This window comes from Kitasatospora sp. NPDC101176 (assembly GCF_044768035.1).
Taxonomy (GTDB): Bacteria; Actinomycetota; Actinomycetes; order Streptomycetales; family Streptomycetaceae; genus Kitasatospora.
On record NZ_JBIWPA010000028.1, the window covers coordinates 62,482 to 110,139 of the forward strand.

General features: G+C 72.7%; 33 protein-coding genes. 18 read left to right on the forward strand and 15 right to left on the reverse strand.

Annotated elements, in window-relative coordinates:
- Positions 1-593: 593 nt before the first annotated feature.
- From ACIRS1_RS29710 to ACIRS1_RS29725, 4 genes are all read right to left on the reverse strand, one after another.
- Complete coding sequence (locus ACIRS1_RS29710) at positions 594-1,595, reverse strand: DMT family transporter (RefSeq protein ID WP_402845091.1); 1,002 nt, start codon at positions 1,593-1,595, stop codon at positions 594-596.
- A gap of 594 nt (positions 1,596-2,189) precedes the next feature.
- Entirely contained in the window at positions 2,190-2,687 is a 498-nt protein-coding gene (locus ACIRS1_RS29715; RefSeq protein ID WP_402845093.1) for an ATP-binding protein, read from the reverse strand.
- Between the two features lie 332 nt (positions 2,688-3,019).
- Positions 3,020-4,237 carry an Ig-like domain-containing protein gene (locus ACIRS1_RS29720; protein ID WP_402845095.1) on the reverse strand — a complete coding sequence of 406 codons (1,218 nt, stop codon included), beginning with the start codon at positions 4,235-4,237 and terminating at the stop codon, positions 3,020-3,022.
- A gap of 426 nt (positions 4,238-4,663) precedes the next feature.
- Positions 4,664-5,935, reverse strand: coding sequence for an Ig-like domain-containing protein (locus ACIRS1_RS29725; RefSeq protein WP_402845097.1), 1,272 nt, complete (start codon positions 5,933-5,935; stop codon positions 4,664-4,666).
- A 399-nt stretch (positions 5,936-6,334) separates the two neighbouring features.
- Between ACIRS1_RS29725 and glgX the strand changes: the two genes are divergently transcribed.
- From glgX to ACIRS1_RS29740, 3 genes are all read left to right on the forward strand, one after another.
- A complete protein-coding gene (gene glgX / locus ACIRS1_RS29730) occupies positions 6,335-8,551 on the forward strand; it encodes a glycogen debranching protein GlgX (protein ID WP_387902210.1) in 2,217 nt (738 codons plus the stop codon).
- A gap of 124 nt (positions 8,552-8,675) precedes the next feature.
- Entirely contained in the window at positions 8,676-10,523 is a 1,848-nt protein-coding gene (locus tag ACIRS1_RS29735) for an ABC transporter ATP-binding protein (RefSeq protein WP_402845099.1), read from the forward strand.
- Positions 10,520-12,352, forward strand: a complete 1,833-nt coding sequence (locus ACIRS1_RS29740; RefSeq protein ID WP_402845101.1) for an ABC transporter ATP-binding protein — start codon at positions 10,520-10,522, stop codon at positions 12,350-12,352. The genes ACIRS1_RS29735 and ACIRS1_RS29740 overlap by 4 nt, the downstream gene beginning before the upstream one ends.
- 81 nt (positions 12,353-12,433) lie before the next feature.
- On the opposite strand, the gene glgP is transcribed toward ACIRS1_RS29740, so the two are convergent.
- Positions 12,434-15,115, reverse strand: coding sequence for an alpha-glucan family phosphorylase (glgP, locus tag ACIRS1_RS29745; RefSeq protein ID WP_402845103.1), 2,682 nt, complete (start codon positions 15,113-15,115; stop codon positions 12,434-12,436).
- Positions 15,116-16,148: 1,033 nt separating this feature from the next.
- On the opposite strand from glgP, the gene ACIRS1_RS29750 reads away from it, so the two are divergent.
- The 4 genes from ACIRS1_RS29750 to glgB all read left to right on the forward strand — a co-directional run bounded on the left by ACIRS1_RS29750 (position 16,149) and on the right by glgB (position 24,064).
- Positions 16,149-18,104: an alpha-1,4-glucan--maltose-1-phosphate maltosyltransferase gene (locus ACIRS1_RS29750; RefSeq protein WP_360204868.1), complete on the forward strand. Its 1,956-nt coding sequence runs from the start codon at positions 16,149-16,151 to the stop codon at positions 18,102-18,104.
- Positions 18,101-19,825, forward strand: a complete 1,725-nt coding sequence (gene treS / locus ACIRS1_RS29755; protein WP_360204719.1) for a maltose alpha-D-glucosyltransferase — start codon at positions 18,101-18,103, stop codon at positions 19,823-19,825. Before ACIRS1_RS29750 ends, treS begins: the two co-directional genes overlap by 4 nt.
- 242 nt (positions 19,826-20,067) lie before the next feature.
- Positions 20,068-21,558: a maltokinase N-terminal cap-like domain-containing protein gene (locus ACIRS1_RS29760; protein WP_360204717.1), complete on the forward strand. Its 1,491-nt coding sequence runs from the start codon at positions 20,068-20,070 to the stop codon at positions 21,556-21,558.
- A gap of 64 nt (positions 21,559-21,622) precedes the next feature.
- On the forward strand, positions 21,623-24,064 hold the full coding sequence (gene glgB, locus ACIRS1_RS29765) for a 1,4-alpha-glucan branching enzyme (RefSeq protein WP_402845106.1): 2,442 nt from the start codon (positions 21,623-21,625) through the stop codon (positions 24,062-24,064).
- Between the two features lie 36 nt (positions 24,065-24,100).
- On the opposite strand, the gene ACIRS1_RS29770 is transcribed toward glgB, so the two are convergent.
- On the reverse strand, positions 24,101-24,505 hold the full coding sequence (locus ACIRS1_RS29770; protein WP_402845108.1) for a type II toxin-antitoxin system VapC family toxin: 405 nt from the start codon (positions 24,503-24,505) through the stop codon (positions 24,101-24,103).
- Positions 24,502-24,783 (reverse strand): type II toxin-antitoxin system Phd/YefM family antitoxin, encoded by a 282-nt coding sequence (locus ACIRS1_RS29775; protein ID WP_402845110.1) that lies wholly within the window; start codon positions 24,781-24,783, stop codon positions 24,502-24,504. Before ACIRS1_RS29775 ends, ACIRS1_RS29770 begins: the two co-directional genes overlap by 4 nt.
- Positions 24,784-24,961: 178 nt before the next feature.
- Between ACIRS1_RS29775 and pta the strand changes: the two genes are divergently transcribed.
- The 3 genes from pta (at position 24,962) to pyk (ending at position 29,841) form a co-directional block, all read left to right on the forward strand.
- Complete coding sequence (gene pta / locus ACIRS1_RS29780) at positions 24,962-27,091, forward strand: phosphate acetyltransferase (RefSeq protein ID WP_402845111.1); 2,130 nt, start codon at positions 24,962-24,964, stop codon at positions 27,089-27,091.
- Positions 27,088-28,302, forward strand: a complete 1,215-nt coding sequence (locus ACIRS1_RS29785; protein WP_360204706.1) for an acetate kinase — start codon at positions 27,088-27,090, stop codon at positions 28,300-28,302. The genes pta and ACIRS1_RS29785 overlap by 4 nt, the downstream gene beginning before the upstream one ends.
- 111 nt (positions 28,303-28,413) lie before the next feature.
- Positions 28,414-29,841, forward strand: a complete 1,428-nt coding sequence (gene pyk / locus ACIRS1_RS29790; RefSeq protein WP_360204703.1) for a pyruvate kinase — start codon at positions 28,414-28,416, stop codon at positions 29,839-29,841.
- Positions 29,842-29,915: 74 nt separating this feature from the next.
- Here pyk and ACIRS1_RS29795 read toward each other — a convergent pair whose 3' ends face one another.
- From ACIRS1_RS29795 to ACIRS1_RS29810, 4 genes are all read right to left on the reverse strand, one after another.
- On the reverse strand, positions 29,916-31,409 hold the full coding sequence (locus ACIRS1_RS29795) for a hypothetical protein (protein WP_402845113.1): 1,494 nt from the start codon (positions 31,407-31,409) through the stop codon (positions 29,916-29,918).
- Positions 31,406-32,227, reverse strand: a complete 822-nt coding sequence (locus ACIRS1_RS29800; protein ID WP_402845115.1) for a DUF6114 domain-containing protein — start codon at positions 32,225-32,227, stop codon at positions 31,406-31,408. The genes ACIRS1_RS29795 and ACIRS1_RS29800 overlap by 4 nt, the downstream gene beginning before the upstream one ends.
- 134 nt (positions 32,228-32,361) lie before the next feature.
- Entirely contained in the window at positions 32,362-33,033 is a 672-nt protein-coding gene (locus tag ACIRS1_RS29805; protein ID WP_360204698.1) for a DUF6230 family protein, read from the reverse strand.
- A gap of 758 nt (positions 33,034-33,791) precedes the next feature.
- Complete coding sequence (locus ACIRS1_RS29810; RefSeq protein ID WP_360204695.1) at positions 33,792-34,784, reverse strand: tetratricopeptide repeat protein; 993 nt, start codon at positions 34,782-34,784, stop codon at positions 33,792-33,794.
- 363 nt (positions 34,785-35,147) lie between these two features.
- Between ACIRS1_RS29810 and ACIRS1_RS29815 the strand changes: the two genes are divergently transcribed.
- A complete protein-coding gene (locus ACIRS1_RS29815) occupies positions 35,148-35,837 on the forward strand; it encodes a TetR/AcrR family transcriptional regulator (RefSeq protein WP_387902232.1) in 690 nt (229 codons plus the stop codon).
- A 118-nt stretch (positions 35,838-35,955) separates the two neighbouring features.
- Here ACIRS1_RS29815 and ACIRS1_RS29820 read toward each other — a convergent pair whose 3' ends face one another.
- From ACIRS1_RS29820 to ACIRS1_RS29830, 3 genes are all read right to left on the reverse strand, one after another.
- Positions 35,956-37,641 carry a methylmalonyl-CoA mutase family protein gene (locus tag ACIRS1_RS29820; RefSeq protein ID WP_360204692.1) on the reverse strand — a complete coding sequence of 562 codons (1,686 nt, stop codon included), beginning with the start codon at positions 37,639-37,641 and terminating at the stop codon, positions 35,956-35,958.
- A gap of 193 nt (positions 37,642-37,834) precedes the next feature.
- Complete coding sequence (locus ACIRS1_RS29825; RefSeq protein WP_360204689.1) at positions 37,835-38,176, reverse strand: DUF3817 domain-containing protein; 342 nt, start codon at positions 38,174-38,176, stop codon at positions 37,835-37,837.
- A gap of 76 nt (positions 38,177-38,252) precedes the next feature.
- Positions 38,253-38,792, reverse strand: coding sequence for a MarR family winged helix-turn-helix transcriptional regulator (locus tag ACIRS1_RS29830; protein WP_387902236.1), 540 nt, complete (start codon positions 38,790-38,792; stop codon positions 38,253-38,255).
- A 491-nt stretch (positions 38,793-39,283) separates the two neighbouring features.
- Between ACIRS1_RS29830 and ACIRS1_RS29835 the strand changes: the two genes are divergently transcribed.
- Complete coding sequence (locus ACIRS1_RS29835) at positions 39,284-40,918, forward strand: M4 family metallopeptidase (RefSeq protein WP_402845118.1); 1,635 nt, start codon at positions 39,284-39,286, stop codon at positions 40,916-40,918.
- 478 nt (positions 40,919-41,396) lie between these two features.
- Complete coding sequence (locus ACIRS1_RS29840) at positions 41,397-43,022, forward strand: M4 family metallopeptidase (protein ID WP_402845120.1); 1,626 nt, start codon at positions 41,397-41,399, stop codon at positions 43,020-43,022.
- Between the two features lie 130 nt (positions 43,023-43,152).
- Here ACIRS1_RS29840 and ACIRS1_RS29845 read toward each other — a convergent pair whose 3' ends face one another.
- Positions 43,153-43,464, reverse strand: a complete 312-nt coding sequence (locus ACIRS1_RS29845) for a DUF3817 domain-containing protein (RefSeq protein WP_360204679.1) — start codon at positions 43,462-43,464, stop codon at positions 43,153-43,155.
- Between the two features lie 264 nt (positions 43,465-43,728).
- Here ACIRS1_RS29845 and ACIRS1_RS29850 point away from each other — a divergent pair, with 264 nt between their 5' ends.
- From ACIRS1_RS29850 to ACIRS1_RS29870, 5 genes are all read left to right on the forward strand, one after another.
- Entirely contained in the window at positions 43,729-44,523 is a 795-nt protein-coding gene (locus tag ACIRS1_RS29850; protein ID WP_402845122.1) for a DUF2127 domain-containing protein, read from the forward strand.
- An 80-nt stretch (positions 44,524-44,603) separates the two neighbouring features.
- The gene (locus tag ACIRS1_RS29855; protein ID WP_360204673.1) at positions 44,604-45,242 is read left to right on the forward strand and encodes an AIM24 family protein; all 639 of its coding nucleotides are present in this window, start codon (positions 44,604-44,606) and stop codon (positions 45,240-45,242) included.
- The gene (locus ACIRS1_RS29860) at positions 45,242-45,892 is read left to right on the forward strand and encodes an AIM24 family protein (RefSeq protein ID WP_360204671.1); all 651 of its coding nucleotides are present in this window, start codon (positions 45,242-45,244) and stop codon (positions 45,890-45,892) included. The genes ACIRS1_RS29855 and ACIRS1_RS29860 overlap by 1 nt, the downstream gene beginning before the upstream one ends.
- Before the next feature lie 275 nt (positions 45,893-46,167).
- The gene (locus ACIRS1_RS29865) at positions 46,168-46,989 is read left to right on the forward strand and encodes an AIM24 family protein (RefSeq protein ID WP_360204862.1); all 822 of its coding nucleotides are present in this window, start codon (positions 46,168-46,170) and stop codon (positions 46,987-46,989) included.
- A gap of 39 nt (positions 46,990-47,028) precedes the next feature.
- Complete coding sequence (locus ACIRS1_RS29870; RefSeq protein ID WP_360204668.1) at positions 47,029-47,544, forward strand: MarR family transcriptional regulator; 516 nt, start codon at positions 47,029-47,031, stop codon at positions 47,542-47,544.
- Positions 47,545-47,658: the final 114 nt, after the last annotated feature.

The window sequence follows — 47,658 nt, forward strand, 5'->3', positions numbered from 1 at the left end:
CTTCCTGCGCACCGCCTTCCGCCCAGACGGTCCTCTCTAGACCGGTCTACATATTCCTCCCACCCTCCCACCAAGCCGCCAGGCGGCCGCATGGGAAGTCGACCCGACCGACTTCCCATGCAGAGCGGCCGGGCCACGACCTCACGGGCGCCGGGGCCATGGGCCCAGGCGTCGGCACGCCCGACGCCTCGGCCGACGACGCGGCCGAGGCCCGTCGGCGCACGTCGACCGTGCAGGAAGTCGGCCGGGCCGACTTCCTGCGAGCCGCCGCACCCTGCCGCACAGAGCCCCACCCCACATGTAGACCGGTCTGCATATTTCACCCCTGCCGCGCGCAAGAAGTCGGCTGGGTCGACTTCCTGCGCGCGTCGATCTCCGCTGGCGGCAGACTTTCTCTAGACCGGTCTACATATTCCTTCCGCTTTGCCCGCCCGAGCCGACAGGCGGCCGCATGGGAAGTCGATCAGTCCGACGTCCCATGCTGGGGCCTCACAGGCGGGGCGGGGTCACGGCCAGGCGCGCGCCGGGGCCGGGGGCGGAGGCGGGGAGGTGGCGACGGCCAAGCGCGCCGGGGGCGGCGGCGGAGGCGGCGGTCAGGCGGTGGGTGAGCTGTCGGGGCGGCGCCGGCGGCCGGAGGTGGGGAGGGTGAGGACGGTGATGGCGGCGGCGAGGATGGCGAGGCCGACCCAGGAGGCGACGGGGAGGCGTTCGCCGAGCGCGACGACGCCGAGGAGCCCGGCGACCGCGGGTTCGGCGAGGGTGAGGGTGGTGGCGGTCCGGGCGGAGGTGTGGCGCAGGCCGTGGCCGAAGAGCCGGTAGGCGAGGAAGGTGGTGACGACGCCGAGGTGGAGCACCACGGCCGCGCCCCGCGCCGTGGCGAGCCACCCCAGGTCACCGAGCAGCAGCACCGGCAGGACCAGCAGCGCAGCCCCGCCGAACATCGCCCCCATCACACCGGCGGACGGGTGGCCGCGGGTGATGAGCTCGCTGCCGACGAGCGAGTAGGCGGCGTAGGAGAGCCCGGCGAGTGCGGCCAGCAGTACGCCGACGAGGTCCACGGTCGTTGCGCCGCCGTCGAGTTGGGGCCCGAGGACGAGGACGGCGCAGCCCAGGACGGCGGTGGCCGTGGCGCCGGCCCAGCGGCCGCTCGGCCTCCCCTGCCGGGCGAGCCAGCCGAGGAGGCCCGCGAAGACGGGTGCGCTGCCGAGGGCGATCACGGTGGCCACGGCGACGCCGGTCCGGGTCACCGCCGGGTAGAAGCCGACCGGGTACCCGACGACGGCCACCGCACCGAGCGCGAGCAGCCGGCGTTCGCGGCGGTCGCACGCCCGGGGCAGGCTCCTGGCGCTGCGGGTGGAGAGGAGGAGCAGCAGTCCGCCGAGGACGAGCGCAGCGGCGCCGATGCCGACCGCCGAGGTGCCCGCGGGGGCCAGCGAGGCGGCGGTGCCGGTGGTGCCCCAGATCAGGGCGGCGGTCAGGATCGGCAGCGGCCCGTCGAGGGGCCGGTTCCGGCGGGTGGCGCCGGTACGGGAGGTACGGGAGGTGCGGGAGGTGCGGGAAACGAGGCGCGCGGGAGCGCTGGTGCGGTTCGGCACGATCGTGAACTTCCGTCGTCGGAATCCGTCAGGTGGAGTCGGATGCGGAACGGGCGCACGTCGTCGACCCGGCGCCGGCGGAGGCCGGGCACGGGGTTTCGTCGGGCTGGGACCACCAGCGCGGGCGCCCGCTCAGGCGGACAGCGGTGGCAGCGAGACGCGCCAGTACGGGTTCACGGGCCCGATGCTACCCAGTCGACGGTCGCCGGGCGGCAGGAGTGGGTCGATCATGAATATTCACAGGTAACAGCGTTAACCTATGCAAAATCCAAAGGTGAACTAGGTTACAAACCTTGTAATCCAAGACGCCCGGTTTGCCCACATGCTGAGATCCGTGCGATAGTCAGGGCATCGAACTTCGACTGGCCCGACCTGGCGCAGTCGACGCCCATCGCGCGGCACGCACCCCCTTGGCCGGCGCGATGACTTGCAGGGGCCCCCACACGCCGGACCACGGCGACGCAGGGGGCCCCGCGTGTTTTTCGGCTCGAGCGCCCAGCCCCACGCGCCCTCGCGCAGCCCCCGCACGACCGTCCGGCCCTGCCGCGCCGGGGCCGGGAGCACGGCCGCACCAGGACCAGGACCAGGACCGGCTCAGTGCCGCTCGCGGACCTTCAGCTCGAACCAGACGCCCTTGCCGCGCGGCAGCAGGTCGGCGCCCCAGCGGTCGGCGAGGTCGTCGATGACCCGCAGCCCCCGCCCCCGCTCGTTCACCGGCCGCGGCTCGGCGAGGATCATGCAGGGCAGGGCCCGGGAGGAGTCGCGGACCTCGACGCGCAGCCAGCCCGGCTTGCGGCTGACCTGGAGGCCGATGGTGCGGCCGGCGGCGTGCCGGACGGCGTTGGAGACGAGTTCGCTGGTGAGTAACTCACCGGCTTCCAGGTGCTGGTGGAGGTCCCAGGCCTCCAGGGCCGAGAGCACCAGCCGGCGGGCCACCGGGCCGGACTCGGGCCGGGACGGCAGCCGCACCTCGTTCGGCGAGGACGGGTCGCACAGCCTGCCGCAGTACATCTCCTCGAGCTCCTCGGAGCTGAGCCGCTCGAGTGCCGCCAGCGCGCCCTGGACATCGATCCACGACGTCTCGGCGACCAAGCCGGCCCCGGGAACCGATGACTGATCTGTTTCGCCCCAACCCGCCATGCGGTCCATCATTGCGGAACGCAAGCGGCCGCGTACGGACAATGAGCAAACGATCTCCCCCGCGTCGGCATATGCCGGGTGCAAGCCGACGGCCGGACGGGGGCGGCGCACGGGCCGGACGGGGGCGCCGCACCGCCGGGAGGAGACCCGCGGCACGGGCCGCCCGGGCCGGTGGAGCGGGCGACCCGGGCCGCTCGCGCGTCAAGCCCGGGTTGCCACGAACGCGCTCCGGCCAGGCAGTTCCGCCCGGGACGTTGCCCACCCGCGGGCTCCTGCCCGCGCTGCTACCAGGCGCTCCAGGCGAGGTTCCAGCCGCTCAGGCCGTTCGCCGGGTCGAGGGTCTCCTTCTTGGTGGAGTTCTTGACGATCACCACGTCGCCGACGATCGAGCTGTCGTAGAACTTGCCCATCGACGTGGAGTCCCCGCCGCCCTTGACGTCCTTGAGGCCGACGCAGCCGTGGCTGACGTTGTCCTCGCCGAAGGCGTCGCTCCAGTAGTTGCCGTGCACGTAGGTGCCGGAGGTGGTCAGCCGCATGGAGTGCGGGACCTGGAGGTCGTAGGGGGCGCCGGTCATGCCGGGGAGGGTGCTGGACTGCATCCGCACCACGCCCTCCTTGGCCATGACGACCATGGTCCCGTTCCAGGTGGGGTGGTCGGGCGAGCCGGAGGTGATGTCGATCCGGGACGGCTGGCCGTCGCCGTGGTCGACGGTCATCGTGTGCGCGGCGGCGTCAACCGTCGAGACCTGGGATCGCCCGATCGTGAAGGGCTCGTCCCGGTCGGTGCCGTACACCCCGGGGGCGATCTCGACGTTCTTGAGCCGGTAGTGCACGACCACCTTGGTGCCGGGCTTCCAGTATTTCTCGGGGCGGAAGTCCAGTCGGCGGTCGTCGAACCAGTGGCCCTTCACCTCGGTGCCGTTGTCGGTCTCGAAGGTGATGCCCTTGGCGACGTCGGCCTTGTTCTTGACGTCCTTGCTGAAGTCCACCGAGACGATCATGCCGACGCCGTACGTCGCGTTGTCGTCCACGTTGTCGGAGGCCTTGGCGAGAGCCGTCGGCGTCAGCGTGGTGAAGCTGCTGTCCGCGGTGGCGACCGCGCCGTCGGTGTCCGCGGCCATCGCGCTCACCTGGTAGGCGGTGCCGACCGCCAGGGCGGCCGACGGGGTCCAGCTGGAGCCGTCGGCGGCGATGGTGCCGGGCACCTCCTTGCCGGACTTGTCGCTGACCTTGACGGTGGTGAGCTTGCCGCCGGTCGCCCCGATCTTCAGCGCGTTCGGCGCGACGTCCACCGAGCCGGCCTTGGGCTGGATGTCCACCACGGCCCTGGACACCTTCGGCGCGGTGCTGGTGGGCCCCGCCGCGGACGGGGAGGCGGCCGCGCCGGCCCCCAGGTCGGCCTTGGCCGCGCTGCCCGCGGCGTTCCCGCCGCCCCCGCCGCCGCACGCGGCCGTCAGGGCCATCGCCCCGCCGACCAGACCGACGGCGGCCACCCTGCGCATTCTGCGTATCGACCTCAACGTCGATCCCTCCCTCTGAAACCCCGCGATGAAGACCCCGCACCCGGAGCCACGGCCCGGGAGACCCCGGAGCCACCGGCCCCGGAAAGCCCGGACCCGAAAGCCCGGAAACCGCGGACCCGAAAGCCCGGAAACCCCGGGCCCGAAGGCCCGGAAATCCCCGGCCCGAAGGCCCCGGACGACCCCGGGCAGGAAGGCCCCGAGCCTGACACCCCGTACGCACGGCGGAAGCCGCGCGAACACGACGGACCTGACCACTACACGCACCGGCCACCGGAAAGGTTGCGCCATCCGGGGGCCGGTGCGCCCCGGGAACGCGAGCGGCCCGACCCCAACGGGTGAGGATCGGGCCGCTCGTCCGAACTGTGCTGACGAACCGGGACTACCCGGCCCGCCGGCGGGCAGGAGTTACCAGTTCGCCCAGCTGACGTTCCAGCCGCCCAGCCCGTTGGAGGGCGAGACGGTCTTCTCCTTGGTGTTCACGATCTTGACGACGTCGCCGACCATCGAGTCGTTGAAGAACTTGCCCGCGACGGAGGCGTCGCTGCCGCCCTTCTCGTCCGCCATCGAGACGCAGCCGTGGCTGGCGTTGGTCTTGCCGAACGGGTTGGCCCAGTAGTTGCCGTGCACGAAGGTGCCGGAGGTGGTCAGCCGCATGGCGTGCGGGACGTCCTGGATGTCGTACTCGCCGCCGAGACCGACGGTCTGCGAGTTCATCCGGGTGACCTTCTCCTTGGACATGATCACCATCGTCCCGCCCCAGGACGGCGTGGCGTCCGCACCCAGGGTGACCGGGACGGTGGTGGACTTGCCGTCCCGCTCCACGGTCATCTGGTGCGACTTGGCGTCCGCGGTGGAGATCTGGGAGCGGCCGATGGTGAACGGCTCGTCCTTGTCCACGTCGCCGTAGACGCCCGGGGCGACCTCGACGCTCTTCAGCCGGTACTTGATGGTGACCTTGGTGCCCGGCTTCCAGTACTCGGCCGGACGGAAGTCCAGCCGGTTGTCGCCGAACCAGTGGCCCTTCACCTCGGTGCCGTTGTTGGTCTCGAACGTGATGCCCTTGAGGACGGCGTCCTTGTTCTTCACGTTCTTGCTGAAGTCCACCGAGACGATCATGCCGACGCCGTAGGTGGAGCCGTCGCTGATGTTGTCGTTGGTGGAGACCTTCTTGTCCGGCGTCAGCGTGGTGAACGAGGTGGTGGACGCGGCCACCAGGCCCTCGGCGTCCTTGGCCTGCGCGTTCACCTTGTACGCCATGCCGACGGCGAGCGTCGCGGCGGGCTTCCAGCCGGTGCCGTCCGGGGTGATCGCGCCCTCGACCGGCTTGCCGTTCTTGTCGGTCACCTCGACCGTGGTGAGCTTTCCGTTCGAGACGGAGACCTGCAGGGCGTTGCTCGGGGCGACGTCCTGGGCACCGTCCTTCGGCTCCACGGCGAGCACCGCGGCCGAGGTCTTGGGCTCCGCGGAGGAGCCTGCCGGCGCCGCCGTCCCGTTCGCGCCCGCGGTCGCCGCGGGCGCGGCGTTGTCGCCGCCCCCCGAACCGCCCGAGCCGCCCTTGTCGTCGTTGCAGGCCGCGGTGAGCAGCAGCACCCCGCCCATGACCAACGCCATCGCCCCCCTGCGCCCGTAGCGGCTGGCGGTGCGTATCGCGGCGTCGGCCGTCTTACCCGTCTTCACGGTTTCTCCCCTCCCGGTGTCCACTCTCTTGACGCGCTGAGTGCCCCCATGAGTTGCACCGGACGCCGATCTTTCGCACCGGTGTGCGGTGCGCCGGAGCAGGATAGCCGGGCCGTATGAGGGAATCCCGAGCGGAGGTGGGTGGAGACGCGGTGAACCGGCGGTGACGATCGTCCGAAGCCACCGGCACGGCGCCGCGCCCGGGCGCGGCGCTCCGGCGCCCGCAGGCCCACGAGCCCGCAGGCCCGACAGCCGGATCGACGAGGGCGCCACCGGGCGGACACGCGCATCCCGACCGCCATCCGCCGGTAAGCCGCCGTTCAGCTGCTTCCGATCAGCGCAATCCGGGAAAGAGGAAGTGCACGGGGTCCGGGACACCCCGCCAGGGAGGGTACGGCCATGGCGTCAGGGCAGGAGCTGGAAGCCGGTGCGCGGCCGTCCGGCGGGGTCGCCGCCGAACCACCGTGGCCCGGCAGCTGGCAGCCGCTCGGCGCCCGCCACCGCACCGACCACCTCGGCCGCCGCGGCACCAACTTCGCGCTCTGGGCGGCCGGCGCCGAGGCGGTCGACCTCTGCCTGTTCGACGAGGAGGGCCGGGAGAGCCGGCACCGCCTGGCCGAGCAGGACTTCCAGATCTGGCACGGCTTCCTGCCCGGCGTGCTCCCCGGCGCCCGGTACGGCTTCCGCGTGCACGGCCGGTGGGACCCGTGGACGGGCGCCCGCTGGAACCCGGCCAAGCTGCTGCTCGACCCGTACGCCCGTGCCGTCGACGGCTGTTACACCAGTCACGACGCGGTCTGCGCGGCGGTGCGCAACTGGCCCGAGCGGGACGTCGCCGACACCGTCCGGGACAACCGCGACTCGGCCCGCTACGTGCCCAGATCCGTGGTCGTCCACGACGACGACGACTGGTACGACGACCACCGCCCCAAGACGCCCTGGGCCGAGACGGTGCTCTACGAGCTGCACGTGCGCGGCTTCACCATGCGCCACCCCGACGTCCCGCCGCAGCTGCGCGGCACCTACGCGGGCCTGGCCCACCCCGCCGCGATCGCCCACCTGACCGGACTCGGCGTGACGGCCGTCGAGCTGCTGCCGGTGCACCAGTTCGCCAGCGAGGACCACCTGCAGTCCCGCGGCCTGGTCAACTACTGGGGTTACAACACGGTCGGCTACTTCGCCCCGCACGCCGGCTACTCCGCCTCGGGCTCGCGCGGCGGCCAGGTCGGCGAGTTCAAGCGGATGGTGCGCGCGCTGCACGCCGCCGGGATCGAGGTGATCCTCGACGTGGTGTTCAACCACACCGCCGAGGGCGCCGAGCTCGGCCCGACGCTCTCGCTGCGCGGCATCGACAACGCCGCCTACTACCGGACGGCCCCGCACCGGCCGCGCGGCTACGCCGACTACACCGGCTGCGGCAACACCCTGGACACCCGCCGCCCGCAGGTGGTCCGGCTGGTCACCGACTCGCTGCGGTACTGGGTCACCGAGATGGGCGTGGACGGCTTCCGCTTCGACCTGGCGGCCGCCCTCGTCCGCGGCACCGACGGGGTGGACATGGACCACCCGTTCCTCGCCGCCGTCTCCCAGGACCCGTTGCTCAGCCGGGTGAAGCTGATCGCCGAGCCGTGGGACGTCGGCCCGGGCGGGTACCAGGTCGGCGGCTTCCCGCCGCTGTGGGCCGAGTGGAACGACAAGTACCGGGACACCGTCCGGGACTTCTGGCGCGGCGCCCGCCCGGACGTGCGCGAGCTGGGGTACCGGCTGTCCGGCTCATCCGACCTCTACCAGCGCGGCGGGCGCCGCCCGTACGCCTCCGTCAACTACGTGACCGCGCACGACGGCTTCACCCTGCGGGACCTGGTCAGCTACGACCGCAAGCACAACGAGGCCAACGGCGAGGCCAACCGGGACGGCACCGACGACAACCGCTCCTGGAACCACGGCGCCGAGGGCGAGACCACCGATCCCGAGGTCAACGCCCTGCGGCTGCGCCAGTTGCGCAACCTGATGGCCACCCTGCTGCTCTCCACCGGCGTCCCGATGATCACGGCGGGGGACGAGCTGGGACGCACCCAGGGCGGCAACAACAACGCCTACTGCCAGGACAACCCGACGAGCTGGCTGGACTGGTCGCTGCTCGCCGAGGACGCCGATCCCGGCTGGCGGGAGCTGTGCGGGCTGACGGCCCGGCTGATCCGGCTCCGCCGGGCCCACCCCGTCCTGCGGCAGCGGGCGTTCTTCTCCGGCCGGGCCACCGCGCCGGGCGGCCAGCCCGACCTCGCCTGGTTCACCCCGCTCGGCAAGGAGATGACCGAGGCCGACTGGTTCTCCCCGACGGCCTGCCTGGGCATGCTGCTGTCCGGCGCCGCGATGTCGGAGCGGGACGGCACCGGGTGCCCGGCCCGGGACGACAGCTTCCTGCTGCTGCTCAACGCCGGCCACGAACCGGTGGTGTTCACGCTGCCCGGGGAGCCCTGGGCCGCCCCGGAGGAGGCGTACGAGACGGTGGTCGACACGGCCGCCGCGGGCTCCGGCGAGCCGTTCCCGCGGGGCGCGGTGGTGCTGGGCGGGCGCTCGCTGCACCTGCTGCGCGCCCCCGCCCCGCACGCGTAGCGCCGGTCGTCGGCGTCCGGCGCCCCGTGCCCGCGGGCACGGATGGCCGGTTCTCGCCGCACCGCCCTGACAGGGGTGAAAAACCGGATGAGAAATGACGCCGCCTCGTCCTACCCTCACGACGATGGCCGAGAACAGACAAGACGACGACACCACGACCGGGCGCCGCCGCTCCACGGTCCGTTCCCTGCTGCGCCTGTGGCCCTACGCGCGGGCCGTGCGGCGCCGGTTGGCCGTCTCGGTGGGCTCCGCCGTGCTGGCCATGCTGAGCGTCCTCGCCGTCCCGCTGGTCCTCGGCCGGATCGTCGACGGACCGCTCGCCCACCACGACCTGGCCGGGCTCTGGCCCCTGGTCGGCCTGCTGCTGCTCCTCGGCCTGGTCGAGGCCGCGCTGTTCTACACCCGCCGGGTGGTCCTGGCCCGCCCGCTGGCCGGGCTGGAGACGGCCATGCGCGGCGACCTCTTCGCCAAGCTCCAGCGGCTGCCGATCTCCTTCCACGACCGGTGGGGATCCGGCCAGCTGCTCTCCCGGGCCACCGCCGACATGTACACCATGCGGCTGTTCCTGGCCTTCCCGCTGGTCTTCCTGATCGTCAACTCGGTGATGTTCCTGGCCGGCACGGCGGTGATGTTCACCCAGGACTGGCGCCTGGCGCTGATCACCCTGCTGCCCGCCGTCCCGCTGTTCCTGCTGACCCGGCGCTTCGAGCACGGCTACTCCGGCGCCTCCCGGCTCGCCCAGGACCAGAACGGCGACCTCGCCACCGTCGTCGAGGAGTCCGTCCTCGGCATCCGCATCCTCAAGGCCTTCGGCCGGCACCGCTCGATGGCCGAGCGCTTCCGCGCGCAGTCCCACGAGCTGCGCCGCACCGAGCTGCGCAAGGCGGGGCTGCTGGCCAACCTGTGGGCGGTCATCGTCGGCCTGCCGGAGCTCGCCCTCGGCTGTGCCCTCGCCGCCGGCGCCTACCTGGTCGCCCACGACGAGCTGAGCGCCGGCACCCTGGTCGCTTTCCTCTCCACCGCGCTCGCGCTGCGCTGGCCGGTCGAGTCGCTCGGCTGGCTGCTCGCCTACGCCAACGAGGCCGCCACCGCCACCGACCGCTTCTTCGAGGTGCTGGACGAGCCCGAGGACGCCGACCGCCACACCGCCGACGGCCCCGGCCCGACCGACGGACAGGGCTCCGGCCCCACCGCCGACGGCATCCGGTTCAGCGGCGTCCGCTTCCGCTACCCCGACGCCCCGGACGACACCCCCGACCTGCTGGCCGGCATCGAGCTGCACGTCCGCAGCGGCGAGACGATGGCCCTGGTCGGCGCCACCGGCAGCGGCAAGACCACGCTCACCGCACTGCTCCCCCGCCTCTACGAGGCCACCGGCGGCACCATCACCCTGGACGGCCGGGACATCCGCGAGCTGTCCCGGGAGCGGCTGCGCGAGCTGGTCGCCGTCGCCTTCGAGGAGCCCACCCTGTTCTCCGCCACCGTCCGGGAGAACGTCCTGATGGGCGCCCCCGGCGCCGGCGAGGAACGGCTGCGCTCCGCCCTGTCCACCGCCCAGGCCGGCTTCGTCGACAAGCTCCCGGCCGGGGTGGACACCGAGGTCGGCGAGCAGGGCCTGAGCCTGTCCGGCGGGCAGCGCCAGCGGCTGGCGCTGGCCCGCGCCGTGGTCGGCGACCCGGCCTTCCTGGTGCTGGACGACCCGCTCTCCGCGCTCGACGTGCACACCGAGGCGCTGGTCGAGCGGGCGCTGCGCGAGGTCCTCGGCTCCACCACCGCCCTGGTGGTCGCCCACCGCCCGAGCACCGTGCTGCTCGCCGACCGGGTCGCGGTGCTCGCCGACGGCCGGATCGAGGCCGTCGGCACCCACCAGGACCTGCTGCGCGACTGCGCGCACTACCGCGAACTGATGTCGGGCGAGGCCGCCCTCCTGCCGGACGGCCCCCTCGTGCTGGAGAAGGGGCCTGCCCGATGACCACCACCGTCGAGCCCGCGCCGGTCGCGGAGGAGGAACTGCCGCCTCCCCCGGCCGACGAGGAGGACATCCCCGTCCCGCCCGGCGCGCCGGGGGCACTGCTGCGCTCGCTGCTGGGCCCGCACCGGGCCCGGATCGCCGTCGCGATGGTGGTGATCCTGGTCCAGCAGGCCGCCCTGCAGTCCGGCCCGCTGCTGGTCGCCGTCGCGATGGACCGCGGCATCCCGGCGCTGCGCGGCCACGACGCCGGGCCGCTGGTCGCGGTGGTCTGCGCCTACCTGGGCTGCGCTCTGCTCAGCCCGCTGCTGCAGTGGGCGTTCATCAAGATCAGCGCCCGGGTCAACCAGGACATCCTGCTGGAGCTGCGCGGCCGGATCTTCCGGCACGCCCAGCGGCTCAGCCTGGACTTCCACGAGCGCTACACCTCGGGCCGGATCATCTCGCGCGCCACCAGCGACGTGGACGCGCTGCGCGAGCTGCTCTCCGAGGGCCTGCAGGAGCTGCTGACCGTCTTCCTGTCGCTCTGCTACATCTCGGTGCTGCTGCTGGTGCTGGACTGGCGCCTCGGTCTGGTGTCCCTGGTGTCGATCCTGCCGCTGGCCCTGATCGCCCGGTCCTTCCGCCGCCGCTCCCGCCGGGTCTACCGCCGCTCGCGCACCTCGGCGGCCTCGCTGATCGTCCGCTTCACCGAGACCATGAACGGCATCCGCCCGGTGCAGGCCTTCCGCCGCGAGCGGGCGAACGACGCGGCCTTCGCCGTGGTCAACGAGCGCTCGGCCACCGCGACCGCGGACGGCCTGCTGGAGATCGCCCGGTACGTCGGCCTCTCCCGCGCCACCGCCAACGTGTGGACCGCCGGCATGGTGCTGCTCGGCGCCTACCTGGTCACCGACGGCACGCTGGAGCTGGGCGTGCTCACCGCCTTCGTGCTCTACCTGCGCCGGCTCTACGACCCGATCGACCAGCTGGCGATGTTCCTGAACAGCTACCAGTCGGCCGCCGCCGCGCTGGAGAAGATCGCCGGTCTGCTCGCCCACGAGCCGACGGTGGCCGAGCCCGCCGAGCCCGCCGACCTGCCGCCGGCCACCGGCAAGGGCCGCGAGGTCCGCTTCGAGCGGGCCCGCTTCGCCTACCGCACCGGCAAGGAGGTGCTGCCGCCCTTCGACCTGCTGATCCCGGCCGGACAGACGGTGGCGGTGGTCGGCGCGACGGGCGCCGGCAAGTCGACGGTCGCCAAGCTGCTGGCCCGCTTCTACGACCCGACGGACGGCCGGATCCGGCTGGACGGCGTCGACCTGCGCGACCTCGCCACCCCCGAGCTGCGGCGCGGGGTGGTGATGGTGACCCAGGAGTCCTTCCTGTTCTCCGGCACCGTCGCCGAGAACATCGCGATCGGCCGCCCCGGCGCGACCCGCGAGGAGGTCGAGCAGGCCGCCCGGGACATCGGCGCGCACGAGTTCGTCGCCGCGCTTCCGGACGGCTTCGACACCGACGTGCGCAAGCGCGGCGGCCGGATCTCCGCCGGCCAGCGCCAGCTCGTCGCCTTCGCCCGCGCCCTGCTCGCCGATCCCGCCGTGCTGATCCTCGACGAGGCGACCAGCTCGCTGGACGTCCCCGGCGAGCAGGCCGTCCAGCGGGCCATGCGCACGGTGCTGGCCGGGCGGACGGCCGTGATCATCGCGCACCGGCTCTCCACGGTGGAGATCGCCGACCGCGTCCTGGTGATGGACCAGGGCCGGATCGTCGAGGACGGCTCCCCGCAGGAGCTGGTCGACGGATCCGGCCGCTTCGCCGCCCTCCACCGGGCCTGGCGGGACAGCCTCGTCTGAGGTGTGCCCGGTGCCGCCGGACGCACCGGGGGCGTGCCCCGTGCGCGTCCGCGGCGCCGGGGCACGCCCTCGGGCGGCGCGCTAGCGCAGCACGCCCGCGTCCATGCCCACCGACTCGGCGGGCAGCGCGACCAGTCCCGGCTCGGCCGGGGAGGCGAGCCGGGGGTGGGTCGGCAGCACCCGGACGGTGTAGCCGAACGGGCCGGTCCGGCAGAGCTCCAGCGAGCCCTCGTAGCGGGTCCGCCCGTCCAGGTCGGGCCCGCCGACCGGCTTGAGGGCGAGCACGCAGGCGTCCGAGATGCCGTCCGACTCGTCGACCCGCCCGGAGACCGCCTGCACCTCGACGTCGCCCGGCGCGAGCGCCCCGAGCGCGACCTGCACCCGCAGCGCCAGCGAGCTGCCGAGCTCCTGCGCCTCGTCCGGGCAGTCCGCCTCGACGTGCTCGACCCGCACGGCCGGCCAGGCCTCGCGGACCCTGGCCTTCCAGGCGGCCAGTTCCTGGGCGCCGCGGTGGGCCGAGCCCGCCAGCTCCCGCTGGGCCAGCGCCGCCGGGGTGTACAGCCGGTCGACGTACTCGCGGACCATCCGCCCGGCCAGCACCTTGGGCCCGAGGGTCACCAGGGTGTGCCGGACCATCGCGATCCAGCGGTGCGGCAGCCCGTCCGCGCCGCGGTCGTAGAAGCGGCCGGCGACCTGCTCCTCGATCAGGTCGTACAGCGCGGCGGCCTCGATGTCGTCGCGCCGCTCGGCCTCGCCGCTGTCCGGGTCGAGCACGCCGCCGGTCTCGTCGGCGGTCGGGATCGCCCAGCCGTTCTGGCCGTCGTACCACTCGTCCCACCAGCCGTCCAGGACGGACAGGTTGAGGCAGCCGTTCAGCGCGGCCTTCATCCCAGAGGTGCCGCAGGCCTCCAGCGGGCGCAGCGGGTTGTTCAGCCAGACGTCGCAGCCCGGGTAGAGGAGCCTCGCCATCGCCATGTCGTAGTCCGGCAGGAAGACGATCCGGTGCCGGACGGCCGGGTCGTCGGCGAAGGCCACCATCTGCTGGATGAGCCGCTTGCCGCCGTCGTCGGCCGGGTGAGCCTTGCCGGCGACCACGATCTGCACCGGCCGGGTGGGGTGCAGCAGCAGCGCCCGCAGCCGGTCCGGGTCTCGCAGCATCAGGGTGAGCCGCTTGTAGGAGGGCACCCGGCGGGCGAAGCCGATGGTGAGCACGTCGGGGTCGAGCACCGAGGCGACCCAGCCGAGCTCGGCCTCGCCGGCGCCGCGCTGGCGCCAGGAGGCGCGCAGCCGGCGGCGGGCCTCCTCGACGAGCTGGGCCCGCAGGCTGCGGCGCAGGTCCCAGATCTCGGTGTTGCCGATCCGCTCCAGGCCCGTCCAGCGCTTGGCGTCACCGGTGGTCATGGCGTCCTCGGCCCGCTCGGCGCCGATCTCGGCCGCGCCGAGCCGGACGACCGCCGGGTCGATCCAGGTGGCGGCGTGGACGCCGTTGGTGACCGAGGTGATCGGCACCTCGGCGGCGTCGAAGCCGGGCCAGAGGCCGTTGAACATGGAGCGGCTGACCTCGCCGTGCAGGGTGGAGACCCCGTTGGCGCGCTGGGCGAGCCGCAGGCCCATGGCGGCCATGTTGAAGAGCTTCGGGTCCCCGCCGCGCCAGGTCTCGGCGCCGAGCGCGAGCACCGGGTCGACCGGGACGCCGGGGAGCGCGGCGTCGCCGCTGAAGTGCCGGGCGACGAGCTCGCGGTCGAAGCGGTCGATGCCCGCCGGGACGGGCGTGTGGGTGGTGAAGAGGGTGCCGGCCCGGACGGATTCCAGGGCGGCGGCGAAGTCGAGGCCGGCGCCCTCGGGGGCGGCCGGGCCGACGGCGACCAGCTCGCGGATCCGTTCGACGCCGAGGAAGCCGGCGTGGCCCTCGTTGGTGTGGAAGACCTCGGGGGCGGGGTGCCCGGTGAGCCGGCAGTAGGTGCGGACGGCGCGGACGCCGCCGATGCCGAGGAGCATCTCCTGGAGCAGCCGGTGCTCGCTGCCGCCGCCGTAGAGGCGGTCGGTGACGTCGCGTTCGGCGGGCGAGTTGGCCTCGATGTCGGAGTCGAGGAGCAGCAGCGGGACGCGCCCGACCTGGGCCTTCCAGACGTGCGCGGCCAGGGTGCGGCCGCCGGGCAGGGCGAGGTCGACCCGGGCGGGCGTGCCGTCGGCCTCCCGGAGCAGGCTGACCGCGAGTTCGTCCGGGTCGAGCAGCGGGTAGCGCTCCTGCTGCCAGCCGTCCCGGTTGAGGGACTGCCGGAAGTAGCCGTGCCGGTAGAACAGTCCGACGCCGATGATCGGGACGCCGAGGTCGCTGGCGGCCTTGAGGTGGTCCCCGGCCAGGATGCCGAGCCCGCCGGAGTACTGGGGCAGCGCCGCGGCGATGCCGTACTCGGGCGAGAAGTAGGCGATCGCGGCGGGCGGCGGGGTGGGGCCGGCCTCCTGCTGGGCCTGGTACCAGCGCGGGCCGGTGAGGTACTCGCGCAGGTCCTCGGCGAGGTCGCCGAGTCTGCGCAGGAAGCGCCGGTCGGCGGCGAGCGCGGCGAGCCTGGCGGCCGGGACCTCCCCGAGCAGCCGCACCGGGTCCTCGCCGGTCGCGGCCCAGACCTCCGGGTCCACGGACCGGAAGAGGTCCCTGGTCTCGGGGTGCCAGGACCAGCGCAGGTTGAGGGCCAGCTCGTGCAGCGGCTGGAGTTGTTCGGGCAGGACGGTGCGGACGGTGAATCTGCGGATTGCCTTCACGGCGTGAAGCGTAGCCGTGACGGCCGTCGTGGCAGTGCGTCAAGTGGCCTATTGGGCATCCGTTCGGGCTATTGATGAGATCGCATTCGGCGCATTGGTCTGCACGGGGGGCGCGCGAGGCGCACATTCCGGGGGTCCGCGCTACCAATGCGTGAACACTGCGGAACAGGTCCATTTCCGATGGCGCATCCACTCAGGACAAAGCCCGAAACTACTGTCGTACCGCTGCAAAAGTCTTGTCGCCGGTGCGAGGATGACCCAGGGTCGTAGCTGCTGCGGGGAGTACGGCGACGGGTGGCGTCCCCCTCGAAGCAGCACGTCCGAATCCTTTTCGCGTTGATCGTTCCCCTTCCCTCTTAGCCCATTCGGCGCTCACCGCGCACCGACGCGTGTCCTCGTGCTCGGGCTGCTCGTTCACGGGTGGACCGGGTCGCCCAGGGGCGTGCCCCTGGAGGCGTGCGCCGGGACGCGCGCGGGCTCCGGGGCCTCCCGCCGCGGGCTCGGCGGGCGCCGGGCGGTTGCCGGGGACGGCGGCGCGGGCAGGCTTCCGGTCGCACGTCCTCCCCACCCAGCAGTCCTCCGGTACTCCCCTGGCCCAGCCCGGCCCGCGGGAGTTGCCGCCGATCTCGGGCAGGAGTTTGGCATGCACGGCGACACGCGGGACCAGTCCACACCGGTGGCCGAAACCATCGACGCAGCGGTCGCGGAATCCGCCGGACGGACGGATTCTGACACTCGGACAGACCCGGCGATGCCGGCGCCCCGGGCCGGGGCGGTCCGGACCGAGCCGGCCGACGCGGCCCGACAACCCGGGGCCGAGGACGGCCGGACGGCGGCTCCGCGCAGGCGCACCACCACGACGCGCCGCACCGCCGCCACCGCGAGGAGCGCGGCGGAGCCCGCCGCCACGGCGGCCGTCACCCCGAAGGCCGCCACCCCGAAGGCCGAGGCTGTGCCGCGCAAGGCCGAGGCCGCGCCGCGCAAGGCACCCGCCCGCAAGCCAGCCGCCCGCAAGACGACAGAGAGCGACACCGTGATCGGCCGCATCCCCGTCCTGGACGTCAGCCCCCTCGTCGACTCCGGCCGCCGCCCGGCCAAGGCCGTCGTCGGCGAGACCTTCCTGGTCACCGCCACCGTGTTCCGCGAGGGCCACGACGCCGTCAACGCCAACGTGGTGCTGCGCGACCCGCGCGGCCGCAGCGGCCCCTGGACACCGATGCGCGAGCTCGCCGAGGGCACCGACCGCTGGGGCGCCCACGTCACGCCGACCGCGCCCGGCCGCTGGTCGTACCTGGTCGAGGCGTGGAGCGACCCGATCGCGACCTGGCGGAAGACCGCGGCGGTGAAGCTGCCCGCCGGCATCGACACCGCGCTGGTCCTGGAGGACGGCGCCCGGCTGATGGAGCAGGCCGCGGCCGGGGTGCCGAAGAAGGAGGGCCGCGCGCACGTGCTGGCCGCCGCCGACGCACTGCGCGACCCGGGCCTGCCGCCGCTGTCCCGGCTGGCCGCCGCGCTCGCCCCCGAGGTGCTGGACCTGCTGGCCCGCCACCCCCTGCGCGAGCTGCTCAGCGCCTCCCGCCCGCTGCCGCTCCAGGTGGACCGCGAACGCGCCCTGTTCGGCTCCTGGTACGAGTTCTTCCCCCGCTCGGAGGGGGCGGTGGTGGACCCGAACGGGGTCGAGCCGCCGCGCTCGGGCACCCTGCGCACCGCCGCGGAGCGGCTGCCGGCCGTCGCCGCGATGGACTTCGACGTGGTCTACCTGCCTCCGGTCCACCCGATCGGGCGAGCCTTCCGCAAGGGCCCCGACAACACCCTGACGGCCGGTCCGCACGACGTCGGCTCGCCCTGGGCGATCGGCTCCCCGGAGGGCGGCCACGACGCCGTCCACCCGGACCTCGGCACCATCGAGGACTTCGACCACTTCGTCGCCGAGGCCCGGGCGCTGCACCTGGAGGTGGCGCTGGACTTCGCCCTGCAGTGCTCCCCCGACCACCCGTGGGTGAACAAGCACCCGGAATGGTTCAGCCACCGCTCGGACGGCACCATCGCGTACGCCGAGAACCCGCCGAAGAAGTACCAGGACATCTATCCGATCAACTTCGACCAGGACATGGACGGAATCGTCAAGGAAACCGTCCGCCTCCTCCGGTTCTGGATGTCCCACGGCGTCCGGATCTTCCGCGTCGACAACCCGCACACCAAACCGGTCGTGTTCTGGGAGAAGGTGCTCGGCGACATCGCCCGCACCGACCCGGACGTCGTCTTCCTGGCCGAGGCCTTCACCCGCCCCGCGATGATGCACACCCTGGCGAAGATCGGATTCCACCAGTCGTACACGTACTTCACCTGGCGCACCACCAAACCGGAACTCACCGACTACCTCACCGAACTCACCGGTGACGCCGCCGCCTACATGCGGCCCAACTTCTTCGCCAACACCCCGGACATCCTGCACGGCTACCTGCAGCACGGCGGCCGGGCCGCCTTCGCCGTCCGCGCCGTGCTCGCCGCCACCCTCGCCCCCAGCTACGGCGTCTACGCCGGCTACGAGCTGTTCGAGAACGAGCCGGCCCACCCCGGGTCGGAGGAGTACCTGCACTCGGAGAAGTACGAGCTGCGCCCGCGCGACTGGACCCGCGGCGACTCCCTCGCCCCGCTGCTCACCGTGCTGAACCGGCTGCGCCGGCGCCACCCCGCCCTGCAGCAGCTGCGCGACCTGCGCTTCCACCCCACCGACAACGACCAGGTGCTCGCCTACTCCAAGACCGCGACCACCCCCGAGGGCATCACCGACCAGGTCATCACCGTGGTCAACCTCGACCCGCACCACGTGCAGGAGGCCACCGTCACGCTCGACGGCGACGGCCCGTTCGCGGTGCACGACGAGCTCACCGGCGCCGTCTACACCTGGGGCCGGCACAACTACGTCCGGCTCGATCCCTCAGCCGAGCCGGCTCACCTCCTCACGGTTCGGAGGAACCCAGCGTGACAGTGAACGAGCCCGTCCCCGACACCTTCCCGGAGACCTCGAAGAAGAACCTGGACCCGGAGTGGTTCAAGCGTGCGGTCTTCTACGAGGTGCTGGTGCGGTCCTTCCAGGACAGCAACGGCGACGGGGTCGGGGACCTCAAGGGGCTCACGGCCAAGCTCGACTACCTGCAGTGGCTCGGGGTCGACTGCCTCTGGCTCCCGCCGTTCTTCGCCTCGCCGCTGCGCGACGGCGGGTACGACGTGGCCGACTACAAGTCGGTGCTGCCGGAGTTCGGCGACATCGCCGACTTCATGGAGTTCGTCGACGCCGCGCACGCCCGCGGCATGCGCGTGATCATCGACTTCGTGATGAACCACACCAGCGACCAGCACCCGTGGTTCCAGGCCTCCCGGGCGGACCCGGACGGCCCGTACGGCGACTTCTACATGTGGGCCGACGACGACAAGCAGTACCCGGACGCCCGGATCATCTTCGTCGACACCGAGACCTCCAACTGGACCTACGACCCCGTCCGCAAGCAGTACTTCTGGCACCGCTTCTTCTCCCACCAACCGGACCTCAACTACGACAACCCCCGGGTCCAGGACGAGATGATCGCCGGGCTGCGGTTCTGGCTGGACCTCGGCATCGACGGCTTCCGGCTGGACGCGGTGCCGTACCTCTTCGCCCGCGAGGGCACCAACTGCGAGAACCTCCCGGAGACCCACGAGTTCCTCAAGCGGGTCCGCAAGGAGATCGACGCCGACTACCCCGACACCGTGCTGCTCGCCGAGGCCAACCAGTGGCCCGAGGACGTCGTCGACTACTTCGGCGACTTCACCGCGGGCGGCGACGAGTGCCACATGGCGTTCCACTTCCCGGTGATGCCGCGGATCTTCATGGCGGTGCGGCGGGAGTCGCGCTACCCGGTCTCGGAGATCCTCGCCAAGACCCCGCAGATCCCCAACGGCTGCCAATGGGGCATCTTCCTGCGCAACCACGACGAGCTGACCCTGGAGATGGTCACCGACGAGGAGCGCGACTACATGTACGCGGAGTACGCCAAGGACCCGCGGATGCGCGCCAACGTGGGCATCCGCCGCCGGCTCGCCCCGCTGCTGGAGAACGACCGCAACCAGATCGAGCTGTTCACCGCCCTGCTGCTCTCCCTCCCCGGCTCGCCGGTGCTCTACTACGGGGACGAGATCGGCATGGGCGACAACATCTGGCTGGGCGACCGGGACGGCGTGCGCACGCCGATGCAGTGGACCCCGGACCGCAACGCGGGTTTCTCCTCCGCCGACCCGGGCAGGCTCAGTCTGCCGCCCATCATGGACCCGGTGTACGGCTACCAGGTGACCAACGTCGAAGCGCAGCAGAGCAGTTCGAGTTCGCTGCTGCACTGGACGCGTCGCATGATCGAGATCCGCAAGCTCAACCCGGCGTTCGGCCTCGGCACCTACACCGAACTGCCCTCCAGCAACCCCGCCGTGCTCGCCTTCGTGCGCGAGCACGAGGGGGACCTGGTCATGTGCGTGAACAACTTCTCGCGGTTCGCGCAACCGACCGAACTGGACCTGCGGCAGTACGGCGGACGGTACCCGGTCGAACTGATCGGCGGGGTGCGCTTCCCCTCGATCGGCGAGTGGCCCTACCTGCTCACCCTGGCCGGCCACGGCTTCTACTGGTTCCAGCTCCGGCAGCCCCCGCGCCTGAGCGGGACCAGGCGCTCGAAGTAACGATCCGCCGCACCCGGCCCGCACCGCACCACCAGACCCTCCGGGGGCGCGAGTTGAACCCCCGCGCCCCCGGAGTTCTCTGCACCACCGCGTACGGAGAACAGCCCAACGGCCACCCACACGAAGGCGTGACACCTGAGCCCCGCTCGCGTGCCGTCGCCGCCGCGCCGCCGAAATCCGGAAGACTGACGGACCCGGCCAGACCCGTCGGGCAGTCCGCCCGCTTCCGGGGAAAGGGAGTCATGTCCGAAACCTCCCGTTCTCAAGCCCACGTGCAGCACGACGCCCCGGCCGGCTCCGCCGCGCCGGCCGCCGCGCGGAGCACCGGGGCCCGGAGAACCGCCCTGGGGGTCAGCGAACTCGTCCAGGCGGCCCTGCCGCTGATCGCCGAGTGGCTCCCCACCCAGCGCTGGTACGCCGGGAAGGGACGGCCCATCACCGGCCTCACCCCCGTGGTCGGCACCCCGCTGCAGGTCGGCGACCCGGCCCTGCTGCACCTGCTGCTGCGGGTCGAACACGCCACCACGGCCGGCGCCCCGCACGGCGACATCTACCAACTACTGCTCGGCATCCGCTCCCACGGCTCCGCGGACATCGACCCCGGCGCCGTGCTCGGCCGGCTCAGCCAGGGCCCGTACGACGGCGCGGCGCTCTACGACGCGGTGCACGACCCGGAGCTCACCGGACGGCTGCTGGAGCACCTCGCCACCGGCGACCGCTTCGGCTCCCTCGCCTTCCGCCGCACCCCCGGCTCCGGGCTCCCCGCCAACCTCCCCGGCCGCGCCTCCACCGCCGAGCAGTCCAACAGCTCCGTCATCTACGGCACCTCCTACATCCTCAAGCTGTTCCGCCGCATCCACCCCGGCACCAACCCCGACCTCGAACTCTCCCTCGCCCTCTCCCGGGCCGGCTCCACCCGGATCCCCCGGGTCGCCGCCTGGTTCGAGAGCCGGATGGAACGCGCCGAACCCGCCACCCTCGGCCTGCTGCAGCGCTACCTGCCGGACGCCGAGGACGGCTGGGAGCTCGCCCTCGACCAGGTCGGCCGGCTCAAGGGCGACCCGTCCCCCGGCAACTTCGCCATCGAGGCCCACCGGCTCGGCCGCGCCACCGCCGAGGTCCACCGGGTACTGGCCCGCTCCATGCCGGTCGCCCGCCTCGACCGCACCCAGACCCGCATGCTCGCCACCACCATGGCCGACCGGCTGGACAGCGCCGTCGCCGCCGTCCCCGGCCTGCTGCGCTACCGGGCCGCGCTGCGCAGCGCCTTCCAACAGCTCGCCGACGCCCACCCCGACGGCCTGCCCGTCCAGCGCATCCACGGCGACCTGCACCTGGGCCAGGCCATGCGCACCCCGCACGGCTGGGTGCTGCTGGACTTCGAGGGCGAACCCGCCAAGTCCGTCAACGAACGCCGCGAACCGCAGCCCGCGCTGCGCGACGTCGCCGCCATGCTCCGCTCCTTCGACTACGCCGCCGCCCACCTGCTGGCCGGCGGCCCCGTCGACCCGGAGCTCGCCCACCTGGCCGCCGCCTGGGCCCAGCGCAACCGCACCGCCTTCTGCGCCGGCTACACCGCCGGCGGCGGCGCCGACCCGGCCGCCTCCCCCGAGCTGATGCGGGCGCTCGAGATCGACAAGGCCGTGTACGAGGTGGTGTACGAGGCCCGGCACCGCCCGAGCTGGCTGCCGATCCCGCTCGCCGCGATCAACCGGCTCGCCCTCACCGTCTGACCCGCCCGACCCCGGTTCCGCCGCCCAGGAGCACAGCCCACCCCCGCCGCAGGAGGACCCAGCCGTGACGCCGCTCGACCCGCCCGGCCGCACCACCCGCCCCGTACCCGCCACCTTCCTGGCCGGCCCACCCCGTGCCGGGGCGCGCAGCGCCGCCGACGAAGACGGCGACGGCGAGCGACGCACCGACGGCGCCGACCCGGCCGGCGCGGATCCGGGCTGCGCGGATCCGGCCGGCGCGGACCCGGGCGGCCCGGAGCGCGCCGACGCGGTGGCGGCGGCCGCCGCGCCCGGCGGGCGCGCCGCGGTGCTGCGGCTGCCCGAGGCGCCCCTGCCCCCGTCCGAGGTGGACCGGCTGGTCGGCGGACAGCACCACGACCCGCACGCCCTGCTCGGCGCCCACCCGGTGCACGGCGGCACCGCGATCCGGGTGCTGCGCCCCTTCGCCGACCGGGTGGTCGTCGAGACCGACCAGGGCCCGGCCGAACTCACCCACCAGCAGGGCGGCCTGTTCACCGGCCTGGTGACCGGCGGCAGCGTCCCGGACTACCGGCTGCTGGTCGGCTACCCCGGCGGCGAACCGCTGCTCCAGCACGACGGCTACCGCTGCCCGCCCACCCTCGGCGAGCTCGACCTGCACCTGATCTCCGAGGGCCGGCACGAGCAGCTCTGGCAGGCCCTCGGCTCGCACCTGCGCACCGTCGACGGCGTCGCCGGCACCGCCTTCGCGGTCTGGGCCCCGAACGCCGTCGGGGTCCGGCTGATCGGCGACTTCAACCACTGGAACGGCACCGGGCACCCGATGCGCTCGCTCGGCTCCTCCGGCGTCTGGGAACTCTTCGTCCCCGGCCTCGGCGAGGGCGCCGCCTACAAGTACGAGATCCACACCCGGCAGGGCTGGGTGCTCGACAAGGCCGACCCGCTGGCCCGCGCCGCCCAGTGCCCGCCCGGCACCGCCTCGGTGGTCACCGCCTCCCGCCACACCTGGCAGGACGGCGAGTGGATGGCCCGGCGGGCCCGCGCCGCGCACCACCGGGCGCCGATGTCCGTCTACGAGCTGCACCTGGCCTCCTGGCGGCCCGACCTCACCGGCTACCGCGAGATCGCCGAGGAGCTGCCGCGCTACCTCAAGGAGCTGAACTTCACCCACGTGGAGTTCATGCCGGTCATGGAACACCCCTTCGGCGGCTCGTGGGGCTACCAGGTGTCCGGCTACTACGCCCCCACCGCCCGGCTCGGCAGCCCCGACGACTTCCGGTACCTGGTCGACACCCTGCACCAGCACGGCATCGGCGTGATCGTCGACTGGGTGCCCGCCCACTTCCCCAAGGACGGCTTCGCGCTCGCCCGCTTCGACGGCGAGCCGCTCTACGAGCCCGCCGACCCGCTGCGCGCCGAACACCCCGACTGGGGCACCCTGGAGTTCGACTACGGCCGCACCGAGGTGCGCAACTTCCTCGTCGCCAACGCGGTCTACTGGTGCGAGGAGTTCCACATCGACGGCCTGCGGGTCGACGCCGTCGCCTCGATGCTCTACCTGGACTACTCCCGCGAGGGCGGCGCCTGGACGCCCAACCAGTACGGCGGCCGGGAGAACCTGGACGCGGCCGCGTTCCTGCAGGAGATGAACGCCACCGTCTACCGGCGCTGCCCCGGGGTCGTCACCATCGCCGAGGAGTCCACCGCCTGGGACGGCGTCACCCGCCCCACCGACGGCGGCGGCCTCGGCTTCGGCCTCAAGTGGAACATGGGCTGGATGCACGACTCGCTGGTCTACATGTCCAAGGAGCCGGTGCACCGCAAGTACCACCACAACGAGATCACCTTCTCGATGGTGTACGCCTACTCGGAGAACTACGTCCTGCCGATCTCCCACGACGAGGTGGTGCACGGCAAGCAGTCCCTCGTCTCCAAGATGCCCGGCGACTGGTGGCAGCAGCGCGCCAACCACCGCGCCTACCTGGGCTTCATGTGGTCCCACCCGGGCAAGCAGCTCCTCTTCATGGGCCAGGAGTTCGCCCAGGGCGCGGAGTGGGACCACGAGCAGGGCCCGCAGTGGTGGGTGCTCGACGAGCAGTGGCCGGCCCACCGGGAACACCTGGGCGTGCGCCGCCTGGTCCGCGACCTCAACCGGCACTACCTCGACACCCCCGCCCTCTGGGAGCGCGACACCACCCCGGACGGCTTCCGCTGGCTCGACGGCGGCGCCGCCGAGGACAACCTGCTGTCCTTCGTCCGCTACGCCGCCGACGGCTCCCCGCTCGTCGCGGTCTGCAACTTCTCCCCCGTCGTCCGGCACGGCCACCGGGTCGGCCTGCCCGCCCTGGACGGCCGCGACCAGCTCTGGGAGGAGCTGCTCAACACCGACGACGAGGCCTACGGCGGCAGCGGCATCGGCAACTCCCACCCGGTCAAGGCCGAACCCGTCGCCCGCGACGGCCAGCCCCGCTCCGCCGAACTCGTCCTCCCCCCGCTCGCCACCCTCTGGCTCCGCCCGGCGCGCTGAGGCCCCGGGCGCCCGTCCGCCACGGCGGGCGGGCGCTCACCGGGGGGCGGTGACCGGGAACCCGAGCTCCTCGGCCGCCCTGGCGAGCTCGAGGTCGTAGGTGACGAAGTCCGTGAGTTCGGCACGGAACGGCTCCGCGCTGGCCAGGTGGAGCGCGTCGAGCGACCCCAGCCGTGCGGTGCGGTAGGCGAGGGCTCTGGCCAGGACAGCACTGCTGAGATCGACCTGGTAGGCGCCCCGGAGCGCCTGGTCGACGTGGTACGGGACCAGCTGGTGCGACAGGCCCGCCCGGAGCAGCGTACGGGTGATCTCCAACCGGGCGAGCTCGCTGGTGATCAGCTCGGTACCGTCGGGGAGTGCCTGGCGCCAGGCGCGCAGCGCGGCCGTCTCGGGCTCCGGCTTGATGAACTTCAGCAGCGCACACGAGTCCAGGTAGATCAACGGTCGCGCTCCCGGTTCCGGTCTTCGATCAGCAGGTCCGACAGGCTGCCCACGTCCGGCAACAGGTCGAGGGCGAGTTCGGGCATGCCCTGCTCGGCGGGCGGAGTGACCTCGCCGATCGCGACCATGTGTTCGAGGACCGTCGCCGGAGCCGTCTCCGGCACCAGTCTCATCACGGGCCGCCCGCGGTCGGTCACGACGATCGTCGCGCCGGCACGGACCCGCGCGACCGCCTTCGAGGGGTTCTGGTTCAGTTCACGCAGTCCCATGGTCTCCATACCAGCCAATGTAACTACATCATGTAGGTACATCAAGGGGGCGGGTTCGCGCAAATCCCCGTTCCGGGCCCTTCGTCCCTTGCTCCCCGGGGGTGGTTCTGCTCGCGGGCGGGTGTTCGTGGTGCGAAGGTATGGTCGACACGACCACCAGCTGAGACGACGGGACGGAGAATCCGGCGTGGCGCGCAGCGTGTACGTGACCGGGATCGACCGGGGGGACGGCCGCCAGGCCGTCGAACTCGGGGTCATGGAACTGCTCACCCGCCAGGTGGACCGGGTCGGGGTGTTCCGGCCGCTGGTGCACGCGCACGCGCCCGGGGCGGTGGGCTCGGACCACGTGGTGGAGCTGCTGCGCGGGCGCTACCGGATCGACCTGCCGGCGGCCGAGCTGTACGGGCTGACATACGAGGAGGCGGCCGCCCTGCAGGCCGCGCAGGGGCAGGACGAGCTGGTGTCCACGCTGGTGGACCGGTTCCGCGCGCTGGAGCGTCGCTGCCAGGCGGTGCTGGTGCTCGGCACCGACTTCGCCGACACCAACATCCCGGACGAGCTGGCCTTCAACGCCCGGCTGGCCAACGAGTTCGGTGCGGCCGTGCTGCCGGTGGTCGGCGGGCACGCCGAGGACCCGGAGGCCGTGGTCGCCGAGGTCCGCAACGCCCACCGGGCGTACACCGACCTGGGCTGCGAGACACTGGCGATGGTCGCCAACCGGGTCGCCCCGGGCGCCAAGCAGCGGATCCAGCGCAAGCTGACCGAGAAGCTGCCGATCCCCGCCTACGTCATCCCGGAGGAGCCCGCGCTGGCGGCGCCGACCGTCGCGCAGCTGGTCGAGGCGACCGGCGCCGAGGTGCTGCTCGGGGACGCGGCCGGCCTGGCCCGCGACGTCCGCGGCTTCGTCTTCGGCGGCGCCATGCTGCCGACCTTCCTGGACGCGCTGACCGAGGGCGCCCTGGTCGTCACCCCCGGGGACCGCGCCGACCTGGTGATCGGCTCGCTGGCCGCGCACGCCGCCGGGGCACCGCCGATCGCCGGCGTGCTGCTGACGCTCGGCCAGCACCCCGGCCCGAACGTGATGGCGCTGGCCGCGCGGCTCGCCCCGGGCACCCCGGTGGCGGTCGTCCCGGAGGGCAGCTGGCCGACCGCCGCCACGCTGACCCACCTGGAGGGCAAGCTCACCGCGGCCAGTCCGCGGAAGGCCGAGATCGCCCTGGGCCTGTTCGAACTGCACGTCGACACCGTCGAGTTGACCAGCCGGATCGAGGTCGGCCGGTCCGAGCGGGTCACCCCGATGATGTTCGAGCACGAGCTGCTGGAGCGGGCCCGGGCCGGCCGGCGGCACGTCGTCCTGCCGGAGGGCACCGAGGAACGGGTGCTGCGCGCGGCGGAGATCCTGCTGCGGCGCAACATCTGCGACCTCACCCTGCTCGGCGAGGTCGACGCGGTGCGCCGCAAGGCCGCGGGGCTCGGGATCAACCTCCCGCAGGAGCAGCCGGACGCCGACCGGGCGCAGGTCCGGATCGTCGACCCGACCACCAGCCCGCTGCGCCGCCAGTTCGCCGAGCTGTACGCCCGGCTGCGCGCGCACAAGGGGATGACCGTGGAGCTGGCGCTGGACGTCGTGACGGACGTCAGCTACTTCGGCACCCTGATGGTCCAGGAGGGCATCGCGGACGGGATGGTCTCCGGCGCGGTGCACTCCACCGCGGCCACCATCCGGCCCGCGTTCGAGGTGATCAAGACCTCGCCGGGCGCGGCGATCGTGTCGAGCGTCTTCTTCATGTGCCTGGCGGACCGGGTGCTGGTGTACGGCGACTGCGCCGTCAACCCGGATCCGGACGCCCAGCAGCTGGCGGACATCGCGATCCAGTCCGCCGCCACCGCCGCGCAGTTCGGGGTGGAGCCGCGGGTCGCGATGCTCTCGTACTCGACCGGCACCTCCGGCTCCGGCGCCGACGTCGACAAGGTCCGCAAGGCCACCGAGCTCGTCCGCGAGCTGCGGCCGGACATCCTGGTCGAGGGCCCGATCCAGTACGACGCGGCGGTGGACGAGCACGTCGCGGCGACCAAGCTGCCCGGCTCGCCGGTGGCCGGCCGGGCCACCGTGCTGATCTTCCCGGACCTCAACACCGGCAACAACACCTACAAGGCGGTCCAGCGCTCGGCGGGCGCGGTGGCGGTCGGGCCGGTGCTGCAGGGCCTGCGCAAGCCCGTCAACGACCTCTCCCGCGGCGCGCTGGTCGAGGACATCGTCAACACCGTCGCGATCACCGCCATCCAGTCCCAGGACCGCAAGGAGCCGCAGGCATGACCGAAGGTACCCGCGTCCTCGTGCTGAACGCCGGCTCCTCGTCGGTGAAGTACCAGCTGATCGACATGCTGGACGGCGCCCGGCTCGCCTCCGGGCTGGTCGAGCGGATCGGTGAGCCGAGCGGCCGGCTGGTGCACACCCCGCGCTCGGGCGGGCCGCGCGAGGCCGTGCAGGTCTTCCCGGACCACTCGGCCGCGCTGAAGGCCGTCGCCGAGGAGCTCGCCGCCGACGGGGTCGGGCTGGACTCCCCGGAGCTGGCCGCGATCGGCCACCGGGTGGTGCACGGCGGCAAGCGGTTCACCGAGCCGACCGTGATCACCGACGAGGTGCTCCGGGAGGTCCGCCGGCTGATCCCGGTCGCCCCGCTGCACAACCCGGCCAACATCACCGGCATCGAGGTGGCGCGGGCGCTGCGTCCGGACCTCCCCCAGGTGGCCGTCTTCGACACCGCCTTCCACGCCTCGATGCCCGAGTACGCGGCCCGGTACGCGATCGACCGTGGCGTCGCGGACGAGCACCGGGTGCGCCGGTACGGCTTCCACGGCACCTCGCACCAGTACGTCTCGCGGGCCACCGCCCGGCTGCTCGGCAAGGACCCGGCCGAGGTGAACGTGATCGTGCTGCACCTGGGCAACGGCGCCTCCGCCTCGGCGGTCGCCGGCGGCCGGTGCGTGGACACCTCGATGGGCCTCACCCCGTTGGAGGGCCTGGTGATGGGCACCCGTTCGGGTGACATCGACGCGGGCGTGGTGTTCCACCTGCACCGGGTCGGCGGACTGTCCGTCGACGAGATCGACGACCTGCTCAACCGCCGCAGCGGCCTGCGCGGCCTGTGCGGCGACAACGACATGCGCGAGATCATGCGCCGGGCCGAGGCCGGGGACGCGGACGCCCGGCTGGCCTTCGACGCGTACGTGCACCGGCTGCGCAAGTACGTCGGCGGCTACTACGCGGTGCTCGGCCGGGTGGACGCGATCGCGTTCACCGCGGGTGTCGGGGAGAATGCGGCGCCGGTGCGCGCGGCGGCCACCGCAGGGCTGGACGAGCTGGGCATCGCGGTCGACCCCGAGCTGAACTCGGTGCGCTCCGCGGAGCCCAGGATCATCTCGCCGGCGTACTCCCGGGTGGCGGTCGCCGTGGTGCCCACCGACGAGGAACTGGAGATCGCCCGCCAGGCCTTCGCCCTGGTGCACCAACGGTCCGAGGGGTGAGACGGTCCGGGGACTGACACACCGTCGTCTCGCTCCGCGGAATCCTTCGTCGGCGATTCCTCACGATTCGTGCCGAATGCACCTATAACACGAACGGATAGACTGACCCATATGCGCCGAGCGAAAATTGTCTGCACCCTGGGTCCGGCGACGGACTCCTACGAACAGCTGAAGGCCATCGTCGAGGCGGGCATGAACGTCGCCCGACTGAACATGAGCCACGGCAACCACGCGGACCACGAGGAGCGGTTCCGCAAGGTCCGCCAGGTCTCGGAGGACACCGGCAAGGCCATCGGCGTCCTGGCCGACCTCCAGGGTCCCAAGATCCGTCTGGCGACCTTCGCCAACGGCCCGGTGACCGTCGACAACGGCGACGAGTTCACCATCACCACCGAGGACGTCCCCGGTGACCAGCACATCTGCGGCACCACCTACAAGGGCCTGCCCGGCGACGTGAAGCCCGGCGACCCGATCCTGATCAACGACGGCGTCATCGCCCTGGAGGTCGTCAGCGTCGACGGCCCGCGGGTGAGGACCGTGGTGGTCGAGGGCGGCGTGCTCTCGAACAACAAGGGCATCAACCTGCCCGGCGCGGCCGTGAACGTGCCCGCCCTGTCCGAGAAGGACAAGGACGACCTGCGCTTCGCGCTCCGCCTGGGCGTCGACATGGTCGCCCTGTCCTTCGTCCGCAACGCGGCCGACATCAAGGACGTCCACGAGGTCATGGACGAGGTCGGCATCCGGGTGCCGGTCATCGCCAAGATCGAGAAGCCGCAGGCCGTCGAGGCCATGGAGGAGATCGTCCTCGCCTTCGACGCCATCATGGTCGCCCGCGGCGACCTGGCCGTCGAGTACCCGCTGGAGCGGGTGCCGCTGGTCCAGAAGCAGCTGATCACCCTGGCCCGCCGCAACGCCAAGCCGGTCATCGTCGCCACCCAGATGATGGAGTCGATGATCCACGCCTCGCGCCCGACCCGCGCCGAGGTCTCGGACGTCGCCAACGCCATCCTGGACGGCACCGACGCGGTGATGCTCTCCGCCGAGTCCAGCGTGGGCAAGTACCCGGTCGAGACCGTCCGCACCATGAGCCGGATCTGCGAGAAGGCCGAGGAGGAGCTCGTCTCCCAGGGCCTGCAGCCGCTCAACCCGGGCCGCAAGCCGCGCACCCAGGGCGGCTCCATCGCCCGCGCCGCGTGCGAGCTCGGCGACTTCCTGAACGGCCAGGCACTGGTGGCGTTCACCAAGTCCGGTGACACCGCCCGCCGCCTGTCCCGCTACCGCTCGCCGATCCCGGTGATCGCGTTCACCCCGGACGCCGCCACCCGCAGCCAGCTCTCGCTGAGCTGGGGCGTCGAGGCGCACGTCACCGAGCAGGTCGAGACCACCGACGAGATGGTCGCCCAGGTCGACCGCGAGCTGCTGAAGATGGGCCGGCTCGCCGAGGGCGCGACGGTCATCGTCACCGCCGGCTCCCCGCCCGGCATCCCCGGCAACACCAACATGGTCCAGGTGCACCACCTGGGCACCCGGAGCGAGTGAGCACCCGGTAGCGGAAAACGCCCGTGGGGCGGCCCTCCCGTGCGGGAGGGCCGCCCCACGGGCGTGTCCGGGCCCTACTTGTCGCTGTACGGCGCGTTGTCGTTGAACAGGTGCATCCCGGGGATGGTCAGCGTGCCGCCGAACTGGCCGGCCTGCTTGGCGGTGACCCCGGTGAGCTCCAGGTCCAGCGGGATCGGGATCGAGCCGATCAGGTCGTACAGCCAGCGCGGCAGGGTGTCCGGGGTGAGGGTGATCTCGCCCAGGTCGATCGGGAGCGGCAGGCCGAGCACCTTGGCGAGGTGGCCGGACAGCCGCTCCACGTACATGGTGACCGGGCCGTTGCGCATGGTCGAGGTCGAGCCCGGGGCGCCCTGGACGTGGAACGTGACGCCGTTGCCCTCCAGGGTCGACATGTCGAGGTTGTCGATGTCGACGCTCGACACCACGAACTTCAGGACCCGCTTGCTGCCGGTCGGCGTCTTCACGTCGTAGACGCCGTGGAAGGCCGCGCCGTGCAGCGCCAGCCGGCTGGTCAGCAGCGTCCAGTTCTGCTCCGGGACGACCTGCCCGCTGGCCGGTGCACCGGCCGTCAGACCCCGGGTGTCCACCGCGCAGTTGGGGTTGGCGGACGGCGAGCCGGACGGCGTCGCGGCGGCCCCGGCGGACGGCGCGGCCGTGCCGGAGGCGCCCGCGGAGGGTGCCGCCTTCGGGCTCGCCTTCCCGGTGGCCTTGCCGGTGGCCCCGGCGGACGGCGCGGCGGCGGGCGAGGGCCGGCCGCCCGGGCCACCGGAGGACGAGGCGACGGGCGGCTGCGCGGCGGGCGCCGGGTCCGTCGCCGCACCGGAGGCCGGGGTCTGCGGCGGGGTGGGCTGGGCCGGTGTCCCGATCCGCGGGGCGGCCGGGGCGGGGGCCTGGGTGGTGGCCGGCGCCGGGGTGGTCGGCTGGGCGCTCGGCGTCGCGCTCGGCGAACTGCCCGGGTTCAGCAGGTGGTTGATGCCACCCACGATGTCGTCGATCAGCCCGGCCTGACTGGCCGTGCCGGTGCCGGCACCGGTGCCCTGGTAGACCGCGCTCACCGCGCCCGGGCCGCCGCCGGTGGCGGCGGTGCGGGCGGCCGGCGGCGTCACCGGGGTGGTGGCGCTCGGCGTGCCGGCCGGCGCGGAGGGCTGCGGGGCGGGCGTGCCGCTCGGCGTCGTGGTCGGGAGCGCGCTCGGACCGGTCGAGGGCGGCGTCGACGGCGGTGCCGCGGGCGTCGTCGCGGGCGCGGAGGGAGCCGTGGACGGGCCGGGCGGCGGCTCGGGCAGCTCGCTCTTGGGGACGGGTGTCTCCACCGGCGCGACGTCCGGCACGGCGGCGGGCGCGGTGCCGCAGGGCTTGCCCGCCGACGACTCGGCGACCGCCGGATTGGGGGTGTACGCGGCGGCCATCAGCAGCGCCGTCGGCACCGCGGCCATCGCCAGCGCCCGGCCTCTCAGCCGGACCCGGACCGGGGTGCGCGGCGCCGCGTGCCGGCCGGAGCGCTGCGCGGGGACGGCCTGGCCGCCCGGCTGCTCCTCCGACGTGGTCACCGCGCCTCCTCGGAGTCCCCGGCGGCCTGGCGCGGAACGGTCGCCGTGGCGGGGCCGGCGGCCGGCTCGGGCGCCCCGCCCTGGACGGGCAGCTCGGCGGTGGGCGCCGCGGTGGCGCTCTCGGCCGCCGCCTCGGCCTCGGCCGTGCCGGCGGGGCCGGCGGGGCCGGCGGGGCCGGCGGGGCCGGCGGTGGTGGTCCCCGCGGGCCCGGCGGTGGTCGCCGCCGCGTTCCCGGCCCCGCCCTCGGGCGCGTCCTCGGCCGCCTTCCCGGTGGCGACGCTCCCGGTGGTGGTCACGGTCCCGGTCTTGGGCGCGGTCTCGGTGGCGACGCTCTCCGCGACGGCGTTCCCGGCGGCCTCGGCGCCCTTGCCCCGGCGCCGGCGCGAGCCCCTGGCCGACTCGGCCGCCGGCTCCGGAAGGGGCGCCCAGGAGACCAGCAGCCCGCCGCCGATCAGGCCCGGCAGCAGCGCCAGGCCGAAACCCGCCAGGTTCGAGACGGGGATGGAGACCAGGGTGAGCAGGATCGTCGCAATGCCCGCGAAGACCCGCACGGCGGGCTGGAACCAGCCGGTCAGGCCGAGGATGACCATCAGGACCCCGATGATCAGCGACCCGGCGCCCGCGGTGGTGGACATCGCGATGGTCACGCCGCCGAGCGACAGGTGGGCGTACGGGAAGTAGAGGATCGGAGCGCCGGCGATCATGGCCAGCAGGCCGCCCCAGAAGGGCCTGGTGCGGCGGAATTCTCGGAAGTGCCGCCAGAGCCAGGCGATCGGGTTCTGGTGGCCGGTCCGGGGTTCGACCGTTGCGCTGGACATGGTGCAGCTCCTCGACGTCTCTACGAGGGGGAAAACAAATGGGGGTGAGGCCGGGAACGGCGGTCGCCCGCCGCCCCCGGCCCCGGGAGGACCCGTCGATCGGGTGCGCCGCCCGGCGCACCGTCAGTCAGGGCTCAGAAGCACTCGTTGCCCGCACCGTCACCGTGCTTGAGCGACAGGTTCAGGCCGCTGAGCACGAAGTTGCCGGCCGAGGTGGCGCGCGCGGTCTGCTGGACGTTGTCCAGGATGGCCGAGTCGGCGGCCTGGGCGAAGCCGGTGGCGCCGGTCGGCAGACCCTTGCCCCCGCCCGCCTTGGTGACGGCGCCGTGCGGGGCCCAGCCCTGGGTCGCCGAGCCCGAGAGGGTGGAGGCGTCCTGGCCGATGTTGATGTTCTTGAAGGTCGCGTCGGCCTTCAGCTGCTCCAGGTCGATGAGCAGGTTGTCGGCGTGCACCGGCTTGCTGCCCGCGCCACCGGCGTTCAGCTGGAGGGTGATCTTGCCGAGGCCGAAGGCCGACAGGTCGGTCACCACCGACTGGCACAGGTTGGTGATGTCGGCCGAGTCGAAGGCCGAGACGGCGACCGGGTGCGGCGTGCCGTTGGCCTCGATGTCGACGGTGCCGAACTGGGCGAAGTGGGTGCCCTCGAGGTGAGTGGTGCTCACCTTGAACTGCTGGCCGGAGATGCTGAACGAGGCGGCGAGCGCGCTGTTGGCGATCGAGACGCCGACCATCGCGGTGGCCGCGACGCTCGGCACCATCACCAGTGCGAAGCGCTTCCAGCGGGTCTTGCCGTGGGTCTGGGACATGCGAGTCCTCCTTCTAGGACGTACATCTCCGGCTCCCCGGCGGCGCGTCCCGCGCCGGTGGGGGCCTGGGATGGGAGAGAGCTACGTCCTCGGTAGCGGAGAGCGCCTTGGGCGTCGTCGGACGCGGGAGCGGCCTGCGTGCTGCGGCACTCCCGTCCCTTCACCGACCGTCCTTGTGGGGCGGCGGGCAGGACCGACGACATCGGCGATCACCCCCGAGCGACAACCAGCGACCGCGCAGGGCCGCGCGGCCGGAAAAAGGACAGGAACCGCCGTGGGACCGCGGATACCCCCCTGCCCTCCCTACCGCCGGCCGGGGCCGGCGGATCACCCGGTGGGGATCCCGCGCTCCTCGTGACCGACCGGTGTGTCGGGGGCCGTGGAGTCTGGGACCGGGCGTCGCCGATCGTGCTCGAATCCCGGGCGAAGCACAAGAGGTTCCTTACTGACGGGTAATGCAACACCCGGCGGCGTCGATCATGGAATCAGTGCCTCGTGCACCGTGCGTGACGCCTTGAAGGAAACGTGACGGTGAAATCTGCCGGAAACAGCAGTGAAACACCCGTGGACGGTCACCAGCTGTGACCATCCACGGGTGTTGTCAAGATTTGGTAAACCTCTGTCCGGTTGACCGGATTGTCGCCAAATCACCAGGCGACACCGCAGGTCATCCGACGTGCCACGGCACGCCCGGGCGGGCCCGGAAGCGGCCGGGGCGGGCCCCCGGGAACCACCCGGGGCGAACCCCGGAACCGGCGTCAGAACAGCACGCGCGCCAGCGCCGTCCGGGCCGCGGTGACCCGCGGGTCCTCCGGGCCGATCACCTCGAAGAGCTCCAGCAGGCGCACCCGCGCGGTGTCCCGGTCCTCGCCCGCGGTCCGGCCGACGGTGTCCACCAGCCGTCCGAACGCGTCCTCGACGTGACCGCCCACCAGGTCCAGGTCGGCCGCCCGCAGCTGGGCCGCGACGTCCTTCGGGTCGGCCGCGGCCGCCGAGCGCACGGCCTGCGGGTCCAGACCCTCGATCCGCTGCAGCAGTTCGGCCTGGGCCAGGCCCAGCACGGCCTCGGTGTTGCCCGGCTGGTCGGCCAGCACGTTCCGGTAGGCCTGGATGGCGCCGCCCAGGTCGCCGCTGTCCAGCGCGTCGTGCGCGGCGGCCAGCGCCGGGTCCTCGGGACGCTGCGGGGCGGCGGCCGGGGCCTCGCCCGGGGCGGCGGCGCCGCCGACCACGCCGAAGCGCTGCTCGGCGACGAGGATCAGCTGGTCCAGCACCTTGCGGACGTTGGCCGCGCTCTCGGCGCCCTGGAACAGCGGCACCAGCTGGCCGGCCACCACGGCCATCACGGCCGGGATGCCCTGGATGCCGAACTGCTGGGACAGCAGCGGGTTGGCGTCCACGTCGATCTTGGCGAGCACGAAGCGGCCGGCGTACTCCTCGGCCAGGCCCTCCAGGACGGGGCTGAGCTGCTTGCAGGGGCCGCACCACTCGGCCCAGAAGTCGATGACGACCGGCACCTCGGTGGACCGCTGGACGACCTCGGCCTCGAAGGTGTCCTCGGTGACGTCGATGACGAGCGCGTGGGCGGGCTGGGCGGGGGCGACTCCGGCCGCCTCGGCGGCGGCCGCCTGACGGGCCCGCTCGACCCGGGCCTGCTCGGCCTTCTGGGCAGCCTCGCCGGCTGCCTTCACTGCGGCGAGGTCGACCGCACCGCGCAGGGCGGAGCTGTTGAGACGCGAATTCCGTGGCTGCATGGCACCATCCTCCCCCGTCCGCGCTGCTCGCGGGCACCAACCTCCGGAAAGTCGCCCCGCGCGGGCCGCGCGGCGCGGGTTCCCGGGCGCCGCGCCCCTCCCCCGGTAGCCTGAACCGTTCGGCGCGGATCCCCACCCGCGCCCGCGCCGCCCCGTCCCACGGGTGCGGCGCCTGGTTGTCACTGCTTTCGCTACGAGTCGTAGCGTAACTGGAGCCCGGCCCCCGCCCGCAAGCCCCTCCGGCGGTTCGGGGACGTGACCTGCCCCACTTTCGCGGGCGGCCCGACTGCCCGAATCGGCCGACAGCCGCTACCGTTACCAGCCCCGCCCAAGTTACTCACCAGTAAAGCGCAAGGAGGCCCGGTGCCGGCCGCCCAGCCCCCCGCCAGCCCGGACGTCGCCGCCCCGGAGCCCGCGGACGACCCCGCCCCCGCGGCCGGCGCCGCGGCCAGGGCCAAGGGGAGACCGCGCAGCGCCGCCGCCGACCGCGCCATCCTCGACGCCACCCGCGAGGCCCTCGCCGAACTCGGCTGGGGCGGGCTGACCATGGGCCACGTCGCGACCCGGGCCAAGGTCGCCAAGACCACGCTCTACCGCCGCTGGCCGTCCAAGAACGAGCTGGTGGTCGACGCCGTCGCCAGCCTCTTCGACGACCTGGTGATGCCCGACCTCGGCAGCCTGCGGGCCGACATCGAGGCCGTGGTCGCCCAGTTCGCCGACCTGCTGGCCCGCCCCGAGACCCAGGCAGCGCTGCTCGCGCTCTTCGCCGAGGGCACCCGGGACCCGCAGCTGCGCCGCCGGATCCGGGAGGCCATCGTCGACCCGCAGAAGCGGCTGGTCCGGCAGGGCCGGGCGGCCGCCCAGACCCGCGGCGAACTCGCCCCGGACACCGACCCGGAGACGGCCTGCGAGGAGATCGACATCATCTTCGACACCATCGCCGGGACGGTCGAGCACCGCGTCCTGGTGAGCGGCGAGCCGATCACCGCCGACTGGACCCGCCGGTTCACCAACCTGCTGCTCGGGCCGTTCCCGAGCCTGGTGACCGACTGAGGACCGGCCGGGGACCGGCTCGGGACCGACCGGGGGAGGACACGGCGGAGCCGCCCCGCACCGGGGTGCGTGCGGGGCGGCTCCGCAGGCGTCCGAGGGGCGCCGGGCCCGGTGGCCGTCAGAAGGCGGCGTTCTCCTGGTAGGTGCCCCACTCCTGGCGCAGCGCGTTGCAGATCTCGCCCAGGGTCGCCTCGGCGCGCACCGCGTCCAGCATCGGCGGGATCATCGACTCGCCCGAGCGCGCGGCCGCCAGCATGGCGTCCAGCCCGGCCCGCACCGCCGCGTCGTCCCGGCCCGCCTTGCGCTCCCGCAGCACCCGCACCTGCTCGCGCTCGACCTCGTGGCTGACCCGCAGGATCTCCAGCTCGGGGGTGACGCTGCGCGGGTGGCAGTTGACGCCGACCACGCGCTTGTCGCCCTTCTCCACCGACTGCTGGTACTGGAAGGCCGCCTCGGCGATCTCGCCGGTGAACCAGCCCTCCTCGATCCCGCGCAGGATGCCGGCGGTGATCGGGCCGATCCCGTGGTCCTCGTGCCCCTTGTCCAGGATCCGCTGGAAGATCGCCTCGGCCTGCTGCTCGATCCGGTCGGTGAGCGCCTCGACGTACCAGGAGCCCCCCAGCGGGTCGGCCACGTTGGCGACGCCGGTCTCCTCCATCAGCACCTGCTGGGTGCGCAGGGCGATCTCGGCGGCCTGCTCCGAGGGCAGCGCCAGGGTCTCGTCCAGGGCGTTGGTGTGCAGCGAGTTGGTGCCGCCCAGCACGGCCGACAGCGCCTCGACGGCGGTGCGGACCACGTTGTTGTACGGCTGCTGCGCGGTGAGCGAGACGCCGGCGGTCTGGGTGTGGAAGCGCAGCCACTGCGCCTTGTCGGTCTTGGCGCCGAAGCGGTCGCGCATCCAGCGGGCCCAGATCCGGCGCGCGGCGCGGAACTTGGCGATCTCCTCGAAGAAGTCGAGGTGCGCGTCGAAGAAGAAGGACAGGCCGGGCGCGAAGACGTCCACGTCCAGGCCGCGGGAGAGGCCCAGCTCGACGTAGGCGAAGCCGTCGGCGAGGGTGTACGCCAGCTCCTGCGCGGCCGTCGCCCCGGCCTCCCGGATGTGGTATCCGGAGACGGACAGCGGCTTGTAGGCGGGGATGCCCTGGGCGCAGTAGGCCATCAGGTCGCCGATCAGCCGCAGGTGCGGCTCGGGGGCGAAGAGCCACTCCTTCTGGGCGATGTACTCCTTGAAGATGTCCGTCTGCAGGGTGCCGTTGAGCACCGCCGGGTCGACGCCCTGGCGCTCGGCGGCGACGAGGTACATGCAGAAGATCGGGACGGCCGGGCCGCTGATCGTCATCGAGGTGGTGACCTCGCCGAGCGGGATGCCGTCGAACAGCACCTCCATGTCGGCGGCCGAGTCGATGGCCACGCCGCAGTGGCCGACCTCGCCGAGCGACTTCGGGTCGTCGGAGTCGTAGCCCATCAGGGTGGGCATGTCGAAGGCGACCGAGAGGCCTCCGCCGCCGGCCTCCAGGATCATCCGGTAGCGCTCGTTGGTCTGCTGCGCGTTGCCGAAGCCGGCGAACTGGCGGATGGTCCAGGTGCGGCCCCGGTAGCCCGTGGGGTGCAGCCCGCGGGTGAACGGGTACTCGCCCGGCCAGCCGATCCGCTCGAAGCCCTCGACGGCCTGCCCGGGGGCGGGCCCGTAGACCGGCTCGACCTCGTCGCCGGACAGGGTGGTGAAGTCGGCGTCCCGCGTGCGGGCCTTGTCGTACCGCTGCTGCCAGCGCTGCCGTCCGCGCTCGATCTCCTCGGCGTCCATGACCCCGAACTCCGCTCCGTACGGCCGCCACGGCACCGGGGCGGCACAGCTATTAGGACGTCCTACTAATTTACTCGGACGTCCTACCACCTGTCGACGGCCACCGGGGCCGAACGGCGGATCCCCGCCCCGGGAACGCCGAGAGCGCCCCTCCCCGGGCGGGGAGGGGCGCTCTCGGCGGACGACGCGCGGGTCAGACTCCGGCGGGTTGGCGGGCCCCGGTGCCCGGCTCGAGCAGCTCGGCGGCCTCGCGGGCCACCTTGCGCTCGAAGACGAACGAGGCGAACGGGATGCAGCCGGCGGCCAGGGTCAGGACCATCCGGCCGAGCGGCCACTTCAGCTTCTGCCCGAGCAGGAAGGTCACCACGAAGTACCCGATGTACAGGTAGCCGTGCAGCATCGCGACGTAGGTGGTCAGGTCCTCGGCGGTGTCGAAGCCGTACTTCGCGACCATGAAGCCGCAGAACACCAGCAGCGCCGTACCGGTCGCCACGGCCAGGGCCCGGTACCAGCCCAGCAGGGGGGTCGCCTTCATACTTCGCATCGCCTCGCTCGGCAGGATCGGAGGGCACGCCCGGATCCGCGCACCGCTCCCACGAGGGTAGCCGCCCTCACGGCCTGGCCCGCGCAGCCCCCTCGCCGCCCTCCTCGGCGAAGTCGCCGGCGGCGACCCGCAGCGGCCTGAGCAGCTCGAAGACCTGGCGGCACTGGTCGGCGCCGTACTCCTCCAGCCCGAACTCCATCGCCATGAGCTCCCGGGTGGCCTCCTCGACCACCTCGCGGCCGCGGTCGGTGATCGCGGCGAGCACGCCGCGGCCGTCCAGCGGGTTGGGGCGGCGGGCGACGAGTCCGGCCCGCTCCAGCCGGTCGACGGTGTTGGTGACGCTCGTCGGGTGCACCATCAGGCGCTCGCCGATCTTGGAGAGCGAGAGCTCGCCGGTGCGGCTGAAGGTCAGCAGCACCAGCGCCTCGTACCGGGCGAAGGTCAGTCCGTACGGCTTGAGCACCGCGTCGACCCGGGAGAGCAGGATCTGGTGGGCCCGCATGATCGAGGTGATCGCCGCCATCGAGGGCACTCCGCCCCAGCGGCGGGTCCAGAGTTCGTCGGCGCGGGCGATCGGGTCGAAGTCGAGCGCGAGGGGCTTGGGCACCTCCTTACCGTACCGGCGGAAGGGACGTGTGCTACCAGCTGTCCTGATGGTGGACAAGCGCAACACGTGGCGGGATCCCGCCAGTCGGGCGCCCAGGTCCGGACCAGGACGTTGCACGGGTGTGAACGCGGGGCAACGAACCCCGGTCCGGACGGAGTTGGGGAGGCGTTCGCCCACTGCCGCACCAGCAGGCCTCGGTTCGGGCGGCAACCCGCCGCACGTCGGGGTGTTTCACCCCTTTTGTCGGTCTGTTCACATTCACCACCACTGGCGGGACCTGGCCAATTCCTGAGCAAGACCTGTCATTTGACGTGATCGATTGTCATGCTTTCCGCCAACCCAGTCCGGCAGCCACCACCCCCACCCACCGGTGGCCAGCCGCTCGATCGGGCCCCCGCACGCCAGTGCCCGTTCCGCCCCAAGGTGCCGACCCCGGCCCCCGGAGCGAGGTGCGCCCGCGCCCACACGCGGTTTCCCGGAAGGACCCGTCCGTGAAGCGAAAGCTCGCAGCAGTCGCCGTCATCTCCGCCACCGCCCTGCTCTCCGGTGTCGTCCAGGCGAGCGCCGCCCAGGCCGGCCCGGCCCCCGTCCCGCCGGGGCAGGCCGCCGACCAGCAGGCCGCGGCGATCGCCCTGGCCGGCGGTCAGTCCGGTCCGCTGGCGGGTGCGCTGGCGCTCGGCGGCCAGGAGAAGCTGGTCGCGAAGGACGCCGTGGTCGACCAGGACGGCACCCGCCACCTGCGCTTCGAGCGCACCTACGCCGGCCTGCCGGTGCTCGGCGGCGACCTGGTCGTCCACGAGAGCGCGGGCGGCTCGGTGAAGTCGGTCGACAAGGCCGTCACCGCGCAGCTGAGCCTGTCGAGCCTCACCCCGCAGATCCCGGCCGACAAGGCGGCCGCGCAGGCCACCGGCGCGGTCCAGGCCACCGTCGGCGTGGCCGCCGACAAGGACGAGTCCCCGCTGAGCGCCGTGCACCAGACCGGCAAGGCCGAGCTGGTGGTCTGGGCGAGCGACGGCAACCCGCGCCTGGCCTACCGCACCACCGTCGAGGGCGTGCGCGCCGACGGCACCCCGAGCAGCCAGCTGCTGGTGACCGACGCCGCCTCCGGCGAGGTGCTCTCCACCCACGAGCAGGTGCAGACCGCCGCCGGCACCGGCAAGGGCGTCTTCGTCGGCACCGTGCCGCTGACCACCACCCAGAGCGGCAGCTCGTACACGCTGAAGGACGCCACCCGCGGCGGCCAGTCGACGGTCACCATGAAGAACCGGACCTCCGGCTCCGGCACCCTCTACAGCAAGTCGTCCAACACCTGGGGCACCGGCTCGGTCTCCAGCGGCGAGTCCGCCGCCGTCGACGCCCAGTTCGGCGCGGCCGCCACCTGGGACTTCTACAAGAACACCTTCGGCCGCAACGGCATCAAGAACAACGGCGTCGGCGCCACCAGCCGCGTGCACTACGGCTCCAACTACGTGAACGCGTTCTGGAACGACTCCTGCTTCTGCATGTCCTACGGCGACGGCTCGGGCAACACCCACCCGCTGACCGAGATCGACGTGGCCGGCCACGAGATGAGCCACGGCGTCACCTCCGCCACCGCCAACCTCAACTACTCGGGCGAGTCCGGCGGCCTCAACGAGGCCACCTCGGACATCTTCGGCACCATGGTCGAGTTCTCCGCCAACCTGCCCTCCAACCCGCCGAACTACTGGATCGGCGAGCTGATCGACCTCAACGGCGACGGCACCCCGCTGCGCTACATGGACAAGCCCTCCAAGGACGGCGGCTCGGCCGACTCCTGGTACTCGGGCGTCGGCAACCTGGACGTCCACTACTCCTCCGGCGTGGCCAACCACTTCTTCTACCTGCTCTCCGAGGGCAGCGGCGCGAAGAGCATCAACGGCTTCAGCTACAACAGCCCGACCTCCAACGGCTCGACGCTCAGCGGCATCGGCCGGGACAAGGCCGCGCAGATCTGGTACCGCGCGCTGACCGTCTACTTCACCTCCACCACCAACTACGCGGGCGCCCGCACCGGCACCCTGAAGGCCGCGGCGGACCTGTACGGCGCCACCAGCGCCGAGTACAAGGCGGTCGCGGCGGCGTGGAGCGGCGTCAACGTCAACTGACGCACGCCGCACGGTGAACAGGACGCCCGGGGCCTCCGTGGAGGGCAGGCCCCGGGCGTCCGGCACGTCCGGGGCCTGGAGCGCCGAAGGCCGGCCCCGGGCGCGCGCCGCGTCCGGGGGCCGGCGCGGCGGGTAGCAGCGCTCCCGCGACCCGGCAAGGCCGCCCGCTGGCGAGGTCCCGCCAGGGGGACGAACCCGCCCGTACCGGGGCGCGGATCGGCAGCCGAACCACCCGCACCAGCGCTGGCGGTTCCTGGCCAATCCCGGTGGGCGGCCTGTCATTTCCTGCCACCGATTGTCATGCTTCTGACCAAGCCCCGTCCGACGGCCCGTCACACCCCCACCCATCGACGGACCGCCAGTGACCGCACGGGAGCGGCACGTCCGCGCCCTACCGCCCCCAAGGCGCCAACCCCGGCGCCCCGGTACGCGGCGCAACCGCGCGCACACCGCGGTTTCGTGGAAGGAACCCCCGCACGTGAAGCGAAAGCTGACAGCCGGCGCCGTACTCTCCGCCACCGCCCTGCTCGCCGGCGTGATCCAGATCGCCGTCGTCCCCGCCGCCCAGGCCGCCGCCCCCGCGCCGGAGCAGCGCGCCGAGCTGCTCGCCCTGGCCGCCGGGCAGAGCGCCCCGGTCGCCCACGCCCTGGCCCTCGGCGGCCAGGAGCAGCTCGTCGTGAAGGACGTCATCGCGGACCGGGACGGCACCCGCCACCTGCGCTACGAGCGGACCTACGCCGGCCTCCCGGTGCTCGGCGGCGACCTGGTCGTCCACCAGAAGGCCGACGGCTCGGTGAAGTCCGTCGACCGGGCCTTCGACGGCCGGCTGTCGGTGCCGAGCCTGACCCCGGGCATAGCCGCCGGGCAGGCGGCCGAGCGCGCCACCGCCGCCGTGCGGGCCACCGTCGGGCTCGCCGCCGACGAGGACGAGGCGGCGCTCACCAGGGTCGACGGCGCCGGCGCGGCCGAGCTGGTGGTCTGGGCCGCCGACGGCGCCCCGCGGCTGGCCCACCGCACGGTGGTCACGGGCGAGCGGGCCGACGGCACCCCGAGCCGCCAGGAGGTCGTCACCGACGCCGCCACCGGCCAGGTGCTCTCCAGCCAGGAGCAGGTGCAGACCGCGACCGGCACCGGCAAGGGCGTCAACGTCGGCACCGTCACGCTGACCACCACCCAGAGCGGTTCGACCTACCAGCTCAAGGACGCCTCCCGGGGCAACCAGTCCACCACCGACCTCAAGGGCGGCACCTCCGGCAGCGGCACGCTGTTCAGCAACACCACCAACTCCTGGGGCAACGGCTCGCCGTCCAACCGCGAGTCGGCCGCCGTGGACGCCCAGTACGGCGCCGCGGCCACCTGGGACTACTACAAGAACACCTTCGGCCGCAGCGGCATCAAGAACAACGGCGTCGGCGCCGCCAGCCGGGTCCACTACAGCACCAACTACGTGAACGCGTTCTGGGACGACTCCTGCTTCTGCATGACCTACGGCGACGGCTCCGGCAACACCCACCCGCTGACGGCGATCGACGTCTCCGGCCACGAGATGAGCCACGGCGTCACCTCGGCCACCGCGAAGCTGAACTACTCGGGCGAGTCCGGCGGCCTCAACGAGGCCACCTCGGACATCTTCGGGACGATGGTCGAGTGGTCGGCCAACCTGCCCTCCGACCCGCCGGACTACCTGATCGGCGAGAAGCTCAACATCAACGGCAACGGCACCCCGCTGCGCTACATGGACAAGCCCTCCAAGGACGGCGCCTCGGCCGACTACTGGTCCTCCACCGTCGGCAACAAGGACGTCCACTACTCCTCCGGCGTCGCCAACCACTTCTTCTACCTGCTCGCCGAGGGCAGCGGCGCCAAGGTCATCAACGGGGTCAGCTACAACAGCCCGACCTCCAACGGCTCGACGGTCACCGGCATCGGCCGGACCAAGGCGGCCGCCATCTGGTACCGCGCGCTGACCGTCTACATGACCTCCACCACCAACTACAAGGCCGCCCGCACGGCGACCCTGAAGGCCGCGACCGACCTGTACGGCGCCACCAGCACCGAGTACAAGGCGGTCGCCGCGGCCTGGAGCGGGGTCAACGTCAACTGACCGCGCCCGACGCGCCCCGACCACCCGGTAGGACCTGACCACCCCCGGTAAGAACGGCGACAGGCTGCCGCGGCCCTTTGGGAGAGGAGGCCGCGGCAGCCTGTCGACCGTCGCGTTCGGGGGGAGCGGCTCAGGCGGCGGCCGGCTCCAGCTCGCCGCGCTCCTCCTTGCCGAGCATCCGCTCGGCGACCAGGCCGCCGAGCGGGATCACCGAGAGGACGAACAGCAGGGCGCCGCGCTTGACGTCCCACTTCTGCGCCTGCCACGCCTGGATCCAGAAGACCACGTAGAGCACGAACAGCACGCCGTGGACCATGCCCATCACCGGGACGGCGTCGAAGGACGTGGTCCGCTTCAGCACGGAGCAGATCAGCAGCAGGACGAAGGAGACCCCTTCGGGGCCGGAGACCAGGCGCAGGCGGTGGACGGCGCTGCTGTTCACGTTGGGTACCTCAATACGGGGGTCGGAGGCGCGGACACGCTTGTGAAGCGACGCACAAGCCTTGGCCATTATCACCGAGCACACGTCCGGAGCCCGGCCCGGGGTGCCCCCCGTGAGCGGTCTCACACCGGCCGGCCCGATGTCACAGCTGTGCGCCAGAACCCGCCCGGCGCGGGCGGCCCGTCACCCGCTACCCCTATCCTGCTGCCCGCGCGCCCACCGGACCGGGGGCCGCACGCATCGGACGACCGGGGGTAGCCACTCATGTTCAAGCGGGACTGGGACCGAAGGACCTGCGCCAAGCGCGGCCACGTCACCTACGCGCCGACCGAGCCCGCGCTGGCCGCCCGGCTGCACGCCTCCACCGCCCTCGGCGACGCCTGGCGCTGCCTGCGCTGCGGCGACTTCGCGCTCGGCGCCCCGCACGGCTCCGGCCCCGCGCAGGACGCCCCGCTGGTGCCCCGCGGCAAGGCGCTGCGCGACCTCTTCATCCTGCGCTTCCTGGCCGTCGAGCGGGTGCTGCGCGGGCTGCTGATCATCGTGGTCGCCTGGGCCGTCTGGAAGTTCTCCAACAGCCAGGACGCGGTGCACCGGATCTTCGACGAGAACCTGACGGTCTTCCGGCCGGTCACCGACCACTTCCACTGGGACCTCGAGCACTCCCCGATCGTCGACACGATCCGGAAGACCTTCGACTACCACAAGAACACCCTGCTGATCGTCGCCGGCGCCCTGCTGGCCTACGCGCTGATCGAGATCGTCGAGGCGGTCGGCCTCTGGCTGGGCCGGCGCTGGGCCGAGTACCTGACGGTGGTCGCCACCGCGGCCTTCCTGCCGCTGGAGGGCTACGAGCTGAGCGAGCACGTCAGCGCGGTGAAGATCTGCACCCTGCTGCTGAACATCGCGGCCGTCCTGTGGATCATGCTCTCCAAGCGGCTGTTCGGGCTGCGCGGCGGCGTGGTGGCCTTCGAGGCGGAGCGTCACTCGGCCTCGCTGCTGGAGGTCGAGGAGGCCGCCGGCACCGTCGCGCCCGCGCACGGGGCGCACGCGCGCGCGTGACCGGCGCGAATGTCGCAGACCGGTACCAGTTCCCACCCCGCCCCTCCCCCTGCCGCGGCCGCTGCCAGTAGATTGCGGCCGTGGCACAGTTCAGACTCCAGGGAACCCGGGTACTCGCGGTCGAGTTGGCCGGCGAGGCCGTCAAGGCCAGACACGGCTCGATGGTCGCCTACACCGGCCAGATGAGCTTCAAGAAGCTGACCGGCGGCGGGGACGGCCTGCGCGGCATGGTCGCCCGCCGACTGACCGGCGAACAGATGACCGTCATGGAGGTCAAGGGACAGGGCACCTGTTACTTCGCCGACAAGGCGACCGAGATCAACCTGGTCAGACTGAACGGCGAGACGCTGTTCGTCGAGGCGGACAACCTGCTCTGCACCGAGGGCTCGCTGCGCACCGGCACCACCTTCACCGGGCTCAACGGCATGTCCTCCGGCAACGGCCTGTTCACCACCAAGGTGGAGGGCCACGGCTGGGCCGCCGTCACCTCGAACGGGCCGGCGATCATCCTGCGGGTCGGCAAGGACCAGCCGCTGCGGGTCGACCCCGGCGCCTACGTGGCGCACACCGGCAGCCTGCAGCGCAGCCTGAAGTCGGGCGCCGGCTGGACCACGGTGATCGGGGAGGGCGGCGGCGAGGCCGTCCAGGTGGAGTTCTCCGGAGAGGGACTGGTCTACGTGCAGCCGTCGGAGAAGGTCACCATCGGGGGCGACGTCTGATGGCCTTCACGAAGATCAACGGCAAGATGGTCGAGGCCGTCGTGGTGCCCGGCCAGCGGCTGTTCAGCCAGCGCGGCGCGATGCTCGCGTACACCGGGGACGTCCGCTTCACGCCGAACATCACCGGCGGGCAGGGCGGCGTGATGTCGATGATCGGCCGCCGGGTGGCCAACGAGGACACCCCGCTGATGACCGTCGAGGGTCAGGGCCGGGTCATGTTCGGCCACGGCGGCCACCACGTCCACGTGATCGACCTGGTCGGCGACACCCTGTACGTCGAGGCGGACCGGCTGCTGGCCTTCGAGGGCACGCTGCAGCAGTCCACCATGTTCATGGGCTCCCAGGGCGGCGTGATGGGCATGGTCCGCGGCCAGGTCACCGGCCAGGGCCTGTTCACCACCAAGCTGGACGGGCAGGGCTCGGTCGCGGTGATGGCGCACGGCGGCGTCTTCGAGCTGCCGATCGTCCCGGGCCAGTCGGTGCACGTCGACCCGCAGGCGTACGTGGCGCACCGCGGCCAGGTGCAGAACAAGCTGTCCACGGCGCTGGGGTGGCGCGACATGATCGGCCGCGGCTCCGGCGAGGCGTTCCAGCTGGAACTGTCCGGACAGGGTGCGGTGTACGTCCAGGCGAGCGAGGAGAAGCTCTGATGTCCTACCCGCCGCAGCCGCCCCACGGGCAGTCCCCGTACGACCAGCCGACCCAGCCCGGCTTCGCCGTCCCCCCGCCGCCGCCCCCGGGCTACGGGCCGCAGGGCGGCTACCCGCAGCAGGGCGGGTACCCCCAGCAGGGGGGCTACCCCCAGCAGGGGGGCTACCCCCAGCAGGGCGGGTACCCGCAGCAGGGGGGCTACCCGCCGCCGCCTCCGCCGCAGCAGCCCCAGCAGGCCTACGCCCAGGAGCAGTTCGGCGGGCCGCAGGCCCCGCTGCCGAGCGCCCACGGGGGCGGCGCCGGCCCGGTGGTGTACGACGCCCACAGCCTGCCGGCGAACGACAACGTCAACCCGTACGCCTTCTCGGTCGACCTGAACGGCTCGTACTTCCTGCAGAAGGGCAAGATGGTCGCCTACTACGGCGACATCAGCTTCAAGGGCGTCGGCGCCGGCGTGCTGGACCGGATGATCGGGCAGCACTTCAACTCGCCGATGCACGCGGCGGACTGGGTGGTCGCCCAGGGCCGCGGCAAGCTGCTGCTGGCGGACCGCGCCTTCGACCTCAACTCCTACGACCTGGACGAGGGCAACCTGACCGTCCGCTCGGGGAACCTGCTGGCCTTCGAGCCGACGCTGCGGCTCAAGCAGTCGATCATCCCGGGCTTCCTCACCCTGATCGGCACCGGCAAGTTCGTCGCCGCCTCCAACGGGCCGGTGCACTTCGTCGAGCCGCCGATCCGGGTGGACCCGCAGGCGCTGGTCGGCTGGGCGGACTGCCCGGCGCCGTGCCACCACTACGACCACGACTACATGCACGGCCTGATCGGCGGCATCCGCCGGCTGACCGGGCTCGGCGGGGCGTCCGGCGAGGAGCACCAGTTCGAGTTCATCGGCGCCGGGCAGGTGCTGCTGCAGTCCAGCGAGAAGCTGATGGCCGAGCGCTCGGTCGGCCAGGTGGGCGCCGAGGCGGGCATCCCGATGGGCGGCGTGCCGTCCCAGCCGGGCGCGGCCGGCCACGGCGGGCACGGCGGGGGCAACCTCAACGTGCCGGGTCTCGGTAACCTGGGCGACCTGGGACGGCGTTTCGGCCTGTAAACTTGTACAAGATTTAACTAAATCGGGTATGCTGTCCCCATGGATGCGCACACGATCGACACCGCGGACACCCCTCCGTCGCAGCCGGAGGGGGAAACCCCCTGGCTGACCGCCAGGGAGCAGCGGATGTGGCGCGCCCACCTGGAGGTCGCCAAGCTGCTGGACTACCAGCTCAGCCGCGAACTCCAGCCGCACAACCTGGCCATCAACGACTACGAGATCCTGGTCGTCCTCTCCGAGGCCCCCGACCGCCGGATGCGGATGACCGACCTCGCGACGGCCACGCTGCAGTCCAAGAGCCGCCTCTCGCACCAGATCACCCGCATGGAGACGGCCGGCCTGGTGCTGCGCCAGGAGTGCCCCGGCGACCGCCGGGGCCTCTACGCCCACCTCACCGAGCAGGGCTGGGACACCATGCAGCGGGTCGCCCCCGACCACGTGCGCAGCGTCCGGGCGCACTTCATCGACCGCTTCACCCCGGAGCAGCTGGACGCCATGTACGAGGCCCTCGCCCCGGTCGCCGAACACCTCCGCGGCCTCCGCGGCCGCTCCTGACCCCTCCCCGACACGTCTAAGAGGGTGTTCGATACCGATTTAGGCTGCCGCGAGGAGTTTCGGGCGGAGGTATTGCCCGATTCTGTCCGGGCTGGCGGTCAGTCGGGTGGCCAT

Bases quoted from the DNA above. Each gene is read 5' to 3' on its own strand.
- ACIRS1_RS29735 (WP_402845099.1), top strand. From the start codon at position 8,676: ATGGCCGAGAACAGACAAGACGACGACACCACGACCGGGCGCCGCCGC.
- pyk (WP_360204703.1), top strand. From the start codon at position 28,414: ATGCGCCGAGCGAAAATTGTCTGCACCCTGGGTCCGGCGACGGACTCC.
- ACIRS1_RS29860 (WP_360204671.1), top strand. From the start codon at position 45,242: ATGGCCTTCACGAAGATCAACGGCAAGATGGTCGAGGCCGTCGTGGTG.
- ACIRS1_RS29820 (WP_360204692.1), bottom strand. From the start codon at position 37,641: ATGGACGCCGAGGAGATCGAGCGCGGACGGCAGCGCTGGCAGCAGCGG.
- ACIRS1_RS29800 (WP_402845115.1), bottom strand. From the start codon at position 32,227: ATGTCCAGCGCAACGGTCGAACCCCGGACCGGCCACCAGAACCCGATC.
- ACIRS1_RS29825 (WP_360204689.1), bottom strand. From the start codon at position 38,176: ATGAAGGCGACCCCCCTGCTGGGCTGGTACCGGGCCCTGGCCGTGGCG.
- ACIRS1_RS29805 (WP_360204698.1), bottom strand. From the start codon at position 33,033: ATGTCCCAGACCCACGGCAAGACCCGCTGGAAGCGCTTCGCACTGGTG.
- ACIRS1_RS29775 (WP_402845110.1), bottom strand. From the start codon at position 24,783: ATGGAGACCATGGGACTGCGTGAACTGAACCAGAACCCCTCGAAGGCG.
- ACIRS1_RS29740 (WP_402845101.1), top strand. From the start codon at position 10,520: ATGACCACCACCGTCGAGCCCGCGCCGGTCGCGGAGGAGGAACTGCCG.
- ACIRS1_RS29720 (WP_402845095.1), bottom strand. From the start codon at position 4,237: ATGCGCAGGGTGGCCGCCGTCGGTCTGGTCGGCGGGGCGATGGCCCTG.
- ACIRS1_RS29850 (WP_402845122.1), top strand. From the start codon at position 43,729: ATGTTCAAGCGGGACTGGGACCGAAGGACCTGCGCCAAGCGCGGCCAC.
- ACIRS1_RS29785 (WP_360204706.1), top strand. From the start codon at position 27,088: ATGACCGAAGGTACCCGCGTCCTCGTGCTGAACGCCGGCTCCTCGTCG.
- glgX (WP_387902210.1), top strand. From the start codon at position 6,335: ATGGCGTCAGGGCAGGAGCTGGAAGCCGGTGCGCGGCCGTCCGGCGGG.
- ACIRS1_RS29810 (WP_360204695.1), bottom strand. From the start codon at position 34,784: ATGCAGCCACGGAATTCGCGTCTCAACAGCTCCGCCCTGCGCGGTGCG.
- ACIRS1_RS29870 (WP_360204668.1), top strand. From the start codon at position 47,029: ATGGATGCGCACACGATCGACACCGCGGACACCCCTCCGTCGCAGCCG.
- ACIRS1_RS29760 (WP_360204717.1), top strand. From the start codon at position 20,068: ATGTCCGAAACCTCCCGTTCTCAAGCCCACGTGCAGCACGACGCCCCG.